The 54,255-nt window shown below is 37.8% G+C and carries 69 protein-coding genes, 2 tRNA genes and 1 pseudogene (2 of these 72 running past the window's edge); 34 read left to right on the plus strand and 38 right to left on the minus strand.

The features are described from left to right. The 4 genes in view from D1868_RS02400 to D1868_RS02415 are tightly spaced (at most 43 nt apart) and all read right to left on the minus strand, a layout consistent with a single transcriptional unit that may run on beyond the window. Positions 1 to 546, minus strand: partial view of an RNA-guided pseudouridylation complex pseudouridine synthase subunit Cbf5 gene (locus D1868_RS02400; RefSeq protein WP_231112428.1) — the 5' portion only. It extends 198 nt beyond the left edge of the window; the window shows 546 of its 744 coding nt (coding positions 1–546); the start codon lies at positions 544 to 546; its stop codon lies beyond the left edge, outside the window. Positions 547 to 589: 43 nt separating this feature from the next. Then, on the minus strand, positions 590 to 841 hold the full coding sequence (locus D1868_RS02405; RefSeq protein WP_156005181.1) for a tRNA pseudouridine synthase A: 252 nt from the start codon (positions 839 to 841) through the stop codon (positions 590 to 592). Position 842: 1 nt separating this feature from the next. Next, positions 843 to 1,133: a 50S ribosomal protein L14e gene (locus tag D1868_RS02410; protein ID WP_156005182.1), complete on the minus strand. Its 291-nt coding sequence runs from the start codon at positions 1,131 to 1,133 to the stop codon at positions 843 to 845. A 41-nt stretch (positions 1,134 to 1,174) separates the two neighbouring features. Beyond that, on the minus strand, positions 1,175 to 3,910 hold the full coding sequence (locus D1868_RS02415; RefSeq protein WP_156005183.1) for a DEAD/DEAH box helicase: 2,736 nt from the start codon (positions 3,908 to 3,910) through the stop codon (positions 1,175 to 1,177). Positions 3,911 to 3,950: 40 nt separating this feature from the next. On the opposite strand from D1868_RS02415, the gene D1868_RS02420 reads away from it, so the two are divergent. Genes D1868_RS02420 through D1868_RS02430 form a run of 3 tightly spaced genes read left to right on the plus strand, consistent with a single transcriptional unit; the run spans position 3,951 to position 6,746 of the window. After that, on the plus strand, positions 3,951 to 5,663 hold the full coding sequence (locus D1868_RS02420; RefSeq protein WP_156005184.1) for an ATP-binding protein: 1,713 nt from the start codon (positions 3,951 to 3,953) through the stop codon (positions 5,661 to 5,663). Then, positions 5,656 to 5,997, plus strand: a complete 342-nt coding sequence (locus D1868_RS02425) for an RNA polymerase subunit Rpo13 (RefSeq protein ID WP_156005185.1) — start codon at positions 5,656 to 5,658, stop codon at positions 5,995 to 5,997. Before D1868_RS02420 ends, D1868_RS02425 begins: the two co-directional genes overlap by 8 nt. Next, positions 5,994 to 6,746: a DNA polymerase sliding clamp gene (locus D1868_RS02430; protein ID WP_156005186.1), complete on the plus strand. Its 753-nt coding sequence runs from the start codon at positions 5,994 to 5,996 to the stop codon at positions 6,744 to 6,746. Before D1868_RS02425 ends, D1868_RS02430 begins: the two co-directional genes overlap by 4 nt. On the opposite strand, the gene D1868_RS02435 is transcribed toward D1868_RS02430, so the two are convergent. Genes D1868_RS02435 through D1868_RS02455 form a run of 5 tightly spaced genes read right to left on the minus strand, consistent with a single transcriptional unit; the run spans position 6,713 to position 10,037 of the window. Continuing rightward, the gene (locus tag D1868_RS02435) at positions 6,713 to 7,822 is read right to left on the minus strand and encodes an amidohydrolase family protein (RefSeq protein ID WP_156005187.1); all 1,110 of its coding nucleotides are present in this window, start codon (positions 7,820 to 7,822) and stop codon (positions 6,713 to 6,715) included. The genes D1868_RS02430 and D1868_RS02435 overlap by 34 nt on opposite strands. Then, positions 7,804 to 8,463 (minus strand): GTP cyclohydrolase IIa, encoded by a 660-nt coding sequence (locus D1868_RS02440; protein WP_156005188.1) that lies wholly within the window; start codon positions 8,461 to 8,463, stop codon positions 7,804 to 7,806. Before D1868_RS02440 ends, D1868_RS02435 begins: the two co-directional genes overlap by 19 nt. Further along, positions 8,460 to 8,930: a 6,7-dimethyl-8-ribityllumazine synthase gene (ribH, locus tag D1868_RS02445; protein WP_156005189.1), complete on the minus strand. Its 471-nt coding sequence runs from the start codon at positions 8,928 to 8,930 to the stop codon at positions 8,460 to 8,462. The genes D1868_RS02440 and ribH overlap by 4 nt, the downstream gene beginning before the upstream one ends. Next, complete coding sequence (ribC, locus tag D1868_RS02450; protein WP_156005190.1) at positions 8,908 to 9,381, minus strand: riboflavin synthase; 474 nt, start codon at positions 9,379 to 9,381, stop codon at positions 8,908 to 8,910. Before ribC ends, ribH begins: the two co-directional genes overlap by 23 nt. After that, the gene (locus tag D1868_RS02455) at positions 9,378 to 10,037 is read right to left on the minus strand and encodes a 3,4-dihydroxy-2-butanone-4-phosphate synthase (protein WP_156005191.1); all 660 of its coding nucleotides are present in this window, start codon (positions 10,035 to 10,037) and stop codon (positions 9,378 to 9,380) included. The genes ribC and D1868_RS02455 overlap by 4 nt, the downstream gene beginning before the upstream one ends. A gap of 660 nt (positions 10,038 to 10,697) precedes the next feature. On the opposite strand from D1868_RS02455, the gene D1868_RS02460 reads away from it, so the two are divergent. Continuing rightward, positions 10,698 to 11,465 (plus strand): DUF2208 domain-containing protein, encoded by a 768-nt coding sequence (locus D1868_RS02460; protein ID WP_156005192.1) that lies wholly within the window; start codon positions 10,698 to 10,700, stop codon positions 11,463 to 11,465. Here D1868_RS02460 and D1868_RS02465 read toward each other — a convergent pair. Beyond that, entirely contained in the window at positions 11,436 to 12,746 is a 1,311-nt protein-coding gene (locus D1868_RS02465) for a cobyrinic acid a,c-diamide synthase CobB (RefSeq protein WP_156005193.1), read from the minus strand. The two genes, D1868_RS02460 and D1868_RS02465, sit on opposite strands and share 30 nt — an antisense overlap. Before the next feature lie 35 nt (positions 12,747 to 12,781). Between D1868_RS02465 and D1868_RS02470 the strand changes: the two genes are divergently transcribed. From D1868_RS02470 to D1868_RS02485, 4 genes are read left to right on the plus strand one after another with little or no spacing between them, the layout of a single operon-like run. Beyond that, complete coding sequence (locus D1868_RS02470) at positions 12,782 to 13,522, plus strand: DNA polymerase sliding clamp (RefSeq protein ID WP_156005194.1); 741 nt, start codon at positions 12,782 to 12,784, stop codon at positions 13,520 to 13,522. Then, complete coding sequence (locus tag D1868_RS02475) at positions 13,522 to 14,496, plus strand: uroporphyrinogen decarboxylase/cobalamine-independent methonine synthase family protein (RefSeq protein WP_156005195.1); 975 nt, start codon at positions 13,522 to 13,524, stop codon at positions 14,494 to 14,496. Before D1868_RS02470 ends, D1868_RS02475 begins: the two co-directional genes overlap by 1 nt. Next, positions 14,489 to 15,505, plus strand: coding sequence for a methionine synthase (locus tag D1868_RS02480; RefSeq protein WP_156005196.1), 1,017 nt, complete (start codon positions 14,489 to 14,491; stop codon positions 15,503 to 15,505). Before D1868_RS02475 ends, D1868_RS02480 begins: the two co-directional genes overlap by 8 nt. A gap of 5 nt (positions 15,506 to 15,510) precedes the next feature. Beyond that, a complete protein-coding gene (locus D1868_RS02485; protein WP_156005197.1) occupies positions 15,511 to 15,969 on the plus strand; it encodes a 30S ribosomal protein S15 in 459 nt (152 codons plus the stop codon). Here D1868_RS02485 and D1868_RS02490 read toward each other — a convergent pair. Beyond that, positions 15,955 to 16,308, minus strand: a complete 354-nt coding sequence (locus tag D1868_RS02490) for a CbiX/SirB N-terminal domain-containing protein (protein WP_156005198.1) — start codon at positions 16,306 to 16,308, stop codon at positions 15,955 to 15,957. The genes D1868_RS02485 and D1868_RS02490 overlap by 15 nt on opposite strands. Before the next feature lie 63 nt (positions 16,309 to 16,371). On the opposite strand from D1868_RS02490, the gene D1868_RS02495 reads away from it, so the two are divergent. Genes D1868_RS02495 through D1868_RS02520 form a run of 6 tightly spaced genes read left to right on the plus strand, consistent with a single transcriptional unit; the run spans position 16,372 to position 19,949 of the window. Next, positions 16,372 to 17,013 (plus strand): 30S ribosomal protein S6e, encoded by a 642-nt coding sequence (locus tag D1868_RS02495; RefSeq protein WP_156005200.1) that lies wholly within the window; start codon positions 16,372 to 16,374, stop codon positions 17,011 to 17,013. Between the two features lie 8 nt (positions 17,014 to 17,021). After that, positions 17,022 to 18,275, plus strand: coding sequence for a translation initiation factor IF-2 subunit gamma (locus D1868_RS02500; RefSeq protein WP_156005202.1), 1,254 nt, complete (start codon positions 17,022 to 17,024; stop codon positions 18,273 to 18,275). Beyond that, on the plus strand, positions 18,254 to 18,673 hold the full coding sequence (locus tag D1868_RS02505; RefSeq protein WP_156005204.1) for a PIN domain-containing protein: 420 nt from the start codon (positions 18,254 to 18,256) through the stop codon (positions 18,671 to 18,673). The genes D1868_RS02500 and D1868_RS02505 overlap by 22 nt, the downstream gene beginning before the upstream one ends. A gap of 12 nt (positions 18,674 to 18,685) precedes the next feature. Then, the gene (locus D1868_RS02510; protein ID WP_156005206.1) at positions 18,686 to 19,237 is read left to right on the plus strand and encodes a DNA-directed RNA polymerase; all 552 of its coding nucleotides are present in this window, start codon (positions 18,686 to 18,688) and stop codon (positions 19,235 to 19,237) included. After that, positions 19,237 to 19,437, plus strand: a complete 201-nt coding sequence (spt4, locus tag D1868_RS02515) for a transcription elongation factor subunit Spt4 (RefSeq protein ID WP_156005208.1) — start codon at positions 19,237 to 19,239, stop codon at positions 19,435 to 19,437. Before D1868_RS02510 ends, spt4 begins: the two co-directional genes overlap by 1 nt. Continuing rightward, positions 19,410 to 19,949: a GTP-dependent dephospho-CoA kinase family protein gene (locus D1868_RS02520; protein WP_156005211.1), complete on the plus strand. Its 540-nt coding sequence runs from the start codon at positions 19,410 to 19,412 to the stop codon at positions 19,947 to 19,949. The genes spt4 and D1868_RS02520 overlap by 28 nt, the downstream gene beginning before the upstream one ends. Positions 19,950 to 20,013: 64 nt before the next feature. Here D1868_RS02520 and D1868_RS02525 read toward each other — a convergent pair whose 3' ends face one another. Continuing rightward, positions 20,014 to 21,258, minus strand: a complete 1,245-nt coding sequence (locus D1868_RS02525; RefSeq protein ID WP_156005214.1) for a 2,3-bisphosphoglycerate-independent phosphoglycerate mutase — start codon at positions 21,256 to 21,258, stop codon at positions 20,014 to 20,016. Further along, positions 21,255 to 23,510, minus strand: a complete 2,256-nt coding sequence (locus tag D1868_RS02530; RefSeq protein ID WP_156005217.1) for a CDC48 family AAA ATPase — start codon at positions 23,508 to 23,510, stop codon at positions 21,255 to 21,257. Before D1868_RS02530 ends, D1868_RS02525 begins: the two co-directional genes overlap by 4 nt. Before the next feature lie 97 nt (positions 23,511 to 23,607). Here D1868_RS02530 and rgy point away from each other — a divergent pair, with 97 nt between their 5' ends. Continuing rightward, positions 23,608 to 27,345 carry a reverse gyrase gene (rgy, locus tag D1868_RS02535; RefSeq protein ID WP_420824479.1) on the plus strand — a complete coding sequence of 1,246 codons (3,738 nt, stop codon included), beginning with the start codon at positions 23,608 to 23,610 and terminating at the stop codon, positions 27,343 to 27,345. Between the two features lie 6 nt (positions 27,346 to 27,351). Then, positions 27,352 to 28,248 (plus strand): carbon-nitrogen hydrolase family protein, encoded by an 897-nt coding sequence (locus D1868_RS02540; RefSeq protein ID WP_156005220.1) that lies wholly within the window; start codon positions 27,352 to 27,354, stop codon positions 28,246 to 28,248. A 30-nt stretch (positions 28,249 to 28,278) separates the two neighbouring features. Here the strand turns inward: D1868_RS02540 and D1868_RS02545 are convergent, their stop codons facing one another. Beyond that, positions 28,279 to 28,605: a 30S ribosomal protein S25e gene (locus tag D1868_RS02545; RefSeq protein WP_156005222.1), complete on the minus strand. Its 327-nt coding sequence runs from the start codon at positions 28,603 to 28,605 to the stop codon at positions 28,279 to 28,281. A 52-nt stretch (positions 28,606 to 28,657) separates the two neighbouring features. Here D1868_RS02545 and D1868_RS02550 point away from each other — a divergent pair, with 52 nt between their 5' ends. The 5 genes from D1868_RS02550 to D1868_RS02570 all read left to right on the plus strand — a co-directional run bounded on the left by D1868_RS02550 (position 28,658) and on the right by D1868_RS02570 (position 31,781). Beyond that, positions 28,658 to 29,407 (plus strand): TrmB family transcriptional regulator, encoded by a 750-nt coding sequence (locus D1868_RS02550; RefSeq protein WP_156005225.1) that lies wholly within the window; start codon positions 28,658 to 28,660, stop codon positions 29,405 to 29,407. 35 nt (positions 29,408 to 29,442) lie between these two features. Continuing rightward, positions 29,443 to 29,592, plus strand: coding sequence for a ribbon-helix-helix domain-containing protein (locus tag D1868_RS02555; RefSeq protein ID WP_156007926.1), 150 nt, complete (start codon positions 29,443 to 29,445; stop codon positions 29,590 to 29,592). Positions 29,593 to 29,680: 88 nt separating this feature from the next. Next, positions 29,681 to 30,454 (plus strand): tRNA (adenine-N1)-methyltransferase, encoded by a 774-nt coding sequence (locus D1868_RS02560; protein WP_156005228.1) that lies wholly within the window; start codon positions 29,681 to 29,683, stop codon positions 30,452 to 30,454. A 16-nt stretch (positions 30,455 to 30,470) separates the two neighbouring features. Then, a complete protein-coding gene (locus D1868_RS02565) occupies positions 30,471 to 30,800 on the plus strand; it encodes a hypothetical protein (protein WP_156005231.1) in 330 nt (109 codons plus the stop codon). After that, positions 30,801 to 31,781: a V0D/AC39 family V-type ATPase subunit gene (locus tag D1868_RS02570; RefSeq protein ID WP_156005234.1), complete on the plus strand. Its 981-nt coding sequence runs from the start codon at positions 30,801 to 30,803 to the stop codon at positions 31,779 to 31,781. Here the strand turns inward: D1868_RS02570 and ubp are convergent. Continuing rightward, entirely contained in the window at positions 31,758 to 32,093 is a 336-nt protein-coding gene (gene ubp / locus D1868_RS02575; RefSeq protein ID WP_156007927.1) for a UBP family nucleoid-associated protein, read from the minus strand. The two genes, D1868_RS02570 and ubp, sit on opposite strands and share 24 nt — an antisense overlap. 58 nt (positions 32,094 to 32,151) lie before the next feature. Here ubp and D1868_RS02580 point away from each other — a divergent pair, with 58 nt between their 5' ends. Further along, a complete protein-coding gene (locus D1868_RS02580) occupies positions 32,152 to 33,120 on the plus strand; it encodes an aldo/keto reductase (protein WP_156005237.1) in 969 nt (322 codons plus the stop codon). Between the two features lie 8 nt (positions 33,121 to 33,128). On the opposite strand, the gene D1868_RS02585 is transcribed toward D1868_RS02580, so the two are convergent. From D1868_RS02585 to D1868_RS02610, 6 genes are read right to left on the minus strand one after another with little or no spacing between them, the layout of a single operon-like run. Next, positions 33,129 to 33,728 carry an XTP/dITP diphosphatase gene (locus D1868_RS02585; RefSeq protein WP_156005240.1) on the minus strand — a complete coding sequence of 200 codons (600 nt, stop codon included), beginning with the start codon at positions 33,726 to 33,728 and terminating at the stop codon, positions 33,129 to 33,131. After that, a complete protein-coding gene (locus D1868_RS02590) occupies positions 33,697 to 34,353 on the minus strand; it encodes a Kae1-associated kinase Bud32 (RefSeq protein WP_156005243.1) in 657 nt (218 codons plus the stop codon). The genes D1868_RS02585 and D1868_RS02590 overlap by 32 nt, the downstream gene beginning before the upstream one ends. Beyond that, entirely contained in the window at positions 34,341 to 35,342 is a 1,002-nt protein-coding gene (gene kae1, locus D1868_RS02595; protein WP_156005246.1) for a KEOPS complex N(6)-L-threonylcarbamoyladenine synthase Kae1, read from the minus strand. Before kae1 ends, D1868_RS02590 begins: the two co-directional genes overlap by 13 nt. Next, positions 35,339 to 35,533, minus strand: coding sequence for a 30S ribosomal protein S27ae (locus tag D1868_RS02600; protein ID WP_156005249.1), 195 nt, complete (start codon positions 35,531 to 35,533; stop codon positions 35,339 to 35,341). Before D1868_RS02600 ends, kae1 begins: the two co-directional genes overlap by 4 nt. Beyond that, positions 35,514 to 35,870: an eS24 family ribosomal protein gene (locus D1868_RS02605; RefSeq protein WP_156005252.1), complete on the minus strand. Its 357-nt coding sequence runs from the start codon at positions 35,868 to 35,870 to the stop codon at positions 35,514 to 35,516. Before D1868_RS02605 ends, D1868_RS02600 begins: the two co-directional genes overlap by 20 nt. A 26-nt stretch (positions 35,871 to 35,896) precedes the next feature. After that, positions 35,897 to 36,697, minus strand: a complete 801-nt coding sequence (locus tag D1868_RS02610) for a sulfide-dependent adenosine diphosphate thiazole synthase (protein WP_156005255.1) — start codon at positions 36,695 to 36,697, stop codon at positions 35,897 to 35,899. 93 nt (positions 36,698 to 36,790) lie between these two features. Here D1868_RS02610 and D1868_RS02615 point away from each other — a divergent pair, with 93 nt between their 5' ends. Together D1868_RS02615 and D1868_RS02620 are read left to right on the plus strand one after the other, a co-directional pair. Then, positions 36,791 to 36,997: a TRASH domain-containing protein gene (locus D1868_RS02615; protein ID WP_156005258.1), complete on the plus strand. Its 207-nt coding sequence runs from the start codon at positions 36,791 to 36,793 to the stop codon at positions 36,995 to 36,997. Further along, a complete protein-coding gene (locus D1868_RS02620) occupies positions 36,931 to 37,587 on the plus strand; it encodes a UbiX family flavin prenyltransferase (protein ID WP_156005260.1) in 657 nt (218 codons plus the stop codon). Before D1868_RS02615 ends, D1868_RS02620 begins: the two co-directional genes overlap by 67 nt. Here D1868_RS02620 and D1868_RS02625 read toward each other — a convergent pair. From D1868_RS02625 to glyS, 6 genes are all read right to left on the minus strand, one after another. Next, positions 37,550 to 37,879, minus strand: coding sequence for a hypothetical protein (locus D1868_RS02625; protein WP_196770293.1), 330 nt, complete (start codon positions 37,877 to 37,879; stop codon positions 37,550 to 37,552). The genes D1868_RS02620 and D1868_RS02625 overlap by 38 nt on opposite strands. A gap of 105 nt (positions 37,880 to 37,984) precedes the next feature. Continuing rightward, positions 37,985 to 38,545: a tRNA-intron lyase gene (gene endA / locus D1868_RS02630; RefSeq protein WP_156005266.1), complete on the minus strand. Its 561-nt coding sequence runs from the start codon at positions 38,543 to 38,545 to the stop codon at positions 37,985 to 37,987. 4 nt (positions 38,546 to 38,549) lie between these two features. Continuing rightward, a complete protein-coding gene (locus D1868_RS02635; protein ID WP_156005269.1) occupies positions 38,550 to 39,182 on the minus strand; it encodes a DUF47 family protein in 633 nt (210 codons plus the stop codon). 25 nt (positions 39,183 to 39,207) lie between these two features. Next, positions 39,208 to 39,606: a hypothetical protein gene (locus D1868_RS02640; protein WP_156005272.1), complete on the minus strand. Its 399-nt coding sequence runs from the start codon at positions 39,604 to 39,606 to the stop codon at positions 39,208 to 39,210. Then, a complete protein-coding gene (locus tag D1868_RS02645) occupies positions 39,603 to 39,968 on the minus strand; it encodes a hypothetical protein (protein ID WP_156005275.1) in 366 nt (121 codons plus the stop codon). The genes D1868_RS02640 and D1868_RS02645 overlap by 4 nt, the downstream gene beginning before the upstream one ends. Next, positions 39,961 to 41,688: a glycine--tRNA ligase gene (glyS, locus tag D1868_RS02650; RefSeq protein WP_156005278.1), complete on the minus strand. Its 1,728-nt coding sequence runs from the start codon at positions 41,686 to 41,688 to the stop codon at positions 39,961 to 39,963. Before glyS ends, D1868_RS02645 begins: the two co-directional genes overlap by 8 nt. A 39-nt stretch (positions 41,689 to 41,727) precedes the next feature. Here glyS and speB point away from each other — a divergent pair, with 39 nt between their 5' ends. Continuing rightward, complete coding sequence (speB, locus tag D1868_RS02655; RefSeq protein ID WP_156005281.1) at positions 41,728 to 42,618, plus strand: agmatinase; 891 nt, start codon at positions 41,728 to 41,730, stop codon at positions 42,616 to 42,618. A gap of 304 nt (positions 42,619 to 42,922) precedes the next feature. Here the strand turns inward: speB and D1868_RS11005 are convergent. The 3 genes and pseudogenes from D1868_RS11005 to D1868_RS02665 all read right to left on the minus strand — a co-directional run bounded on the left by D1868_RS11005 (position 42,923) and on the right by D1868_RS02665 (position 44,189). Further along, a pseudogene (locus tag D1868_RS11005) lies at positions 42,923 to 43,202 on the minus strand (type II toxin-antitoxin system RelE family toxin). Positions 43,203 to 43,549: 347 nt separating this feature from the next. Then, a tRNA-Glu gene (locus tag D1868_RS02660) sits at positions 43,550 to 43,640 on the minus strand. A gap of 348 nt (positions 43,641 to 43,988) precedes the next feature. Continuing rightward, entirely contained in the window at positions 43,989 to 44,189 is a 201-nt protein-coding gene (locus tag D1868_RS02665; RefSeq protein ID WP_156005284.1) for a hypothetical protein, read from the minus strand. A gap of 932 nt (positions 44,190 to 45,121) precedes the next feature. Between D1868_RS02665 and D1868_RS02680 the strand changes: the two genes are divergently transcribed. Further along, the gene (locus D1868_RS02680) at positions 45,122 to 45,271 is read left to right on the plus strand and encodes a hypothetical protein (protein ID WP_156005287.1); all 150 of its coding nucleotides are present in this window, start codon (positions 45,122 to 45,124) and stop codon (positions 45,269 to 45,271) included. 58 nt (positions 45,272 to 45,329) lie between these two features. Here D1868_RS02680 and D1868_RS02685 read toward each other — a convergent pair. The 3 genes from D1868_RS02685 to D1868_RS02695 form a co-directional block, all read right to left on the minus strand. After that, positions 45,330 to 45,420 (minus strand) — tRNA-Glu (locus D1868_RS02685). Between the two features lie 283 nt (positions 45,421 to 45,703). After that, positions 45,704 to 45,898: an MFS transporter gene (locus D1868_RS02690; RefSeq protein WP_231112430.1), complete on the minus strand. Its 195-nt coding sequence runs from the start codon at positions 45,896 to 45,898 to the stop codon at positions 45,704 to 45,706. Positions 45,899 to 46,119: 221 nt separating this feature from the next. Beyond that, a complete protein-coding gene (locus D1868_RS02695; RefSeq protein WP_196770258.1) occupies positions 46,120 to 46,395 on the minus strand; it encodes a TIGR00304 family membrane protein in 276 nt (91 codons plus the stop codon). A 127-nt stretch (positions 46,396 to 46,522) separates the two neighbouring features. On the opposite strand from D1868_RS02695, the gene D1868_RS02700 reads away from it, so the two are divergent. Together D1868_RS02700 and D1868_RS02705 are read left to right on the plus strand one after the other, a co-directional pair. Beyond that, complete coding sequence (locus tag D1868_RS02700; RefSeq protein ID WP_156005293.1) at positions 46,523 to 47,455, plus strand: transcription initiation factor IIB; 933 nt, start codon at positions 46,523 to 46,525, stop codon at positions 47,453 to 47,455. An 80-nt stretch (positions 47,456 to 47,535) separates the two neighbouring features. Continuing rightward, positions 47,536 to 48,234, plus strand: coding sequence for an ABC transporter ATP-binding protein (locus D1868_RS02705; RefSeq protein WP_156005295.1), 699 nt, complete (start codon positions 47,536 to 47,538; stop codon positions 48,232 to 48,234). Here the strand turns inward: D1868_RS02705 and D1868_RS02710 are convergent. Beyond that, positions 48,231 to 48,377 (minus strand): DNA-directed RNA polymerase subunit P, encoded by a 147-nt coding sequence (locus D1868_RS02710; RefSeq protein ID WP_156005298.1) that lies wholly within the window; start codon positions 48,375 to 48,377, stop codon positions 48,231 to 48,233. The genes D1868_RS02705 and D1868_RS02710 overlap by 4 nt on opposite strands. A gap of 86 nt (positions 48,378 to 48,463) precedes the next feature. Here D1868_RS02710 and yciH point away from each other — a divergent pair, with 86 nt between their 5' ends. Beyond that, positions 48,464 to 48,763: a stress response translation initiation inhibitor YciH gene (gene yciH / locus D1868_RS02715; RefSeq protein ID WP_156005301.1), complete on the plus strand. Its 300-nt coding sequence runs from the start codon at positions 48,464 to 48,466 to the stop codon at positions 48,761 to 48,763. 173 nt (positions 48,764 to 48,936) lie between these two features. On the opposite strand, the gene zfx1 is transcribed toward yciH, so the two are convergent. Then, a complete protein-coding gene (zfx1, locus tag D1868_RS02720) occupies positions 48,937 to 49,251 on the minus strand; it encodes a zinc-containing ferredoxin Zfx1 (RefSeq protein ID WP_156005305.1) in 315 nt (104 codons plus the stop codon). Positions 49,252 to 49,313: 62 nt separating this feature from the next. On the opposite strand from zfx1, the gene D1868_RS02725 reads away from it, so the two are divergent. From D1868_RS02725 to D1868_RS02735, 3 genes are read left to right on the plus strand one after another with little or no spacing between them, the layout of a single operon-like run. Then, positions 49,314 to 49,892 (plus strand): helix-turn-helix domain-containing protein, encoded by a 579-nt coding sequence (locus D1868_RS02725; RefSeq protein WP_156005308.1) that lies wholly within the window; start codon positions 49,314 to 49,316, stop codon positions 49,890 to 49,892. Further along, positions 49,889 to 50,863, plus strand: a complete 975-nt coding sequence (locus D1868_RS02730) for an aminotransferase class I/II-fold pyridoxal phosphate-dependent enzyme (protein ID WP_156005311.1) — start codon at positions 49,889 to 49,891, stop codon at positions 50,861 to 50,863. The genes D1868_RS02725 and D1868_RS02730 overlap by 4 nt, the downstream gene beginning before the upstream one ends. 19 nt (positions 50,864 to 50,882) lie before the next feature. Next, positions 50,883 to 51,314, plus strand: a complete 432-nt coding sequence (locus D1868_RS02735) for a GtrA family protein (RefSeq protein ID WP_156005314.1) — start codon at positions 50,883 to 50,885, stop codon at positions 51,312 to 51,314. Here the strand turns inward: D1868_RS02735 and alaXM are convergent. Together alaXM and D1868_RS02745 are read right to left on the minus strand one after the other, a co-directional pair. Then, complete coding sequence (gene alaXM, locus D1868_RS02740; RefSeq protein WP_156007928.1) at positions 51,311 to 52,015, minus strand: alanyl-tRNA editing protein AlaXM; 705 nt, start codon at positions 52,013 to 52,015, stop codon at positions 51,311 to 51,313. The two genes, D1868_RS02735 and alaXM, sit on opposite strands and share 4 nt — an antisense overlap. A 34-nt stretch (positions 52,016 to 52,049) precedes the next feature. Further along, positions 52,050 to 52,307: a hypothetical protein gene (locus tag D1868_RS02745; RefSeq protein WP_156005316.1), complete on the minus strand. Its 258-nt coding sequence runs from the start codon at positions 52,305 to 52,307 to the stop codon at positions 52,050 to 52,052. A gap of 100 nt (positions 52,308 to 52,407) precedes the next feature. Between D1868_RS02745 and cdvB1/B2 the strand changes: the two genes are divergently transcribed. Together cdvB1/B2 and D1868_RS02755 are read left to right on the plus strand one after the other, a co-directional pair. Further along, entirely contained in the window at positions 52,408 to 53,028 is a 621-nt protein-coding gene (gene cdvB1/B2 / locus D1868_RS02750; protein ID WP_156007929.1) for a cell division protein CdvB1/B2, read from the plus strand. Positions 53,029 to 53,094: 66 nt separating this feature from the next. After that, positions 53,095 to 54,240, plus strand: coding sequence for a tryptophan--tRNA ligase (locus D1868_RS02755; protein WP_156005319.1), 1,146 nt, complete (start codon positions 53,095 to 53,097; stop codon positions 54,238 to 54,240). Here D1868_RS02755 and cbp1 read toward each other — a convergent pair. Further along, positions 54,209 to 54,255, minus strand: partial view of a CRISPR DNA repeat-binding protein Cbp1 gene (cbp1, locus tag D1868_RS02760; protein WP_156005322.1) — the 3' portion only. 400 nt of this gene lie beyond the right edge of the window; 47 of the gene's 447 nt are visible here — the last part of the coding sequence; the start codon falls outside the window, past its right edge; the stop codon is at positions 54,209 to 54,211. The genes D1868_RS02755 and cbp1 overlap by 32 nt on opposite strands.

Raw genomic sequence — 54,255 nt, forward strand, 5'->3', positions numbered from 1 at the left:
TACACCCGGTGCATTTAATGTAGCACCATAAGTAATGGCATTAACCGCGTCATCATCGATTACTACTTTTGGGATTCCACACACTGCAAATTCCATGGGGAGCAAAATTCTTCTTAGGTCACTCTCATCTTTGCAGTGTTTATACATGTAAAGTGCCTCTGAGATCTCGTGGAGAGTAACTAAGTTTGAGTCCTCGGTGAATATTCCTGATCTCGTTCTTCTTAGTTCTCTCATATGAGCTCCACAACCAAGTAATATCCCGATATCATGACATATTTTTCTCATATAAGTACCAGGCTCAGAGGCTATTTTCATGAGTACCAATCTTCCTTCAGTCTCAAGGATGTCTATACTATATACTCTTCTTTTTCTTGTCCTTCTTTTCACTGAAGATCTCACTGGAGGCCTCTGATATATTTCACCAATGAATTGGTTAACTATCTCTTTTAGCTCATCCATTTTATAATCGCAGTGCACTTGCATAATGCAGACATATTCCTTACCAGCTTTACTAATAAGGCTCATCAGTTTTGTTGCATTTTCCATTCCTATTGGCAATACTCCCGTTACTTTGGGGTCTCCCCGCACGTTAAACGTGCTCTAGGGTCCCCCCATGGCCTACTTTGTTCAAGTTGAACATTTTCTTAACCCAATATGCAACTTCATGGCTTGTAGGACCCGCTGGCTTATCTAAGTTTATTATTGCGTTTCTAAGCAGGACCTCTATAGGTCTTTTATCGGGATAGAAGCCGTATTTATCATCTGTTTGGGCTTCTCGAAGTATATTCCAACTATTACTGTAATTACAAAAATAATCTATCTTTTCTAAAAATTTATACATATTAAATCACAGATATCCTAGGTTTTATTGTTTCCTTCATATAATCCGTGAGACCGGCTTCTTGTATTGCTCTCTTTACGTCTTCATCACTTGCCCCTTTGTTTATGTTTATCTTTTTGTCTGTTGGCTCTATGTGTAATATATTAACTCTTCTCCTCTTTACTCCATTTACATCTTTAGGTCCGGTTACTAGTACGTAATTCTCGTCAATTATATCAACTATTACACATTTCTTACCGGCTTCCCTTCCTCTGGTCTTAACACAAATCCTGCCTACCTCTATTATCGACATGAGGATTACCTATGAATCAAAAAATAAGGATGGATTTAAACCTATTGCCAGTATTTTCTATTCTTTAAAAACTTTCTTTCTTCCTCAAGTAAAGCCTCGTAAAACTTGTCCTCCCCGTATTTGAGTTTATCAAGGGCTTTTCCTAGGTTATTAACACCTACTCCTCTTGCACACATCCCTATTGCCACATACTTATTATAGATTGAGTACATTGATGCTAAGTTCCTCAGGGCTTCTAGTCTCTTAGCTTCCTTTTTATTAATTTTCTGGTTCTCTCTAATTTTCCTAAGGATTTTTAAGTCATCATCATTCTCAATTATTGTTAAGAAGATAGAACCACACTTAAGACATTTTTGTGGCGCCGAAGCAGAGGTTACTTTCTGATTCCAACCACATAACAAACAACAAATCCAAACTTCACAGTTACTAAGTTTACGCTTGAATATCTCTAGCATGGCTCCTTTGTTATCCGAGTGGGATAAGACCAGAAGCTTATTCAAGAACTCTTTAGCAAGAGGTGAGAAGCTTGGTACTTGTAAAATTTTCCAGGAAATGCGTTTGAGGTAGTTGAAGATTGTTAAGTCATAATTCTTATACATTAATTCCTTTACAGCTTCTTCCCCAACTATTGTATCTGCAAAAGCCTTAAGGACTGTCTGCATAATTTGCAGGTCTGAGATCTTTTCTCTATCTATCACACCGAATCTCTCAGCTTCTATTAAAAGTTTCCACTTGAACTGAGGACTTTCCCTTATAGACCTCACGATCAAGTCCTGAAATTCATCAATGGTAATGTTACTTAATATAGAAACAGCCTTTTTAACGTCATCTTCACTTAAGGGGATCACGGATGCTATAGCTATGTGATAGGCATCAGCTCTGTAGGTAGTCTTCACTCCCTTTAGATTAGTTAGTAGTAACGACAGAACAGCACCTAAAGTGTTGTTCCCTCTAGTACCTAAAGCTATGTGGATTACAATTAAGTCGTTGTTTATTTCTACCAAGCTCTTGTCCTTAGAGGGTAGTGGATATCCCCTCTTTTTCTGTTCTTCCACAAGTGTTCTTAATCTGTTAATTACGCTCTCAGGTAGTTCTAAACCTTCTCCCTTTTCTAGTTTCTCAAGATATTCGTACACTTTCAAGGCTACTTCCTTTTCTACTGGAATAGACTCCCCGAACCAGCTCGGTAAGACGCCAGATTTTAGAGACGTTTGCTCTACGTACACTCTATTCTCTTCTATCGAAACAATTTTCCATAGTCTTCCACCTAAGACTATAACGGAATTCTCGTCCAGCGTAGCTACGAACTCGTAATCTAGAGACCCTATTTTTGAGTTATTAATATGATCTATTACGAGGTAATCCCTTATCGAATCCGGTATCATATTAGTTGTATAGTAATATCTCCATGCCCTATACGAGGGAAGGACATTTTCTTTATTCCTCTTTATAATTCTTGCCGACTCGAGAATACTGAGGATTTTTTCAAACTCCTCCTCTGTTAAGTCAGAGAATAAGAACGAGGATTTTATTATATTGAATATTTCCTTTTGGTCTGTTATTCCTTCGAGTACCATACCAGCTATTTCATGGGCTACTACGTCGTAGGGTTTTGGTTCTACTATAGGTCTTTCAAGATAACTTTCCCTTAAGCTATCGAGTATGCTTTTACACTCGAGTATATCATAAATATCTCCTGATGGCATTAAGTATCCTCGGGAAATTTTATCCAGAGAGTGGCCGCTTCTCCCTATTCTTTGCACTAATCTTATAACTTGTCTGGGCGACATATACTGGATTACAGCGTTAATTAAACCAATATCTATACCTAATTCAAGGCTTGATGTCGCTACTAAGGCGTCTATTTCTCCCTTTCTGAACCTGTTTTCAGCATCTATTCTTATTTCCTTTGAGAGAGAGCCGTGGTGAGTAAGGATCTTTAAATCTGTTAGTTTTGTCAACTCGTTAGCCAAGAACTCCGTAGTTTCTCTTACGTTAGTGAATATCAGAACTGGCTTTTCCTCTTTAATTATTTTCTCTATGGCTTTTATCCTAGCTAAGGTCTCTGGGTTTAAGCCGGTTTTCACTGAGAGGTCTATGATCTCTTGATCGATGCTAGGTATTACTAGGGTAATTTGCATGTCTTTTCTCTTATCAATCTTAACTACCTCTACTTCATCACCTAAGAACTTCTTAGCTACGTCCACGTCTCCAATTGTAGCAGATAATCCTATTTTTTGCGGTTTTCTTTGGCCAGTAAGGCGTTTTAACCTTTCGAGGACAAGAAGTAATTCATATCCCCTTTTCTCATCTAACATTTCTTGTAATTCGTCTATGACTATCCAACGTATATTCTTTAGTAATTCTCTCATATCTTTATTTATAATCAGGTACATTAAAGTCTCTGGAGTAGTAAGGAGTACGTCCGGAGGATCCTTTATTACGTTCTTTCTTTCTGACTGAGAGGAGTCACCGTGCCTTACTGCTACTTTAACTCCTAATGCTTCTCCTAATCTTTTTAACCTATTTTCTATGTCTCTATTTAGAGCCCTAAGAGGTGTAATATAAATTGTTGAAATCTTGGGTGGGGTCTCCTTAAGTATTTTATAATAAATCGGAAATATCGCTGTTTCGGTTTTACCAAATCCAGTTGGGGCTATGACTAATGTGCTTTTTCCTTCTAAAATTTTCGGAATAGCTTTTTCTTGTATGGGGGTAAGACTCTTATATCCTAACTCGTATAACTTTTTGTAAAAACTCTGAGAAACGTTTATCATGAAGCCATAAAATCTTGTGATTTGGTGCTTAAAATAAAATATGCTTAAAAAGCACGCTATTATGACATCTTTGATAGTTCTTGAATTTGTGCTAATTAAGTATGCAATTCCTAATTTAATTATAATTCCTTACTATATTTACCCAGCTGTAGAGTCTGCTGAGCTTTTGGTGATCTTCTTCCTTGATGGAATTCTAGTTGAATTTATATTTACTTCTTTAGTTATGGTAATTCTATATTACCCCCTTATTCTCTTTACGTACTCTTTATTTCAACAACAGTCCCTATCCTTTTTCTTCCTCCTTGACTTGCTTACGTTTTCGTCTACCTACTTTATTTCTGCCTTATTCGTAGGTTTTATAGGGTGGTTTATTCGAAGAAACATGTCAGATACTTGGTTCGATCAATTATCCCTTTTTGGATACAAGTTCAAGCCTAAAATAGCCCTCATTGGGTTCACATTGGTAATAGCTCTCTATTTTTTTCTTTTTTATGGGAACTTACCTCTCATAGCTGGTAGTATGTTAAATGTTATAGGTATTTCTCTTTTTGGGGATTACTACGACCTACCTTTAGTATTACTCTCATGGTTTGCAACACCTTATTCTCTAACTCCAAGAGGGGAAATCAGTAAACAAGGTATTTGCCTAGGGAACATCTTAGGAATACTAACTAAGTCCAGCATTATAGACTTAAGTGTAATAAGGGTTAACAGTAGCAGAAAGTATAAATGGTCAAGTGTTAAGGCTAATTATTGTATTGACTTTTCGAAAACTAAGAACTACAATATTATTGTAGTCGGCACCAGTGGTTCTGGTAAGTCCAATTTTGCTAAGCTCTTAGTCTCTAAACTTAGTGTTAATATCCTCGTATTTGACTTACACGGAGAATACTACCTAAATGAAGTTAAGAGAGTAGACGTTTCTCAGATTTCTGTAAATCCCTTGAGTCTCTTTAATCGAAATCCGAAGGAGAGAGCATTAGAGATCGCATACATGCTTAAGAGTTTATTTAATCTAGGAAATATTCAAGCTATTGAGTTAACTAACTTAATCGTTGAGGCTTATGCCGAAAAAGGTCTAGACCCAGACGACCCTTCTACTTGGTCTCAAAACCCTCCTACTTTTAGGGACGTATTACTACTCCTTGAGCGTCACAAGAAGAACGCTTTAAGTGCACAAGAAATTAATAAATATCAATCTCTAGAGCCATATCTACAGTATTTATCTTCAACAGTTTTTCAGTCTAATAGTATTAACTTCGAAGAGTTACTTAACTCTTCTTATATACTAGACTTTTCTAGGGTTCCTACAAATGAAGTTAAATATATTATAATGGAAACAATTCTGAAATCAATACAAAGTTTAATGTACTCTCGTAAATCGACTAAGATAGAAAACTTAGTAATAATAGATGAGGCACCTTTTCTACTTAGTAAGGAGTCAGGCAAGCAATTAATTGAAAGGCTTTTAGCCGAAGGAAGAAAGTTTGGGTTTGGTTTTATGTTAATATCACAAAGCGTGGATTATTTGAAGGACGTTATTCCGAATGCTGGCTTATTCTACGCATTTAATATAGTTGAGCCCGGAGAACTTGAGTATATCAGTAAGTTTTTTGGAGGTTCTGATTTGGATATGTATTACACATTATACGAGACTTTTCCGAAACTACCTAGAGGGGTATCCGTGACTAGAGATTTATTAGGGAGATTCATATATTTAGTTCAGTTTTACGAGGGTGATGGTCATGTTTGACGAGGACGAGGAGGGTAAGGAGGAAAAAAGTGAGGAAGAGGAGAAGTTAGAAGAAGAAATAGCTCCGAAAGAGGAGGAAGAATCAGAGGAGAAAACAAGTGAAAGTGGTGAGGAAGAAGAATTTGCCTCCATGACAATTCCTGATATAGAGCTGCTGATGAAAAACACGGAGATATGGGATAAGTTACTCGACGACAAAATAAGCCTCGAGGAAGCAAAGAAAATGTTTGACGAACTGAAAAATAGATATTCTGCTAGTGATAAGAAGAAAAGAAAAGTGGCAAAAAAGTCTAAAAAAGTTAAAGCCAAAAAAACATCTGAGGAAGAAGAATGATCAAAGTTGTTTATTCTAATGCCAAAGATTTTTATTCACTATTAGCAGGGTTAAACGAAATAGCTGATGAAGTAGTATTAAATTTCATAGAGGATTCGATTTATTCTTTTTATTTAACGGACGATAAGTCCTTAATGGGAGTTCTCGTTATATCTAAGGAATACTTAGAGGATTACTCAATAGACAAGCCAGTCGGTGTAAAAATCAACTTAAATGAGGTAAAGAAAATTCTAGGTAAAGCTAAGAGCAAGACTACCTCAGTAATGATAGATGAAACTGACGCTGGATTAAAAATAACTTTAAGAGACGAAAAAAGTGGACTTAGAAGCAATATTTATGTCAAGGGCGAGAAAGTAGATGCACAACGCTTAACTGAACCTAAAGTCTCACTTCCGGTCTCCTTTTCGTTAGACGGATCAATCCTGAAGAAGATATTGTCTGATGCCAGCATTGTAACAGAGGAAGAAGTTCAAATAAGTACTACTGATGATAACGGGATTGAGTTCTCTGCAGAAGAAAGTGGTAAATCTTATAAAGCTAAGCTATACCAAGATAAACCCCTAAAGTCTGTAACTATAGAGGCGGAGGGTAAATCATTCTATAAGATAGAAGTACTAAAGACAGCTTTTAAGGCATTAGCATTCTCGGAGGACGTTACCGTAAGCTTCGGAACTAATGTGCCGTTAAGGGGAGAAGCTACTACTGAATCTGGAGGTCATTTGAGGTTTTGGGTAGCACCAAGACTATGAGAAACTAGATTAGAACCTCTTTTAACAACAGCGGAGTAAATATTGTGAGCCCAACTCAATTCATCCTTTTTTAGAAGGACTAGCAAAAACGTTTTACCTTCTTCTATCCCGTAGTTTAGATTAAATATTTTATAAGCCGTTGTTGTAGCCCCTTTCAGAATTTCCTTCGAAAAATCCGTAAGGGGTCTCTGAACTCTTGATAAGAGATATGCTAACTCAAGGTCTTTCCATAAATTATAATCTATCCATGCACCATTATCTGTGCCGAAAAGTAGCTTTACATCTTTTTCTATTGCATCAGCTATTCTAGGTATACCAGCCGAGAACCATAGGTTGCTTCTAGGACAAACTACTAAGGGAATATTCGAAATCAATTCGAAGTCAGGCTCATTTAAATTAGTCCCGTGAATCAGGAGAGTTGGCTTATAATAACTTAGTAAGTACTCGAGGTCATCCCTTAAGTAATGTCTCTTAGTCTCGGAAACATGAGCAGCTCTAATCTTATCTGAAAACACAGTGCTAATTTTAGCTAATTCATCTTTACTATTACTACTCACAGAAGGTAACCCGTAGCCATGAGATATACTGTGTAGTTTAATTAATTCTTCCTCTGAAAAAACGTCAAGTCTTCCTAGAAGTATGTGGTTAACTTCCCCTACAATTTTGTCCGCTTCTAGAGCTATTTTTATTCCTTCAATGCTCTCCTCCCTAAAATCTACTATTGTAAATATTCCTAGACTCTTGGAATATTTCAAAAATTGCGCAATTCTCTCGACTATTTTATTTCGATACTTCTTAAAATACTCATATTTTACACTTTTTGGATCGCCTACAAGTTCCTTCAGGCTTTTTGTTATTTCTACTTCGGGAAATGCAAAATCCGCTGTATGCGCGTGGGCGTTAACTAGAGGAGGAATAGCAACATAACCTCTTAAGTCCTTTCCCTTATAGTCGTAGCCCTTCCCTATATGAGTTATTCTTCCAGTATTTTCGTCAAACTCTATGTTTATTTTCTCAACATAATCTAGTTCTTCTCCGAGCAAAGCTCCTCCGAGGTTTATCCTATTATTTTCCATTTTTCTTCCCTGAATTTTCTAATCTCGTCCAATGCCTCAGTAGCGTTTCTTAAAGCATCTCTAGCTTTTGAACCGATACCTATCCCTACTTTAACATCATTTAACTCCTTAACTACCTTTATGTGTGCTTCAACAGTGTCCTCGGAGCAGAATAGTCCCAAGTTATCACCTCCGAAATATTGGTCTATGCAACCTAGCCTCTTTCCTACCGCTTTTATGTAATCCATCAAAAAATCTATTTTTTCCATCGATTGTTGTATATTAAGTTTAGTAATTCCATCAATGTCGTAATGTGCAACGAGTATTCTTTCATCAGGTACCTTGTCTAAATTGATTTCTTCACAAGAAAACACTGAAAGGATAGGCTTTTGGTGATAACCTTTACATAGTTTAATAGAAGTCGGAGAATGAGTATCTATTTCTTCTATTACTTTTACTAAATCTTTTTCCCTTACTCCATCGGCTAATATAACGTGGATATCATAACGAAATGGGATAACGTAACTTCCAATTTCGGCTAATTTGTTGTAGAGTAAGTAAGAAAAGTAGTGTTGGAAAGCTTGAATTTTCCATTCTCTGTCGACTCCTAAACTTTCAGTCCACTGTTTATAACCCTCCATTATGAGCTTTACTGTTTTCACTCAATTACCACCGTCGCATCTCCACTTAGCTGTAACTCCTTCAATTTTCTTGCCCTTTTAACTAGCTTTATTGCAGACTCCACAGCCCTAGTTGAGTACTCCTCAATTCTTTCTACAGCTTGTTCATGTGTGGCTCCGTGTCCAATAATTCCTAACGTTACAGGTTTGCCGTATTCTACAGAAAGATCCATTAATTTTCTGGCAGTCTGTGTTGCTACTATTTCGTCATGCTTGGTTTCTCCTTTAATTACAGCACCTAAAGTTACTACTGCATCTATTTCGTCTCTCTTTAGTAATTCCTTGACTATCATGGGCATGTCGTAACTCCCGGGGACTTTCACTACTACTTTAACTGTAGCTCCCAAGAAGTTGGCGTGGGATATTGCTCTTTGTAGCATTAAGTATGTGATATCGTAGTTAAATTCAGCTACGACTATAGCTAAATTAATCTTCGAGTTCTCCTGCATGTGTATACCCCTGCCTGAGACCTTTACCAGCATACTTAGTTAAAGCTGATCCTCCTTCTTTGACTAACTTAACAAGGTTTAGAGCGTGTTTTGATGCTCTGTCTTTCGCGATCTCAACGAGTTTTTCCTCATCTTCAGATTCATCTTCATGAACAGTTACGTCAATTACATGTTTAGAAGTTAATATCTGAACCATGATCAGTCCAATACTTGTAGCCAGATAACTGTACTTATCTAACATAGTCTTTCCAACCCACCCTAAAGTAATAACCCCGTCACATCCTTGATCTAATAACTTCTTTGCACCGACAGGTAGGTCTTTTATACCGGGGACTGTATACCTTACAATCTCAGCGTCTGGGTCCTCTTTCCTTATCACGCTTATGGCTATTTTTCCCATGTCTACTCTAGAAAAGGTTGTATCTACAACTCCGTATTTACGTGAGGTCATTTAATCACCTCTAACACAATTTCCTTACCCTCTATGAAAAGGAACCCGTTATTCTTAGCATAGAGTATAGCTTTCTCTTTAGAGAGACTCTTACCATCTCCCAGCATTTCAGCTATAACACCACTTCTTTCTAATCCTATATACTCTAGTAAAGATGTACTCAACTCCGTATGACCCTTTCTGTTCTTTAATCCTCTTGAAATTAAAATTGGGACATGACCAGGTGCATAAAACTCTGTGTAGAATTTATTCCTAGCCTCATCCTCCCTTGTCTTTATCATGCTAATTGTCTTATGTAACTCGGATATTGTTTTAGCTCGGTCCTCATCGTTTATTCCGGTTCTGGTAGAGATGTGGTTAACCCACAATGCGAAGGCTGGTTCGTCTCCGTAAGGAGGTTTCTTATACAATGGAGGGTACTTCTCTTTCACTATTTCTGTCATAAAAGTTATGCCTAACTTTTTAGCCTCATTATTACCGGTTACGTAGCAGATAAGTCCTCCTGCATCTTTTCTTAATAAGTTTATACTTTTCCATGTCACCGTACCTGCATAAAACATCATGTCAACTTCTTCTTCTCTTCCGTCAAAGTCATAAATTAAAATCGGTAGTCCAGATTCTAAGTTTCTCTTGATTTCTTCCTTAGGGGGTAACATTGCAAGATAACATATTTTTATAAATATTTAAGCGTATTTACTAATTTCTTTTTTTTAATCTTAGAGTTACAAATACGATTATTGCTAGAATAGAAATAATTAAGAATAAGACTGTAGTTGATTGGACAAAAGGATGGTTGTTATTTAAAGTTATTGAAGAAGAAAATGTTGAGAAAATAGTTTCTGACAAGTTATATACTTCTTGTATTAACGATACTACTATAGTAGCATTTTGAGAAGAATCATACAAATTTATTGTAAAATATGAGTTGTTATAAAAATACATCAGCAAATAGCTGGATGGAATGATAATTTCTGTATAGTTGATTGTTTGAGAAACTATATAATGTAGGGTGCTAGGTAACCTCAGTTTTAAGACCGAGGTATTATCCGTTACATTAAACGTTAACTGAAATCCGTTAAAATTATACGTTATGTTTAACTGGGAGTTAACGTAATACTGAATAACGCTTATCTTTATTTCTAACGATGGTAGGGAAATTGTAGAGGTGGTGGAACTCTGCACCTCCGAAAAGATCGTTATTTTATTCATTGACAATAGGATTAATGTAATAAACATTGCACTAATTACTAAACGTTGTGTAAGAGACATGTTACAACAGATATTTATTACCCCACATTAATAGAGTATGATTAAGTATGTCCGGTTATCCTCAAGGATATCCCAATCCCTACAATTGGAAGATGATACTGATATCGCAAGTGCTAATGATTTTAATGTCTTTTGTTCTATCTCTTTATCCTCAATACTTCTTGCCTGTTTATATCCTTTATATTCTCGTGATAATGGGGATATCCAGTGTTATGATGGCTAGAAGTAACCCTATGCTGGCGGAGAGGAAATATATGGGTGAGATATACAAGTCAAATACATTGTTTGAAGAGAAAAATGCTGGAAGTCTTATACAGAAGGATATGGAGTATGTTCAGAAAATGCAACAACTTGCTGTAGCTAACTTTAAGTCGTTCGGTATAATGATTTTGTATATAATAATAATATTTCTATTTTATGACTATGTATTATTAAAAATTGTAGGCAGCGTAACACAATACGAGAAATTAGCAATTTACTTGATCTACTTTGAAGCTCTATATCTTTTCAACATGTTCGTCTATCGTAGACTGATAAAAATCCAGATGATGGACGCTATGGCTCCCTCAAGTTATAAAGTAACAGAGAAAGGAATATTATCCACAGATAAAAGCGGTGTATTCTTACATTCGAGGCATTTGGTCAACGCTGAAATAATAGAGAACAGGGAGAAGAAATATGTAGAGATAGATTCTAAAACTTCAAAGCTTCCATACAAAATAAGACTCTACACAAATGATATAGATAGGCTCTTGGAGGTTCTTAATAGAGTTAAAAGGATGGAGTTAAAGAGACAACAGTCTTCCGATTCGTGAAAAGTATAAGTGAGAATACAATCCTATAGTGTTTTCGTATAATGCACCATCTTTTTCCTCCCATATACCTTTTCCGATCTTATTTCTGAATGCAAACTGAACATCAGATCCTACTTGAATTGGCTTAGAGACGTGAAACTCATGCCCTTTGATTGTGGAAGATGATAGATAAGTAATCCTAATCGGCTCTAACTCCGTATAACCTATAGTCAGCTTATCCTTAGTCTTTATCGAAATATCGAATATGTCAACCATACGATAAGATCTTCCTTGAGTATCGATCAACTCTTTAGAGAGATACATGAGTCCTCCGCATTCACCTAGTATTTTAACACCTCGCTCAGAGTTTCTCTTGATCCATTCTTTTGTCAAAGTAGAATTCTCTAACTCTTCTAGGTGTAACTCGGGATAACCGCCTCCGATGTATATAAAGTCTGGAGTTTCTGTAGGTCTGTCGTTATTTAAAGGGCTAAAGAACTCGAGCTTATATTTTTTTCTTAAGAAGTCTAGGTTAGCTTCATAGTAAAAGTTGAATGCGGAATCCAGTGCGATATAGGCGATTCCCTCTTGTTTAGATTGATCCTCGCTGGTCACTTCATTATCTATCGGCTTTGTATCTTTTGAAATTTCCACCAGTCTATCTAAATCTACGTTTTCTTCTACAAGTCTGGAGGTGTAACTGATCACTTCTTCAGCTTTGTTGAAGTCTTCAGTTGTGTATAGACCTAAATGCCTTGATGGAACTGTAAGTTGTTTATCGAAGTTTATGTAGCCGAGAACCTCGATGTCTTCTGGAACTGATCTTTTACAATAGTTAAAGTGAGTAGATGAACCTACTTGGTTAAATATTACTCCTTTTACATTAGCGTTTCCATACTCTTTCAGTCCTTTTATTATAGCACCTGCCGTGCTAGCTAGACTACTACAATTTATTACCAGAACTATCGGCGTGTGGGTTATTTTGGACAGCTCGTAAGTGCTGTATCTAATATCAACTCCATCATATAGACCCATCACTCCTTCAATTATACCAAGATGGTAACCCTTGCTGTATTTTGCTAGTGTCTGCTTTACTCCATCCTCTCCCATGAGCCAAATGTCTAGATTGATTGCTGGAGAACCGGTAGCTATCTTTAAGTACTTAGAGTCTATGAAATCTGGTCCAGCCTTAAAAGTCCTCACTTTAAACTTTTTGGATAGTGCTCTGGCTATCCCAGAAGTTATTAGCGTCTTACCTGAGTTACTTCTGTCTGAAGAAATGATTATACGGGGTAGGATCACGCAAAAAATAAGAGCTAAATAACTTAATTTATTTTATGCATGTATATTACGATGATGCGCGAGACATAAAGGCTATTATACAAACCCTCACTAAGTTGGTTGATGAAGCTCTTTTCGAAATAAAACCAGAAGGTATAAAATTAACTGCTGTAGACAGGGCAAAAATATCTTTAATTAACATTGATTTACCTGCGGAAATGTTTAAAGAGTACGAGGTTCAGGAAGAATACAAATTCGGATTCAACACTCAATATATGTCGAAACTGATGAAAGCTGTGAAAGGAAAACAAGCAATTTCATTAGATGCAGATAACGAAGAGGTAGTAAGGTTGAGTATTATAGGTGCTATAAATCGTGTTTTCAACATAAGAAATATTCAAGTTTTACCCCCTGAAATACCAGAAGCCAATTTTGAGTTTGATATAAAAGCTTCAATTTCCTCGAAAGGTCTGAAAACTGCTATAAGTGAAGTTGCACAAGTTAGTAAAGATAGTGTAACGATATCTGCAACTGAAGAAAAAGTAGTAATTAAAGGAGGTGAAGAGAGCAAAGTAGAAAGTGAGTTTACAAAGGAGACCGGTGCTTTGGCTGACATAGAGTTTACTAAAGAGGCAACAGCTACTTATGACATTAATTACATTGACAACGTTTTACAGCTAACTAAACTTTCAGATTATACTAAGCTAGCCTTTTCGGATCAGAAACCTTTGCAGATGGAATTCAACATGGAAGGAGGGGGGAAAGTTACTTATTTGCTTGCTCCTAAACTATCTTGATGGAGATCTATACAGCACTGGTGGGTAGCTATCCTAGATCTATAAAGTTAGCCAAGATAATAACTAGGTATAGAAACGGAAATGTTGAAGAGTCTAAAGTAATAGAAGAAATAGATAAATTTCAGAAAGATTTCTTCGGACTAATGGAGAAATATAAAGTAGACTATGTAACAGACGGAATGGTAGAATGGGACGATATAGTAGACTTAACTTACTCTTTTCTTAAGGGTGTTGAAAAGGGAGCGTTAGATAGATTTTTTGACAACAACTTCTACTATCGCCATATTGTAATTAAGTCTAAATTGGAGTACAGAGAATCTAATGATTACATTAAATTCATGGAATTAGCGAAGAAGAATGTAAAGAAAAGTCTGAAATTAAAGGCTGTTATATTAGGGCCGCTGTCATTTACGTATATGTCTAAGAACGTGCACTACAAAGGCAAGATAGAAGATTTAATGATGGATTACTCCTACATAGTGAACTCTTTACTTAAGGATTCTGAAAAATACTATGACGCAGTGGAAATACATGAGCCGTATTTCTTTCAAGATAGAGTGAGAAAGCAAAGATTAGAGAACTTAAATGAGTACTATAAGGCGATGTTTGACGGAATAAATAAAGAAAAACACATCATAACATACTTCAACATAAAGTTCGACGTCATTGATGATTATTTTAAGTTACCAGTAGATATCTACGGCTTTGATGTAACAGAGGATAACAAACCAATGATTGGAATGCTATACAACATCAGCAAAGATAGGCAAGTGTATTTCGGTGTTTTGGACTCAAGAAACACTAAGTTAGATAAGATCTCTACAATAAAGAGGATTGCAAATAACGCTAAAGAGAAGGGTATAACTAAATTAATCTTGGGGAATTCTACCTTCAACGATTTAATACCTGAGCTCATAGTAAAGAGAAAGTTTAAAATATTACAGAGGGCGAAGGAGATGATACTAAATGGATGAACTCCCTATTTTACCAACTACGGTAATCGGTAGTTATCCAAGGCCCAAATGGTTAAGAGAATCTATAAGACTATATCATCAAGGTAAACTTAACGAGCAAGAGATGAAGGAAGCGTTTAATGATGCTGTGATAACAGTGCTCAGAGACCATCAAAAAGCAGGAATAGATGTTCCTACAGATGGTGAGATGAGAAGAGACGAAATGGTAGAGTTCTTTGCAGAGAGACTAGGCGGTTTTAGGTTTTACGGCTTCGTTAGGGTATGGGGTGATCATTACTATAGGAAACCATCTGTAGTAGGTAAGATAACATATAAAGAGCCTATGTTACTTGAAGAAGCTCTATTTGCTAAGGAAGCCAGTTACAGTCCTTATCTGAAAGTAACGATTACCGGTCCTTATACAATAGCCGAGTGGTCTTACAACGAATACTACAAGAGTAAGAGAGATCTGGCATTCGATCTAGCAAAAGTGCTTAACACTGAAATGAAAAAGCTAGTGGAGGCTGGAATAAAGGTCGTCCAGGTTGATGAACCCGCTATCCACACTAGGAAGGACGAAGTAGAATGGGCGATAGAAGCTGTAAATGAGTCTATTAGGGGGATAGATGTTAAGGTCGTTATGCACGTGTGTTACGGCGAATATTCGTATCTAGAGCCGTATTTGGACAGATTAAAAGTTGACCAAATTAACCTAGCTCTGAAAAACTACAATTATGAACCAGTAAAACTTTTCGAGAAATGGGACGGTGAAATAGGAGTAGGAGTAATAGACGTCCATAACAGAAGAGTGGAGTCACCTGAGGAGGTAGCTAATGATTTAAGAATGTTATTGGAGCACTTTAAGCCAGAGAGAGTGTGGGTAAACCCCGACTGTGGACTGAAGCTTTTGCCTAGGTCTATAGCTTATCAAAAGATGGAGAATATGGTAAAGGGTACATTAATAGTGAGAGAAGAACTTAAAAGAAAGGGTTATACTACTACTAATCTGAAACCATTATTTAATAGGTGAATGGCGTGAATAAGAAACGAGCTCATGGTCAAAGTCACTCTACTAGACCCGTCAGGACTGGAGCTCCTAAGTGGGTTAGGTTCACTAGGGAAGAAGTGGAGTTACTTATAGAAGAACTATCTAAGAAAGGGTATCCTCCAAGTATGATAGGGTTAATATTGAGAGACCAATACGGAGTGCCACTAGTTAGGCAAATAGCTGGTAAAAAAGTAGTTCAAATATTAGAGGAGAAAGGTTTAGCACCTAAGATTCCAGAAGATTTATACAATTTAATAAAGAAGGCTGTTAACATAAGAAGACACTTGTTTGAGCATCCAAAGGATAAGAAAGCCAAGAGAGGGTTAGAAGAGACTGAGTCTAAGATAAGAAGATTAGTAAGATACTATATAGAGGTAGGTAAGTTACCTCAAGGATGGAGATACGAGCCTGAGAAAGCAGAACTGCTCGTTTCAGGAGCTCAATGATTTTTCCACTCTTTCTTTGAGAATTTCTACAACCCTTTGGTCTACCCCTATTGGATCAGCGACTATTATTTTAACTTTATTTGACACTGATTGAAGCTGTTTAGGAATATCCCTCTTAAAGTGCGTTCCCGCCGCAAAAAGCAGTGGGACTACAACTATAGTATCTACACCTTTTTCAATAAGCTTCTTAGCTGCGTCGGTAATATTAGGTTCGTTAAACTCGATGAACCCGTACTCGACTACTGAAAAATACTTTCTAAGTAAGTCAGCATACTTTATTGCAACTTCTTTCCACTCACTAACTTTACTTCCGTGTAAAACTAGTAATACGCCAATCATAAGTCAAATTATTAACTTCGATTTTATATACTTGTGTTTTGATTTAGCTTAAAGGGATAAAGAGTGCCTGACTTCAAGATTGTCATATCTGACCCGCAAACAAAAGAGCCTAACACAGCTAAGGTTAAGGTTAAAGTATCTGATACAGTTCAGGTTAATCAGGGAGAGAAGGACGGAAAAGCAATACCCTCAGCCAAACTAAATGAGAAGACTAAACAAGATCTCGGTTTAGACCAGTTCGTGACAGTGGAGATAGAAAAGCAGGAGGGAGATAAAAAGTTAAGAATAAAGGGCCACTTTAAGGTCGAGGTAGATAACTCAGTCCCTCAAAATGAGATATGGATTTCACAGCAGATGGGAGAGAAATTTGGTGCTAATGAGTTTGAAGCAATAGCTTATAGAACTAAAGCCTTCCAAGTCTCAGTAGATCAATCAAAAGTCCCCAGTTTAATAGGGGCAAAAATAGGGGATGTAGTTGACGTGAACATATCCGGAGTACCCCTGAAACTTAAGATAACCGGTGGGTCAGATAACTCAGGCTTCCCGATGAGATTTGACTTTCAAGGCGGTGCTAAAAGGAGGCTTTTACTGAGCTCCCCTCCCGGTTTCTATCCTACTGAAGACGGTATGAGAAAGAAGAAGACCGTTCGCGGAAATATGATCACTGCTGAAATAGTTCAGATTAATACTATATTAGTTAGGTGAAAAAACTTTTGCCTTGGCCACAAGTTCAGCCGGAAGTAAACATAGGTGTAGTAGGTCACGTTGACCATGGTAAGACTACTTTAGTTCAGGCTATTACTGGAATATGGACTTCAAAACACTCAGAGGAATTAAAAAGAGGAATGACAATCAAGCTAGGTTACGCTGAAGCGAATATAGGATTTTGTGAGAGTTGTAAAGTCCCAGAGGCATATGTTACTGAGCCCTCATGTGCACATTGTGGTAGTACTGAAGAGCCTAAGTTTCTGAGAAAAGTTTCTTTTATTGACGCTCCAGGTCACGAAGTCCTAATGGCTACTATGTTATCTGGAGCGGCTCTGATGGATGGTGCTATTTTAGTTGTAGCCGCAAACGAACCTTTTCCTCAGCCTCAAACTAGAGAACATTTTTTTGCACTAGGTATTATAAATATTAAAAACCTAATTATTGTTCAAAACAAGGTCGATGTAGTACCTAAGGAGGAGGCTATAAAACAATACAAACAAATTAGGGAGTTCCTTAAGGGGACATGGGCGGAAGGTGCACCAATAATACCTGTAAGTGCTCTTCACAAAATAAATATTGATGCATTAATTGAAAGTATACAAAAGTACATACCTACACCAGAGAGGGACTTGTCTAAACCTCCTATAATGTTAGTAATAAGAAGTTTTGATGTTAATAAACCTGGAACACCTTATACTGAGTTAAAAGGAGGTGTATTAGGAGGCAGTATATTACAAGGTAAATTAGAGGTAGGAGATGAGATAAAAGTATTACCGGGTGTTAGAATAGAGAAGTCTGGCGGTAAAGTAGAGTATCAGCCCTTGTATTCAAAAATAACTTCCATTAGGTTCTCAGACCTTGAAGTAAAGGAGGCGAAACCAGGCGGATTGATGGCAATAGGTACTGAATTAGATCCCTCATATGTTAAAGCCGATAGCTTAGTTGGAAGCGTTGTAGTGAAAGCCAACCATGATGTACCCGTACTTTTTGACATGGTTATTGAAGACTATCAGCTTTTAGAACGGGTAGTAGGTAGTAAAGAACTGATAAAAGTAGATAATTTAAAACCGAAGGAAACGATCATGATCACTATAGGTTCTTCAACTACACTTGGTGTAATTAAGTCCATAAAATCGAATAGGATAGAAGTTGAGCTTAAGAGACCTATTGTGGCGTGGGATAAAGGTCTTAGAGCTGTGATAAGTAGGCAGATAGGAGGAAGATGGAGATTAGTGGGATGGGGTCTAATCAATTTCTGAAGGTTCTCGTAGATACAAATATTCTGTTATATGTTTACGATAGGTTTGACCCATTTGAAAGAGTTGTTCGGTTTTTAGATTATAAACCGGCTTTTTATATAACTAAATCTGTATTAAAAGAGTTAAGAAAATTAGCCGAAGTAGGCGGTCCTTTAATGCAAATGAAAGTTCAAGTTGCGTTAAAGTATCTAGACGCGTATAGAAATTATTGGAGTGAGATAGATGAGGAGGACAATAATATTGACGTAGATACTCACTTGCTAAAGGTAAGTAAGAAATATGATATGGCGATATTTACGAACGATTTATCTTTAAGACGAAGAGCATTAAAAATGGGTATAAAAGTTTTATACCTTAGGCAGAAGAGTAAAAATATAAGTCTTAGTTTTATTATCTAGTCTGATATCTCTATGTTTAAACTCATTAAAGCCAAGGGTATCGTTAGAATACCTCCAGACTACTTCGGTCAGCCTATCGATGATGTTGCGTTGCAAATTCTAAGACAAGAATACCAGGAAAAAGTATTAAAGGATATCGGACTTATACTCGGCGTGTTGGACGCTAAAGCAAACGAGGAAGGATATATAATCTTCGGAGACGGTGCAACTTATCATGAGGTAGAGTTCAATATGTTAGTTTATGCACCAATGATGCATGAAATAGTTGAAGGTGAGGTGAATCAAGTAGATAACTACGGTATATACGTCAATATAGGTCCGGTTGACGGTCTAGTTCATATATCACAAATAACTGACGATAACCTGAAATTTGATCAAAATAGAGGTATTCTTATAGGAGAGAGGTCTAAGAAGGTCATTCAGAAGGGGGATAGAGTGAGAGCACGGATAATTAGTATATCAGTAGGAGGTTCTAGAATGCCAAGAATAGCCCTAACAATGAAGCAACCATTCTTAGGTAAATTAGAGTGGATAAACCAAGAACTCTCAAAGGCGAGTAAGTGATGCCAGAAAAGAAGATATTCAAGGCTTGTAAAAATTGTAGAGCACTAGTACCTTTGGAGACAGCTACATGCCCTATCTGTAACTCTACGTCTTTCAGTGAGGATTGGAGCGGGATGGTTATTATAATAAGTCAAGATTCTGAAGTAGCAAAGGTCTTTGGGGCATCGACACCGTGGAGATACGCGATTACAGTCAAGTAGATTATTGTTTTATTTTACCTCAAGAACTGAGAAACCAATTGGCAAAACCGTACGGTATTCTTTTCACAAACAATACCGAACTTCTCCACTTTCTCATATCTAGGAAAAACTCGAGAATAATAACAGTTGGCGATGTTGTAACTAAGACCGTATTAGACCTTAACTTAACTCCTTTTCTGTCATTAGTAGACGGAAAAACTAGGCGTAAGTTTAATACTGAAAAGAGGACGATAGTCATGGAAAGGGTAAAAAACGAAGCCGGGCTGATAAGGTTATCAGCAATTTCAAAAATTAAAGAACTGCTTGAGATTGACTCAGATGCTAGTAAGGTCGTTTATGTGGAGGGTGAAGAGGATTTATTAGTAATTCCAATAGTAATTTACGGAAAAGACGGAGATATTATACTTTATGGTCAACCATATGCAGGAGCCGTTGTCCTGATAATAGACGATCTAATAAGAAGAAGGGTAATGGAAATCTTCACCAAGTTTAGGATAGTTAAGTGTGAATAAAAACATCCGACCTGCGCGGGCTCATCACTTGTCAGCCCTTTCGAGCTTCTTCATCTTTGTTTCTTTACGCACCGTATTTTTCTGCTCTATAAGAATAGTTAAGTAATAAGTTCATTATATCAAGCCCCCTTATTCTTAGAGTTCCCTTTCGAGCTTCTCTTTCATTGAAGTCCTTAACATCATCGAAGACTAAACTACTATATGGTACGTAGAGCATGAACGGTACTGGATCCCCCGTGTGTTCTTTAACTTCTACTGGTGTTGCATGATCTCCAGTTATTGCAACTACTATCTCACTTCCAAATCTATCAAGAATCTTTCCGATCATTTTGTCAATCATCTCTATAGCATATTTTTTACCTTCCACATTTCCGTCATGAGAAGCAGCATCAGTAGCCTTTAAGTGCAAAAAGACGAAGTCGTAGTCGTTCAGCAATTTAGCAGCTTCCTCTGCCTTACCAATATAATTAGTGTCCAATCCTCCGGTGGCTCCAACTGGTGTCACTACTTTCATTCCTAATTGCTCGCATATCCCCTTAATTAACGCAGTTGCAGAAACTGCTGCAGCCTTCAGCTTAGTGTAGCTTTCGAACGCGGGTAATTCTTCGTACTCCGAAGCTCCTCTCAGTAAGATAATGTTAGCCGGTAGTTCTCCCTTTTCTATTCTCTTTTTGTTATACTCAGATTGTGAAAGGACTTCGTAAATCCTCTTCGTAAGTTTATTTACTATCTCAGCTGTCCTTTTTGCTGCATCACTATCTATTAGTGGATGACTATCAAGAACTTTTTTACCCACTTCATGGGGGTCTGTGTCGGATATTTTATCGCTCAGACCTTTACCGCTCAATACTACAGCTACTCTATGTTCTGTACCGTGGAAGAATTTCACTTCAACTCCATCGATCTCTTTTATATTCTCGTTGAGCTCTCTTACGAGGTCTTCAGCCTCTTCTATCTTTCTACCAGCCCTCCTATCCTTAACTACGAACTCATTGTCTACTGTTGCAAAATTACCCCTAAAAGCTACATCTCCTCCTTTTAACCTAGCCCCAGCCCCTATAGCTTCAAATGCTCCTCTTCCTTTGTAGAACTTTTTTGGATCTAGGCCAAATATAGAAAGATGAGAAGTATCGCTTCCGGCTACTATGCCTGGTGAAATAGGATCCATCAGACCTACTAGCGAAGATTTAAGTAACTCCCTCACATTAGGTTTGTCTACAGCTTCTAAAGGTGTCTTATAATTCAACTTACTTACTGGTCTGTCACCTAATCCGTCGGCAATGAAAAGAAGAATCTTGTAGTGTTTCACGCTATCGACCTCTTCAATTCTTTAGCCATTCTCTCATATCTTTGTATATCGGCTTGGGTTATACTAGGCCTCACTATCTCGAGTGCCTTCATGAAATCTGACTTAGTTACTTTAACTTGTGCTTTATTATTCATACATTCTCTCATATACTTTAAGTAACATTCTTCACTATTATCTTTACCTTGACAAGAACTTCTAGCTTGTTGATCACAGTCTCTATAAGCTTGCCTCATGGCATTAATTGTAGCTTCTCTGACTAAAGCCTCTAAGTCTGCTCCGGTATATCCTTCTGTCTTTTCGGCTATCTCTTCTAATGTTACGTCTTCTGCTAGTGGTACGTTTTTTGTGTGTACTTTTAGTATTTCTAGTCTTGCTTTTTTGTCTGGTGGTGGTACGTAGATTAGTCTGTCGAATCTACCTGGTCTTAGTAGTGCAGGGTCTAAGATATCAGGCCTATTAGTAGCAGCAATAACAACAACCTTATTGAGTGGTACGATTCCGTCCATTTCAGCTAATAGCTGGTTGACTATTCTTTCAGTAACACCACTGTCGTGAGCAAGTCCTCTCATTGGTGCTATTGCGTCTATTTCGTCGAAGAATATTACTGTTGGTGCTGCTTGTCTTGCTTTTCTGAATATTTCTCTTATTGCTTTTTCGCTTTCTCCTACCCATTTTGATAGTACTTCTGGTCCTCTTACTGCTATGAAGTTTGCACCACTTTCTGTTGCTACTGCTTTTGCCAGCATTGTTTTACCAGTCCCAGGTGGGCCAAATAAAAGAATACCCTTAGGCGGAGTTATGCCGCTCTTTGTAAATAACTCTGGGAACCTTAGAGGCCACTCAGCGGCTTCGCGGAGCTGTTGTTTGACATCGTCTAACCCGCCTATATCTGACCATCTCACCTTTGGAACTTCTACATAAACCTCACGTAGTAATGAAGGCTGTATACTTTTCATTGCATCTAAGAAATCTTGCATTGTTACTTTCAATTCCTTTAATATATCGGCAGGAATAGTTTGCTGTTCTAAGTTCAGTTTCTTCTCTTGTATAAATCTTCTCAAAGCTGATATAGCTGCCTCCTTAGCTAGTGCTGCCAGATCAGCTCCAGTATATCCATACGTCATTTCAGCTAACTTATCAAGGTCTACATCTTCTCCTAAAGGCATATTTCTAGTATGTACTTGTAATATCTCTTTTCTTCCCTTAGTGTCAGGTGGCCTTATTTCAATCTCTCTATCGAATCTTCCTGGTCTTCTGAGAGCAGGATCAATGTCGTCTGGTCTATTAGTAGCTCCAATGACTATTACTTTTCCTCTACCCTTTATTCCGTCCATTAATGTCAGAAGTTGTGCTACTACTCTCTTTTCTACTTCTCCAGTAACTTCTTCTCTTTTAGGTGCTATTGCGTCTATTTCATCAATGAATATAATTGCAGGTGCGTTTTTCTCAGCCTCTTGGAATATCTCCCTTAATCTTTGTTCACTCTCACCATAGAACTTGCTCATGATTTCAGGTCCGTTAATAGTAATAAAGTAAGCTCCGATCTCGTTGGCTAATGCTCTTGCTAGTAAAGTTTTTCCTACACCTGGAGGACCGTAAAGAAGAATTCCTTTAGGTGGCTCAATACCTAACCTCTGGAATAGCTCAGGATGTCTCATAGGCCACTCTGCAATTTCCCTTATCTTCTGCTTAGCTTCTTCTAAATCTCCTATATCTTCCCAAGTTACTCTCGGATAACTTATGCTTCCTTCTTTCACCGGTTCTTCCTTAATTTCTACATTTGTGTCAGGAGTTATGTGAACATAATTTGATGGTTGTGTACTTACTACTACCAGTTCTATGATTCCAGTGTAAACAGGGATAGGAATTATATCACCTTTGGTTATGGGTTTGTCTATTAATTGGTCCTTAACATACTCTATAAAACTATAGTCGAAACGTATGGGTTGGGTTGGTGCTAAAACTACTTTATTTGCAGGTGCTACATTAACCTTTCTTACTATAACTTCATCCCCAATCCCCACACCAATATTCTTTCTGACATATCCATCGATCCTGATTTCGTCATCGTCAATATCATCAGATGCTGGAAAAGCTTGCATTACGGTAGTAGCGTTAGGGCCGGACACTTCAATGTAATCACCGAACTGGACTCCTAACTTTGCCATAGCCCTTTCTGATAACCTAGCGATCTTCTTTCCTACGTCTCTCTGTCTCGCTTCACTTACTTTAAACTTCAAACTTTGGCTCATATTGTGATGTGATCATATTTTCGTGATTAAATAAGCTATCTGTGCCTTTAAGGCACCAAGTAGTAGATATTTAAATATCTAACTAATTTAGTGAATAATGAGTATAAACTTGAGGGAGATTCCCCCATCTATATATAAGTCGAGTTGCCCGAATTGTGGAGGAGCTATTTCATCTTCCAGACTGAGTAAAGGTTCAGTGTGTACTAGGTGCTTTTCTGACGATGAGGCTGAATTTCAAAGCCTAAACGACTTGATAAAAGCTTTGAAAAGTGCTGGTACTTTGAACAAGCTTTCAAAGGAAAGTGATATTCTGTCCGAATTTAATGTGTTTAGTGAAATATTTAGAACAGCTATTGGTTATCCCCCTTATGGTCCCCAGAAGAGTTGGATCATTAGGCTCTTACGAAATGACAGTTTCGCAATTATAGCTCCACCAGGTTTAGGAAAGACTACCTTCGGTCTAGTTGCTTCATTATATTATGCAAATAAAAAGAAGAAATCCATAATAATATTTCCAACCAAGAGTCTAGTTAAACAAGCACTTGATAAACTGTCTGTCTTTTCCTCTAATTCTGGTATAGAAGCAAAAATAATATATTACCACTCGGGTCTCACAGAATCACAAAGGCAAGAGCTTAATAAGAGTTTGTATTCCAATGAGTTCGACATTTTCATATCAACTAATCGTTTTATGATAGATCATATAGACAGCTTATCTAATTTAAAATACGACTTTCTGTTTGTAGATGATGTTGATACAGCATTAAAATCTAGTAAAAGTGCACAAGCAGTTTTACGTCTTGTAGGATTTTCACAAGATGCAATGACCAAAGTCAGGGAGCTAATGAAAGTTAAGGATACAGAAATTCTGTTCTCAGAAGTAGAAAAAATCAGGAAAGGGATTTTAGGGAATAAGACTGTGGTTTTCTCTTCAGCAACACTAACTAAGGGTAACCCCGTTTTCTCCCTACTTATGGGTTTTAAGCCTGGAAGCTCAGTAATATATTTGCGAAAAATAATCGATGCTTATACTGAACTACCTACCAACGATTATGAAGTTGTAAGACTGTTAAAAGAGCTATTATCGAGGCTCGGCAGTGGTGGTCTTATATTCGTTCCGGTTGATAAGGGTCAAGAATATGCTAAGTTTTTAGAGGAAAGTCTTTCAAAAGATTTTAGCATAGCAACGGTTGCCTCATCCAGCACTTCTAAAATAGAGGAATTTGCTGAAGGTAAGATTGATATCCTTATAGGCTCAGCAACTCATTATGGTATCCTAGTAAGGGGGATTGATTTACCGTGGAGAATTAAATATGCAATATTCGTAGGAATTCCGAAATTCAAATTCAAAATAGGAGAGACTGTAAATCTAGTTACTTTAAGTAGAATTCTAAGTATAATCGCTCTCATTACTAAGGATCAGGAGATCATAAGACTAGCTGGTCGCGTTAGAGGAAAGATCAGGAGATTATCTCCAGCAGCTCTTGCATTGTTAAGTCAACAAGCCAGAGAGGGAAAACTAGAGGATGAAACACTAATAAAGGCTTATGGGATTGTTAACTCCTATCTCCAGAACGAGGATGTTCTCAAGAAAATAAGTGAAATGGGAGATTTTGTAATCTCGAACGGAAATATACTAATCCCAGATTACTTAACTTATATACAGGCTAGCGGGAGAACATCTAGAATTTACGGTGGAGATCTGACAACTGGTCTTTCAATATTGCTAGTAGACGATAAAAACTTATTTGAAATATTTAATAGAAAGATTTCCTTAATACTAGATGAAATAAACTGGAAGGAACTTGATTTAAATTCATGGAAGATAGGAAACGTGGAACTGTCTGAGATTATTAATGGTATTAATGAAGAAAGAGAGAAAATACTCAAGATCAAGAAAGAAGGAGGTATTACTCCCTTACTCGGAAAGGTTAAAACAGTACTATTAATTGTAGAATCGCCGAATAAGGCTAAAACCATATCTAATTTCTTTTCAAGACCCAGTACTAGGCAAGTAGGAAATCTTAGGGTTTATGAAACAGTTCTAGAGGATAAGGTTCTAATGGTAACCGCGTCTGGTGGACATGTTTATGATCTCACAACTGACAACATAGGGGTTTATGGAGTAGATGTTAAAATAAGTGAAGATGGTTCGGCGCTATTTCTACCTTACTATAATACAATTAAGAGGTGTAAAAACGGTCATCAATTCACTGATTATGATAAAGGCGGTAAGTGTCCTAATTGCGGGACTACTGATATTATTACGGATAAGACGTATACAGTAGAAAATCTAAGAAAATTATCTTTAGAAGTTGATGAGATATTAATAGGAACTGATCCTGATACAGAGGGAGAGAAAATAGCTTGGGATTTGTACTTAGCGTTGAGACCGTATAACAATAATATTAGGAGAGCTGAATTTCATGAAGTTACGAGAAGAGCTATTATTCAAGCTATATCTAACCCTAGGGAATTTAACGTGAACCTCGTGGAGTCTCAAATAGTAAGGAGAATAGAAGACAGATGGATAGGATTTAAACTTTCTCAAAAGGTTCAAACTGAGTTCTGGCCGAAATATTGTACAGAAGAAAAAGAAAGAGCTAGAAGCAAGTACTATAATCAGAGTACAGATTGTTCAGAGAACAGAAACTTAAGTGCTGGCAGAGTTCAGACACCAGTACTTAACTGGATAGTAACTAGATACGATGAGTATAACAAGACTAAAACTAGGGTCTATTACGGAAGAATAAAAGGGCTCGAGGATATAACTTTCTATGTCCAAAGGCAAGAAGGAGTTAGAAAGAACAACGTCGTTACAGTAACATTTAAGGAAATAAATGAGGTAATTGAGGACTTCGGACCTTTACCCCCCTATACTACTGATACTTTACTTTCAGATGCCAACAATTTCTTTGGGCTATCTGCTCCAGAAACAATGAGGATTGCGCAAGACCTATTCGAACTAGGTCTGATAACATACCACAGAACCGATAGTACGAGAATCTCTAACGTAGGAATATCAATAGCTGAAAACTATCTTAAGCAAGTTCTAGGTCAGAATTATGAAAAGGTATTCAAACCGAGGACTTGGGGAGAAGGTGGGGCTCATGAAGGAATAAGGCCAACCAAGCCCTTAGATGTGGATCAGCTTAGACTCATGATTGAGGATGGAGACTTAGAGTTAGCTAAACCCCTTACGTCTAACCATTTCAAGGTTTACGATCTTGTGTTCAGGAGGTTCATATCTAGTCAGATTGTCCCCTTAAAAATTAGAAAGGAGGTTGTGAAGTTTGAAATTAAAGATGAAGAGGGGAATCCTATACCACTAGAACAGAATTATGTGGAGTTAGTAACTAATTACTCCCTTCCGGTACAAATAGATAATATAACAAAGTTTATCTATCAGCCTGTAAGACGCCTATCTAAGTCATTGGTTTCAAGGTTGAAAGATCTTGGCTGCGAATCATTACCTTGTGATTTCGGTTTATCTTTAGAAGGTTCGTTCTTGAGGAGTAAGGTAAATTTATATACTCAAGCCGATTTGGTCATAGAAATGAAAAATAAAGAGATCGGAAGGCCTAGCACTTATGCGACGATTATCAATACGATTCTTAAGAGGCGTTATGCGATAGAAAGTAAAAAAACTAAGAAAATGATTCCTACATCTTTAGGTAAGGCTGTAAATAAATATTTAAATGAAAAGTACGGTAAGTTTGTATCAGAAGAGAGAACAAGAAAGTTACTTCAGCTGATGGATATGATTGAAGCTGGTAAAGAGAGATATGATGATGTACTAAAACAAATATATGAAGAAATAAATGAAATTAGGTGAGAATGAATGCTTATAGGGTTATTACACCTTAAGCTTAAAGAGGCTAGCAAAAAAGCGAACGTCGAAAAGGCAAAGAAACTGATAAAGGAGGCGAAGGAAAGGGGTGCTAAATTAGTTATTTTACCCTCTTTATTTCCAGTAGGAAACATTTTTGAAATTTATGAAAATGATAAGAAGTCTAAGAGTATTATAAGGAATCTCTCGGAAAAAATTCCGGGTACTATTACGGATACGTTGATAAATTTAGCCACAGAAGGCGAAATCCATCTAGTTGCAGGTCCAATTTTAGAACAAGCAGGTCCAAAGGTATTTCTTACCACCCTTATTATCTCACCCCAAGGTGAGATAATTGGCAAATATAGGAAGGTAATTATTTCTGAAAAAGACGTGAGACTCGGGATATCCTCTGGAAAGGAGCCTGTATTCATGTCCTTAGACAAAAGATACGGGATTTTAGCTGAAGACGATATTTTCTCTCCTGAAATTAACAGAGTTTTAGCTCTTGGTAATGCGTCTGCTATTATCGGGTCGATAAAGGCGTATGCTAGGAGTCCAGATATAGTTAAGTACGTTGCTATAGCTAGAACCTTAGAGAATGGTATACCGTATATACTGGTTGGTGAGGTAATAGAAGACGAAAACGGTGAAGTAATAGGTTCGTCACCTACTTTTGTAACTAGTACCAACTCTCTAATCTATAAACAGGCTGAGGATGAAGACACCGTACTATACGTAGAGACTACTGTGCTAATGCAAGAGAGTTCTAAGGAACGTATAGGTAAGATAAATAACATTGAGACGATATTGCAAGGACTGTGTAAGAACATAAAGAAAATGAAATCTATGGAAAGGAAAAAGATAAACCAAGAAGACAGTCACGAAAAAGAAGAGGAAGAAGAGTAACTTTTATGCTCTTTAGCAAAACATGTGGTTTTAAGAGCTAGTTATGTAAACTATTGTCCTCCTATTTTTCACTACTTGTGATATCATTCCTTGTCTCTCAAGTTCCTCTAATATCTTCTTAGCAACGCTTATGTTTACATTAATCTTATTTGCGAGAACATAAGGTGTGATTATTTTTTCCTTCTTTAATTCCTCTTGAACTTTATTTATAGTGTCCTTATCAACTGTGATTGCCTTAGAGGTAACTTCCTTACCGGTCTTGCTTGTTTTCTTCTGAGCTTTCTTCTGTGTTTCCTCTTGTTGCTTCTTTAATCTCTTCTCTATATTGCTAATTGGTTTCTTACTCGCACCACCCATTGGATTCCCACTAAATTTAAGTTAGTAATTTGAGAGTATTAAACGTTACTTTATGGGACAAGACTTACCTATTGATGATATAATAGGTCGTATTAGTAAGTTGGCTTCTGGGCTAGGGATAAGTAGAAATGAGCTAAAGGTTTACTTCCTACTTCTTATTAACGGTAAGATGACAGCTAGAGAGATCTCTGATAGAATCGGGATTTCGTATACGAAAATTTACCCAGTATTGTCTAGACTAGAGGGAAGAGGATGGATTAAGAGAGTAGGTAAAAAACCAGCTATGTTTGCGGCTAATTCTTTGGTTGACGTATGGTCTACCGTAAAGAAGAATATTCTTGAATCAGTAGAGAAAATAGAGAAAGAAGTTATAACCCCGCTTTCATTGCTGCTATCTACTCAACCGTCGTTGTACAACATAATGCTAATACCTCCTGATAGTGTACAGATGAGTTTTCAGCAAACTCTCAAAGAGCCATCGTCAATATACTATCTCGCAATATCTTTTGACGAACTTTTAACAGAAGAGGTAATAAAGCTTCTAGAGGCTAACGCTTATAAGAGTGACGTCAAGCTAATACTTATAAAACCTAGAGAAATCCCTCCGGTAATTAACTTCAAAATCACCGAATCAATGTTTGGTAGTGGCATTATAACAAATAGATCCATTATGTTAGTTGTAAAATCCTCTGAAAATATCCTTTATGGCTTGTACTCAACTCATGTATATTTCATAGAGATCGGTAAGGTGTACTTCAATTATTTGTGGGAAAGGTCAGGAAAACAAGGGAATAATGCTTAAAAATTATCTCAGAAAAACCATACTAATTGACCATTATGAGAATAATAACTGTAAAACTACCCGAACAATTCTTAGAAGCAATAGATGAATTAGTCAATACTGGAAGATATACTTCTAGAAGTGAAGTAATAAGAGCAGCTTTAAATGACTTTATAAGAAAAGAATTGTGGATAGAAAACGGATGAACATATGATGAAAGCTGGTATTTTTGAAAGGATGAAATGCGACATCAGAGCTGATTTTTAAAACCTTACACTCTTTTCTTACTTTAATATGCCATTAAAAGAAGGTGATTCAGTAGTCATATGGGTTGATCCAAAAAGAGTGTTTCTAGTAAAGATAGAGAAAGGGAAAAAATTCGGCTCAGATAAAGGTACCCTAGACTTGTCTACATTAATAGGAAAGGAATATGGTTCGACCGTTTCTCTCTCGACTGGTGTGCAAGCTTATTTGCTTAGGCCTACTCCTTTAGATGCTTATAATGGGTTGAGAAGGCCTTCACAAGTACTATACCCTAAGGATATATCTTACATGATTTATGTGTCTGGGATTAAAGAAGGGGACACCGTTGTTGAAGCTGGCACTGGATCCGGTTTCCTGACGATTTCCTTAGCATATACAGTGGGAGGGAAAGGTAGAGTTATTACTTATGACATAAGAGAAGATATGCAGGAAACAGCTAGAAGGAACTTATCGTTTATGGGACTATTAGATAGAGTAACTTTCAAGCTCAAGGACATAAGGCAAGGAATAGATGAAAGAGATGTAGACGCTGTCTTCCTCGATATGCCAGACCCTTGGAATACGATACAATACGTCCACGACATCCTTAAACCTTCCGGTTCAGTAGTAATCTTTGTCCCTACAGTTAATCAAATAGAGAAAACTGTACTTAAAATCAGTGAATTTGACTTTGTAGATGTGCATGCTGAGGAATTAATTGTTAGAGAATACCAAGTGAAGGAGAACGCGACAAGACCTAAAAATATAGGTGTAGTTCACACTGGTTTCATTATAAGGGCAAGGAAATCAATAAAAGGGAGCTAATAAAATATTAAACGAAATGTCATCAAAACTAGCCACTTACGCGAACCTCATAATAAAGTATGAAAACCAATTGAAAGACGTGGAAAAGAAGACTGTAGAGGACGGTAAGAAAATTGTTTTAATGGCGGAATCTCTCTCCTCACAGTTTAGAGCTGTTGCGGAACAAGTTATATCACAGATTTTTAAAGAAATTGATCAAACTTATTCATCCCAAATTCAACAATTATCCAAGAAGTATACTGAAGAAAGGGAGAAAGAGATCGAGAAGATTAGAAAACAAGCTGAGAAAAACGTTGACAAAGCAGTGGAATTAGTAGTATCCAAATTATTGGAGGTATATAAGTAAATGAGCTTCGCGTACACTACTGCATTAGCAAGAGTATATAAGAGCCAGATACTGAGTACAGGCACTGTAAATGAGTTATTAGAGTCAAGTAGCTGGAAGGAAGTTGCCAACATATTGAGAGAAAATGGTATAATATCTGAAGTCCCACAAACTCTTACGGATTTCCAGACATATATGAAAAATAGAGCACTACAGATATTATCTAGTGTAAGGAATTATACTCTATCCTCCAAAATTGCTTCGTCTATCGTAGATTTGTATAAATATATCGTAGAGTTAGATGACATAGAAGCTATAGTATCTGCCACATTATCTAAATCTACTTCCTTTCGTGTCTATCTTTTAAAAGATCTGGCTGATATAAAACCTCAATCCCTTGAAGATGTGCTATCCTCTCTGACTGGAATCGAGAGGGAAGCTTTGGAATTCGCCTTAGAAAAAGCCACTAATAAGTCAGCTGCCGTAATCAACACTTATTTAGAATATTTCTTTATCAACAGATTATCGGCTATTGTAGATACGTTTAAAGGAGACTGGATCGCAAAAGCTAGAGAGATCATATGTGGTTACAAGGATTATTATTCATCTCTTATCGCGTATAAAATACATGAGCAAGTTTCAGATACATGCAAAATGAGCAAGGAAACTTTGAGAGACATAGCTAACTCTTCTTCTAAGGAAGAGGTTCTAGACATATTATCGAGGTCACCTTACGGTAAAGACATAACAGCAAATGATATTTACTATTCATTTGCTAAATTTAAGAAAGTAGTTAGGGTGCAAGCTAGGAAAGCTTCTCTGAATGCCTTTATGGGTTCACCCTTCACACCAGTTACCGTTATGGGGTTAGCGGAGCTAATTAGATTGGATACAGAAGATATTATCACGATCGTTAACGGTTTAGCTCTAGTTAGAAATGGGGAGAATAAGCAAAAAGTTGTCGAAGATATAAAGTCGCTACTTTCCTTTGAGCTCATCTAAGATTTTTTTGTCTATTATATATCCTCCGTCAACGTCTCTAATAATTGTATAATCAGGTATTTCTGGAGGGTCTGGCATATCTATAAACGGCTTCTCTTTACCTAGATATATCCATTTGAGCCTGCCACCGAACTTTTCTAGTTTATACCAATACTTCCCTATGTAAACGTATTTTTTACCGTTTTTATAGACTAAGTGATAAGGCTTTAAATACACTCTGTACTCCTTTATTTTACTGTTGTACTCATATACTCGCAATTTTAATTTAGTAAGAACTTCATCAAACACTTTTTCTGGTACCTTCACTAGCATTACTAACCTATTCTTTTTTACTCTCAAAAATCATATCTACTTTTAGACGGGTATTAGTATGAAGCTAAGACGCGTTAATAATACATTAGAAGTTTCTGAAATAGGACTAGGCTTATGGAGTATAGTTACGGACGAGTGGGGAAGCGATATAAACAAAGCGGAGGAGCTTTTACGTAAGGCATATGATGCAGGTATAAATTTCTATGATACCGCTGATGTTTACGGAAAGGGACTAGGGGAGAAAATAATAAGTAAAGTTCTAGGAACCAAGAGGGACAGAATTGTTATCTTAACAAAAATAGGGCTTGATTTTTATCATAACACGAGACCCGTAGGGAACTACGACATTGAGTACTTAAAATTTGCGTTTGAACAGAGTTTAAAGAGACTCAACACTGACTACGTAGATATACTTATGCTACATAATCCTAAGGGTAACGTGATTAGGGATACGAAGGTAATTAATTTCTTTCAGAGCTTAAAGAAAGAAGGAAAAGTGAGAGTTATAGGAGTTGCGCTAGGACCTACACTAGGATGGGGTGAGGAAGGAATAGATGCGATCAAAATGGGATATGAGTCTTTAGAGTACATATTTAATCTCATAGAGGTGAAGCCTGGTATAGATTTCCTAAATTATGATATAGGTCATTTTGTAAGAGTCCCTCACGCCTCAGATGCACTTAACGAGGATAAATGGCCTATAGAATACGATCCTAAACTTCACAGACATTTTAAGGATATCAGCTGGATTAATAGGGCGATAGAGAGGTCTAAAGAATTAATACCTTTTGCAAATAAAAAGGGTATGAAACTCTCTCAATTGGCTTTGAAGTTCATACTGTATAACAAGAGGGTATCGTCTGTAATCCCTAATATTTCTAATGAAAGGGAGTTAGTTGAGTTTGTTAAGGTCGAGGACTTACCAGATTTGACTGAAGAAGACTATAATTATTTGATCTCGTTCTACGAGAGGAACTTCATAGAACTTAACAAGGAAAGTATTGAAGAGACTAAAAGGTATAAGTAGTCCTTTGTTCATGTTTTTCTATTTTCTCTCATATAGTAATTCAGAAAGGACATAAAGGCTTTAGCCCTATGGGAGTATTTGTTCTTCTCCTCTGTACTCATTTCAGCAAAAGTTCTTTCCTCGTTTTCCGGAATGAATATAGGATCGAAGCCAAAACCCTTTTCACCTCTAATCCTTTCACTTATCCTTCCGTTAACCACACCCGTGAACAGATTTATCTCTTTATCGCTAACGTAACACATGACAGTCTTAAAGTAAGCAGAACGATCCTCTACGTTGTTTAAAAGTTTCAATATACCCTCTAACCCTAATTTCCTCCTCACGTAATTCGTATAAGGTCCAGGAAAGCCATTTAAAGCGTTTATGAACAGACCACTATCCTCCACTATTAACGGTTTCCTTATTACTTGGTATATGGTAATTGCAGAATATCTTACTATTTCCTCAAGATTATCCGCTTGTATCTCGAATTTCGGTATGTTTAACCACTCTATTTTGATTCCATAACTTTTTGCGACCTCAGATATCTCCCTGAACTTATTTTCGTTAGAAGTAACTAAAAGTAACTTATCATTGCTATTTACTCCCTTTTCTTCTCTCTTCGACATATCTTCCCCTCATTCTGATTTCCTTAACCTTCTCTAAAATTTTATTCGCGTCAACGAATTCCTTGTAACCTTCTAGGAACCCTTCAAACAACACCTTTTGGTATTTATTATGTGTGCTTTCAAGTGACCGTAGAAATACGTGAACATCTATAGCTAGGTCTTCATCCTCCTCTGCCTTCTTAGCAAGTCCGAAATCTATGACGAACATCTCGTTCTCATTAGTAAGGATCATGTTATTAGTAGTGGGATCACCATGAGCAATACCTAATTTATGGAGCTTACCTAGTATTTCCCCCATTTGTTTACCTACAGGTTTAAGGTTTTCCTCACTACCACTATAAGACAGCAGATAGTCCTTGACAGTAACACCCTCAATATATTCCATAACAATTAAAAACTCGGTCGGGTCTACAAGAAGGAGTGCAGGAACGTTCACACCATTTATAAGTGAGGTATAAATTAACCTTGCCTCTAACTTAGTCCTATTACTGTTTATCTCATAGTCCAACTCAGGATTTCTGTATTTCTTTCTAATTCTCTTTTTAAAAATAGAATGTATTCCGGCAAAATATCCCTCGTAGATAACAGCTTCTGCCCCTCTTTTTATTTCCTTTAACCCCTCCATGGTATATCAACTTTGTCAATTCTCCACCTAGGCCTTACAATACTCTCCTCTACCGGTACGGTTACATTATTCTTAGCTGCGAGTAGTCCAGTATAAGCTATCATTGCCCCATTATCCCCCGAATACTCGGGAGGTACTATTTTCACAGAAATTCCCCACTCTTCTTCAAGCTTCCTTAATTTCTCTCTTAAGCTGACGCTCGCCGCAACCCCTCCGACTATTAATACCTCTTTCTTTCCGGTTAACGCTATGGCCCTCTCCGTAGCTTCTAAGAGCATGTCAAAAGCGTTCTCTCTCAAACTGAAACAAACGTCTTCTAACTTATTCCCCTTCACAGCCTTAAGTGCTGCGGTCAACAACCCAGAATAAGAAATGTCCTGCCCCTTTACAACATAAGGTAACTTAATGTACCTTTCGCTTTTCTCCGCGCAAATATCTATCTGATGAACTCCGTTAACTACGTAAGGAGGTGCCAGACCCACTTCCCTAACAAAAGTGTCTATCATATTTCCCAAGGCTATATCAAGGGTTTCCCCGAATACTCTATATCTACCGTCTACAAATACAGTGATTATAGTATTACCTCCCGAAAGGTATAAAATAAGGGGGTCTTCAGCTTTTGTAGTAAACCTACCTATTTCTATGTGTGCAATCCCGTGGTTTACTGGTACTAGCTTTTTACCGAAAGCTAGAGCTAGAGCTCTCGCTACAGTAGCCCCTACCCTTAGTGCTGGTCCTATACCTGGTCCTAAAGCCACAGCAATATAATCAACGTCCTTTATACTTACTCCCGCTTTATCTAGTGCCAATTTAACTATCTCAGGGGCAACTTCAGAATGATGTTTCCCAAGGTCAGAGGGTTTCATCCCACCCTCTTTCGGTACAAAAGTATCCCTTACGTTTGATAAAATTCTGATTCCAGACTGGTCTTCCTTAACTATTCCAACTCCAAAAGTGTGGGCTGTACTCTCAATCCCTAAAACGATCATCTCCCTTTACCTATAAACTCAGTGTAACCACACTTTCCACAAGCCCACCTCTCTACGGGTTTCATATGATGTGCCATAATGCTTCCGCATCTAGGACATTTTTTATTCTTTAACTTAACTTTACCTCCTTCAATCACATAATAAGTTCTCACTATTGCTTTAGTGCCTTCGTTACCCTTGCTTTGCGGCATTCTTACCACCTTTCTTTACTTTTTGCCCAGTATCCCTTCCTATTAAGTGTTTTGGCTCAACTTTCTCCAAATCTCCCTTGTTCTTGTATATGTTAACTCTGACTAAACTGATACCTCCCCCGTAAATTGTCTCCACGCTCTTCACTACTATTAGGTCTTCTTTTGCACCATAGACAGCAGAAAGTGCTGATATTATTTCTTTTCTGGAAGGAGTTCCAGAACCTATGTGGAATATTTTTAAGGTCAACTCCCTTCTGTTAAAAACGTTATTTTGGACGTCTTTTTCCACTACCCCTTCAGCCTTGTCCGATACCTTAATCTTTAACTGCTGTGCCATCGGAGTAAAAATATAATAACAAGTCTTTAAGAGTTACGCAAGTCTCTTATAATATCTTCAGCGACTTTCTTTCCAGAGAGAACCATTGCCCCGAATATCGGACCCATTCTGGGTAGACCTTTAACTTCAGTCACTGCCATTCCGGTAGCATATAGTCCAGGGGCTACCATGCCCGTGTTTTCTACAGTTAGCTTTTCAGCTACCTCACTGTAGGCTGATTTCTCACCAGGTATAGAAATCCCTAACTCAGGAATCTTTCGTGAGGCCACAGAGATCACCTCTGCATCATGTCCGGTTGCATCAACTACAGCTTTTGCTGATATGAAAATCGGGTCTACGTGAAGGCCCGCCATTTGCGTGGCTGTCCATTCTACTGCAACTCCTGCAACCCTTAATGGGTTCTCCCTGAATATCACATCATCTACGGTAATTCCATGAATTATCTTTGCCCCGGCTGAAATTGCCGATGCTGCTAATTTAGCCATAAACTCAGCAGTGTCTACTATGTATACCCCCTCTTCCGCCTTGATCAGCTTAATACCCATTTCTCTTAGTATCTCATCTGCAGGACTCTCTATGACTATTTTATGGAATAACATCGCTCCTCCGCCTATACCTCCACCAAAACTCAATCTTCTCTCGAATACTACCGTCTTAAGACCAGCCTTAGCCAAATAATAAGCTGCAGCCATTCCTGATGGTCCTGCTCCAACTATTACCACATCATTTTCTATAAGGTCTAACCAATCTTTCATAGTGTACTCGATTATGTATCTACTTATCTTGCTTTCCTCGACCGATTTGATCTGGATTGAATCAGATTGCACTGTTTCCCACTCTCACTTAATCTACTTATTAATCTACTTAAATACTATTATTATAACAAACTTATTTAATATAGTCTTTCAGGAGATTAAATTATGCCAATGCAATTAGACGTTCATACTAACGCATTGAGGTGCAGTTGGTGCGGTAAGTTCATTCACGGAGAACCAATAACCGTAAAGACTTGCTGTAATAATAAACCTTGGGTGTTTTGTAGCAAACAATGTTATAACATATGGGTGAGGGAATGGCTAAAGAGGCAAGAACAGAGGACTGGAGAAAGAAGAAAAACCTTATTATAACAGGTATTTCAGGAGCTAGTGGTACAATATACGCTATCCGCTTTCTAAAAGTCATTAAAGAGATGGGGTTTGACTCAGAGGTGATCGTCACAAAAGGTGCTGTAAAGGTCGCTGAGAAGGAGTGCGGTATTGATCTTATGTCAGAGATCGAGAAATTTTCATTCTCAGTTTATTTGGAAGACCAGATTGAGGCTCCGCCATCCAGTTCAAGTCATACGGTTAACGCTATTGGGATGGCAATAATCCCGTGCAGTATAAGGACTTTAGCCGAGATCGCTTCCGGTATTGCCTCAAACCTTTTAGTTAGGGCTGCCTTAAACTTCCTCAGAACCAGAGGTAGGTTAGTTCTATTGGTGAGGGAAACACCACTAGGGGTAATCGAGCTTGAAAATGCTCTTAAAGTAGCTCAAGCCGGTGGTATTATTTTACCGGCTTCACCGGGTTTTTACCATCATCCTAAAAATATTCAAGATGTAATTGACTTTGTAGTAGGGAAAGTTCTCGATATGTTAGGGATAGAGAACGAGTTGTACACTCATTGGGATGAAGAGTCTATAACAAGTCAAGGTCTCTGCGACCATACTTCTTAGATAGAAGCTCTTTCACTTTATTGTCGTACTCATCTCTTTTCAACTCTTTCTCCATATCTTCAGTATCCCCGTTCTTCTTGTTAACCGCAAATGCACACTTGTTCCCAGGTAGTAAAGCCCTCTTCTCACAATATGCATACTGACATTCTCCAGTGATACATACATCCCCTACCCACATACAGTAGCCTATTTTTTGAGGTGTTCCTTTTATGTACTTCTTCTGTATGTTCAGAGCCTTTTTATTACACCTGAAGAAGGGGCATAAGTAATTACATTTATCGCCTAGTGGCATCGGTTTAGGTTCGTCGAGATTAAAGTCTTGTTTGCCACGTCTTAGTTCCCTTCCGCTCAAACCGTGAATCACCCAATTTTCTAACGGTAGGTATTTAAATTAGAATTAGATTTTCAGCCATTTAAATATTATGTACCTAATATTCCTCGTGACGGGATTTACAATACCCAGTATAAGTTCTTTCCTAGTGCTGTGAGATACCCTACCGAAGCCTAAAATCTCGTTCGGTGAGATCTCCTCGTCTTCCCTGAGGGCTATGATTAAGTAAGGAGCATGTTCGATCCCCGGTGCTATATTATAAACTGCGAAGTCCGCCCCATACTTTATACCTGATCTAACCACGTAATTTTTGTTCCTCAGATCCTCATAAACGGTGTAAAGAATATTAAACCGAGGTAGTAAAGTAGTTCCCAAATTGTATAATTCGTCGTAAGTAAAGTTCTTTTCGGCACCGTCAACGTTTGTGTAAACGCTTATTAAACCCTTCTTTAGAAGATAGGTAGCTTCTATTATTGACAGAATCAAGGGGCTTTTTATATCTTCAGGGCTTTTAGGCTTAGAGATATCTAACGGTTTGCCGTAATAACCTATCCTATAAACTTCTCTAGCTTCTTCTACATTCTCAATAATGACTTTATCCTTCACTAGCTTTCCTTTGGGTGCCATATTTTTACTCCCTTAAAAAGCTTAAATACATTATATCATTAGCTGCATCCCTGAGCAAGTCCGCACAATCTTCCAGTCTGTCTGCAACGTCCTTACTTAACATTAGGAATGCCATATCACCGTTTTGTTTTTCAAATAGTTTCAGCTCAAAATTCCTATAAAGGTCATCGATCTCTTCCTCTATTTTTATTACATTCCTAGCCTTTTCCGAGGACTTCTTAGCATTAACAGATAGTAATCTAACGGACTCTATAAGGTTCGTAGTAGCTGCGATTAGTTTTTCAACCATCGATATTGACAAGCTCAATAAGATATGGTCTTGGCTTTTTACTCTGCTGATTAGCACACTGAATCTGTATGATGCTGCACCTATATTTTGTGAGACTTTTTCGAGTTGCATTATTATATCTAAATATAAATTACTGTAAAGCAAACCCTCGCTTACTCTAAGGACATACTCTCCTATTTTATATCTCAAATCCTCTACTGAAGACTTTATACCGTCTATCTTAGAATAGGCTTGCATGTGGTTCACGTTACTTTCTGTAAATTGTTGGTATAGTATCCTAAGTTGGTCTAATATCGAGTTAGTCATGCTTTGTATTTGTTCTTCAATGTTAAGTTCAGGAACACCCATTGCTATGATAGAGGTGTTGTCATGGTTAATAAACGAATTTCAAAATTAATGAACGTATTTTAGTAACAATTTCTAGGTCTTTATTTATTTCTTCCGATAGACTCGAATCTTTTTCTTTAGCTTTTATTAAAGCTTTTTCATCATCATTAAGTCCGACCATATAGAAATAATTTAGAAGCCCTAGCGCTTCCTCCTTCATTTTGTTGTCCGTTACGTTATTCACATGATTAACTATAACCTGGATCCCGTTAAACAGTTGCCTCCTGTTTCTTCTCAGCTTTCTTAATAATTTGTCTAATTTTTCTTGTTCGATTTCTGGGAACGTTAAGTAATTCTCAAGTTCCTCTAAGGTGAGGTGATACTCCTCTACTACTTGTTCGAAATGAAGCAAAACCCTACCTATCTCGATTTCGCTCTCATTCATTGAACCGCCCTAACGCTCACCGTACTATTATCTTCTAAGCCTAATTTCAGCATATCTTCTGCGTTACCCCAGATCTCGTTTTCAGGTAATCCATCCTGAATGATAACCTTAAACTTACTCCTTTTGCCCTTTACTGAAACCTCGGCCTCGTCCTTAATATTCAGCTCTTTAGCCAGTTTTGCAGACATCAATATTAATCCTTGGTCTATATCAGCTCTCTTCTTCATTTTAACTCTCTTTTCTTTAATCTGTTTAGTATTTTTCTTTAGGGCTGACGCAGGAGGTATAATACTAACTAATGACTTTACGTCTACCTTTTTCTCTTCCTCTTGTTCAGCCTTATCTGATTGCTCCTTACTCATTATTATCAACTACTCTTCCTAACTTATTAAACTCTTCACCTTTGAACAGTTTTTCTATTACCTCATCAAGCCTTTCAATCTCCACTCTTATTTGATTCCATGTGTCTCTATCTCTGATAGTTACCGTATTATCCGAAAGTGTAGTAGGGTCTACAGTAATAGAGTAAGGTACTCCGATCTCATCCACCCTAGCATACCTTTTCCCTATACTCCCTACATCGTCGTAGATAACATCATACTTTTCTTGTAAATGATTATAGATCTCTTTAGCCTTCTTAATTAACTCGTCCCTTTCAAGTAGTGGGAACACGGCGAGATCATATGGGGCAAGTTGCTTTGGTAACGACAAGACTATCCTACCATCCTTCTCCTTATACGCGTTAAGTACTGCTAAGTACAAACACCTCTCGACTCCGAAAGACGGTTCCACTACGTGTGGAATAAAGTGGGTTCCAGTAACTTTTTCCTCTCTCTCAAGAACCTTAACGTATTTCGATATCTCCTTGTCACTAACTTTCACCCCTTTATTAATCATTTCCTCGACTTCCTCCGGTGACTTACCGTTTATGAACTGCATAAAAGTCTTCACGAACTCCTTACCTTCCTTGTTAAGTTCATCCCTATTAATTATCACAGTCTTCTTCTTTACTATTTTTGGTGTATCATATTTTTTGAACACAGTCAAGTCCTGTCCGCTAAACTTCATATGCCTCGATAAGTCGTAATCAGACCTATATGCATGCCCCGAAATCTCTACCTTATCTTCCCCTATTACAACTATCTGATCGAAGGTCTGCTTCGAGTAGTGAGCCCTCTCGTGCGGTAGTTTCTCTTCGAAATATGTAGAAGACTGGGGTATACCGAGGGTAGAGACGAACTTAGTGGCGACTCCCATCCAATACGCCATCCACGGGTTTAATATTACCTTCTCATCTACAGCCTCACGAAGTTTATATTGCACGGGCTTCTCCCCTTTAACCTTTTCCTCTCCCCTGAGAATATTGATTGTGAGATCCCCTACCTTGTCTAGGGGGACTTCGCCCGGGGACTCGGGATCGAAGAAGAACTCAACTTCCATTATGGTAAATTCCCTCATTCTAATCAGACCTTGTCTGGGTGAGATCTCATTCCTCCCTACCCTACCTACTTGTGCAATCCCCAAGGGAAGCCTCTGCCTAAAGGACTCATAAACCCTCTTAAAGGAGGTGAACATACCTTGTGCCGTCTCAGGTCTTATAAACCCCTTATTTCCGGTGTAAGGTCCTATGTTAGTTTCGAATAAGAGGTTAAACAGCCTAACCTCACCTAAATCTCCACCGCACTTAGGGCACTTTATCCCTTTCTCCCTGATTATATTGTCCAGTTCCGACGGCTTTAACCCCTCTACATTCACCTTAGCTATCTCCTCTATTAGGTGATCGGCTCTGTAAACGTTATGGCATTTAGTACACTCAACAATAGGGTCGGTAAAGTTTTCCACATGACCGCTCGCCTCTAACACTTTATAAGGAGTCACTAAGGGAGTCTCTATCTCGACTACGAATTCGGCGTTATCTTTTATAAAATACTTTCTCCACAACTCTACTATCCTGTTTTTAATTCTAATACCTATTGGACCAATGTCATAAAGACCGGCCACTCCTCCGTAGATCTCGTAAGAAGACCAAAATATCCCCCTTCTCCTAGCCAGTTCCATTACCTTAGTTTGTAGATCACTCATACGAGATAAGCATATAAACGGGATAAAAAACTTCTACTCATGGCTGACAGCAGACTATTGTTCCTCAACGAGAACAGCAGAACCTTTGCGGGGTTTAACAGACCCGCATCTCCCTTTGTGATCGTAGGCCTTCCTATGGACACCACCAGTAGCTTTCGACCCGGTTCTAGGTTTGCACCATCAGTGATAAGAGACACAGCACAGTACATAGAATTCTACTCCATAAGGAGCGGAGTCGACATGGGGGAGATAGGGTTTAACGACGTAGGGGATGTGGTACTTCACCCCTCAAATAATGAAGAGAACGTGAGGAGAATAAGTGAAGTAGTCTCCTACTTTGCCGAAAAAGGGAAAGTAGTCGTAGGTATAGGAGGAGAGCACACCGTAACAATAGGTACTACTAGGGGGATAAGACCCGATTGCTTGGTAAGTGTTGACGCTCACTTAGACTTAAGGGACGACTACATGGGATATAAGTACGACCACGCATGTGTGATGCGGAGGATCTCCGAGTACGGGGTGAAAATAATAGAGATAGGGACTAGGGCTGTGTCAAGGGAAGAGATCGAATACGCTAACGAAAAGGGAATAAGTTACTTCACACCTAAGCAAGTAAGGCTGTTAGGAGTTAGAGAAGTTGCACAAAAAATAATAACGGCTCTCAAGGAGTGTAATAAAGTGTATATTACGTATGATATGGACGGGATCGATCCATCCTACGCCCCGGGAGTCGCTACACCAGAGCCCGAAGGATTAGACCCTACCACAGTGTTAGACATAATGTCCTTAATAATCGATAAGAGAGTCATAGGCTTTGACGTTGTAGAGGTATCGCCTCCTTTTGACCCCTCAGGAGTTACTTCAGTATTAGCAGCTAAGATTATTCTAGAAACGGCATCAATGGTGTGGAAAGCTAGACAACAATCTTAATTTGGAGACATTTTATTTTATTTACGTTAATACTGTGTTATGATTAACTAACCTATGTATTTATGTCTAGAATCTAAAGGTAAGAATGTCTCTTTCCGAGACTTCGATGTTTATTCTACGGCAATTATGTTGGTTTATATTAACAACAACATCACGACATCTTGTACTTACATTAAGGGGAGTCTTACAATTTATCTAACGCATGAAGAGAAACTGGGACCCTGAGGGTTACTGCTTCTCCTCTTACTCGACAATTTTTCTAAAATTAAAAGTTATGAAAATCTAATTTAGGCTTATTATGACTTTAATCCAGTCCGTAAACGTCTTTATGAGACCCAATCCCCCAAATGAAAACTACACAGTTTTTGAGTCCACGCTGGAAAGTATTCTTATACCACCCGTAACCTCGATGGAAAACAAGAATTTCTGTATGCATCTTTTCCTAATTTCACCCTAGAGTGTTTAGACGGATTTTCTTTTAACAATTTTAGTTTGCCAACAATTATCATTAAATATTTTAAATTAACGAATTTTCTGGTAATAGATCTAGCTAAATCTATGGCTTTTTTAACTTTCCTTATCATGAGCTTTATTTCTTAAATCTCAAAAACTACAATAAAAGATATAGAAGATCAATATCAAAACTTTTCTCTTTTTATATATTATCTTAGTTACATTGCTATAAACAGCATTAGTATCCAGGATTACGATTAAACCGTTTGCCATTGGGTCATCATAGGAGAAGTGAGTTAATACAAACCTCCCTACATCCCGTTCCTCTTTATAAACGATAGTAAGCCCTTTAGGGCGGGAGGAAGCTAGATTGAATTTTTGTTCATTGGTATAATGTTAGTTCCCAGTATATGTTTAAGATGGTTTCCGACCTCAGCAATAACCTCTCATCTAACCTTTCAATTTTAGGGAAAATTAATGCCGCGGCCGGGATTTGAACCCGGGTCACAGGCTCGAAAGGCCTGCATACTATCGGCGCGTAGAGCTTGACCGGGCTATACTACCGCGGCATTTATATACTACTCCCTAGCTGTTTATAAGATTTACGTAATTCCTTATACGCATTCATCTTAAAAGTTAATTCAAAAGCAATCAATATGTATCTTCGCCTATACATACTACATAGAGAAAAATTCTATATTACGAAAACAATTATCGAAACTTGGCGTTTTCTCTACCCTTAGTCTATATAGAGAAAAGTGTAGTACAACTGTAAAGCTCGACTCTCTCCTTTAACTATTAATTTTGAGCGTTGGTGAGGGACTTCCACCAATTAGACTAAAAAACACCCGGAGTTTTCCGTTTTTACCCTTTTGATAAATTAGAGAAAATTATAGAAGAAATTATGAAAAATTTAACTAGTCGTTATTAGCCTTACGCTCTGCTACATAAAGTATTTTACCATCAACTTTGAGTATTCCAGTTCTATCGAATTCGGCTAAGGCGTCTAAATACTTCTTATAAGTTTTTATAACGAATTCAGCCCTCATATACAAGTCTTTTCCGGTTTCTGAGGTCTGCTCAGTCATTTTTTCCAGATTATATATTTTATTCCTCATATTATAATGTTTACCCGCTCTTCCCAATAATTTCATAAATCAACTTTAAGTGCTGTGTTACCTCCTTACCCTTATCAGTTAGGAAAATTAGTCTCTTACCTCTGGACGGTTTTTCTCTTTTCCTCCTTCACTAACCGTTTGTTCCTAGATGGTTATCCTGAATATTTTAGAGCTGTTTTGGGTCGCCTCTAGGGGCTTCCACCTCGTCCACAATCCTCTGGGCAGGGTTATGGGGTCATGGGTGGCTGTCGAGCCCAACGGCACGGGACTCACACCTCCGTTTACGGGGCTTGGAACATTGCCCCCATCACCCCGTAGGCGTAGATTCCACACAGCAGCAACATCCCTATGCCACTTCTCCTTTCCCTAACCCTTGGGGGCATTGCCCCCATCGGGTTAATAAACCTCTTTAGTTTTTCATCATCCTCTTCACGAAATTAATTTCAATGAATATAAAAAGATTTTTATTATTATGAAAAAGGATTCAGCTCATCTTAAGGAGCTTATCTACGCTCTTAGTTATACCATTAGGAGGAACCTCTGTTTCGAAACTTTTTATTTCCTCCTCTAACTCCCTTATCAAAAGAGGGAAATTTACCAAAACTATAACTTATACAAAACTTTCCGATAAAGATAGAAAATTGGTAGAAAATAAACTGAATTTGAAAAGATTAATAATAACTTTTTAATCATGATTGTGTAACCTTATTTACGTGAATCGTAATAATCTTACTATAGTATTGATAAGTTTCAAATAATCTTACTAAAATTAATTGAATTTATCTTACGAGGTTTCTCTTCATAGAGCCGTGCTTTCGTATTTGTATCTATAATATAGCCTCTTAATTCAGTTTTTGTGGTCATGAGGACTTTTATCACTTCCTTTCAACTCTATGCATAATTTGACAATTATCACTCCTTAAATTTCCAGCGTGACAATTATAAAGCGGGGAAAGGAATGGGTAATAAAGTTTTCACATTTAGTGATATTAGGATTCGTGAGGTTAAGGAGGAAGTATTATGTTTACTTAATAGAGAAGGGTGAAGGGGTCAGAGGAGGGATCGTTACATTGATTCCTTAGATAAGGTAATCGGAACTTAAGTGAAATTGGGGGGTGTAGGGTACAACACCTCATAAAGTGCCGCGGCCGGGATTTGAACCCGGGCCACAGGCTTGAGAGGCCTGCATACTATCGGCGCGTAGAGCTTGACCGGGCTATACTACCGCGGCATTTATATCTAATATTAACGACCTTAAAAGATTTACGTAAGGGAGATATCAGTTGTTTGTTTAAGCTTACCAGAGGAGAGCTGACGTGTTAAACCTTTTTTAAGGACGTTAAACCAAGCGGTTGATGGAGCTGTCACAGAATAGTGCTGAAAAGTCGTGTGCTGAGTTAAGCGACGGTTTTAGACATGAGCAAGAAAATTGCTTATTACATAACTAAAGTCATCATATCCTGGCTGGATTGAGTAAGTAAAGAGAGTAATGAGCCAGCTATCGTTCCTACCCATTAATTACCGTTAACGGCTAAGTCAACCGCGACCCTAACCCTAGCGGGGATTAACTCGTCAATGGCTGAGCTTATCGCACTGCATTCCCCGCCAATACCTAGTCCGGTCAATGTCCTAAATATTGCTATGCTTGTAAAATTCCACGATATCCCGCTTACTACTGTGCCTAATATGTAAGTGCCTAACGTTATCATGAACAGCCTTTTTCCTACCGTATAAATCCGTTAAATAACTGAGGATCATTGCACCGAGAACAGCGCCTATAAGATATACCATGCCGAGAAATGCGGCTTGAAAAAAGGTTTACTCCCTTTCCATTTTGATATTTCTTCTTGGTAATCACATAGTCGTAGTGAGATTTCTTTTCATGTTGGAAAAGAACTTGTTTTGTCTTTTTTAATAGAGAATACTCTCTTCATTGCTCAGTCTTCTTGTTAAGAATTAGCGGGACTAGATAGAATAGTAAAGCTATTATTGTAAAACCTAAAGCGAAGGCTAATAGTGTAGGCATCATTGATGGGTTTCCTCCTCCTATCACTATGGGAAAAGGTCCAAGGAATATTACTCCTGCAAAACCTGCACTGGTTGAAGAAACACTAGATGAGGAAACGTTAGCCGGTATTATCGCACTAGCCGCTATCAGTAGAACTCCAATAACTATTAAAGTCATTCCGATGATAAAAGCTTTCATATAATTATTTACATCAGTTGATTTTTTAACGGATTCTCTAATTTTTTTAGGATCGAAAAGTTTATAAATGTTTCTATCGTTAAACATCAAAGGGTTTTTAAATTTTTGTGTAATTGGTGGTGATTTAATGGTAGAAGAAAAGCAAGCTAATCCTCAACCTTCTTCCTCAATTTGTCCTCCTGACAAGATTATATTTGACGAGGAAAGAGGAGAGTACATCTGTACCGAAACTGGAGAGGTAATTGAAGAGAGGATAATTGATCAGGGTCCTGAATGGAGGGCTTTTACTCCAGAAGAAAAGGAGAAGAGAAGTAGGGTAGGGGGCCCTCTTAACCAGACAATACATGATATGGGTATATCTACTGTAATAGATTGGAAGGATAAAGACGCAATGGGTAGAAGCCTAGATCCTAAGAGAAGGTTAGAAGTCCTTAGATGGAGGAAGTGGCAGATAAGGGCTAGGATACAGTCATCTATAGACAGAAACCTAGCACAAGCTATGAACGAGCTTGAAAGGATCGGGAACTTACTTAATTTGTCTAAAGCAGTGAAGGATGAGGCAGCATTAATCTATAGAAAAGCCGTAGAGAAGGGACTTGTCAGAGGGAGGTCTATAGAGAGTGTTGTAGCCGCTTCTATCTATGCAGCATGTAGAAGGATGAAAATGGCGAGGACTTTAGACGAGATAGCCCAGTTCACTAAGGCTAATAGGAAAGAAGTTGCAAGGTGTTACAGACTGATTCTGAGAGAGTTAGAGATTGACGTGCCAGTAAGTGACCCCAAGGATTATGTTACTAGAATAGGAAACTTATTGGGGCTTAGCGGTGCTACAATGAGGACTGCTGCAGATATCATAGAGAAGGCGAAAAATATGGGGTTGACTGCTGGTAAAGACCCGGCTGGTCTGGCTGCGGCTGCCATATATATTGCTGCTTTGTTGAACGACGAGAGAAGGACGCAAAAGGAGATAGCCCAAGTAGCCGGGGTTACGGAGGTAACTGTTAGGAATAGGTATAAGGAGCTTACCCAAGAATTAAAGATACAGATTCCGAGTCAGTAAAGGTTCATATAATCTCTTTCACTCCTCTTCCCTTTTTCTCCTTCTAAATTTTAATACTATTTTTCTTTTACTTACCTCTTGTGGAATGTATAAAAGTTAAGGATCTTCTTAAGCGTTATGGTAATACCGTAGTATTGAACGGAATTTCTTTTGAAGTAAAGTGTGGTGAGAAATGGGCCCTCCTAGGGCCTAACGGAGCTGGGAAGAGCACTACTCTCAAGATTCTTGCGGGGCTTATAAAACCTGATAAGGGTGAGGTCAGTATTAAGGGTCACGATCCTACTTCTTTGGACGCAAAAAGGTTAATCGGTTATTTGCCTGAGGACGCCGACCCTTTCCCAGCGTTGACCGTGGAAGATAATCTCAAATTTATGATGGTTCTCAGGGGGATAAAAAACGAGGATAGGGCTGAGAAGTTGCTTGAACTTCTGGAACTCGATAAGTATAGAAAATATAAAGCGGTTGAACTTTCTAGGGGAAATAAGCAAAAGTTGGCTATAGCTATGGCTGTACTCCACTCTCCGGAGATACTTTTACTAGACGAGCCTTTGAATTATCTTGATATTCCTAGTCAGGACTTAGTGATCGAGCTTTTCCGGTCTTTCAGGGATTCGACCTTCGTAGTGTCAACTCACATAATGTCCGTAGCTGATAAATTGACTCATAAGGTCATGGTAATATCAAACGGTAGTATAAAATGGATGGGGACTTTTGAGGAACTAAAGAGTATGGGAGAGTCTGTCGAAAAAGTTATAGCTAAATTAATAAAGGGGGCTTAGATAGCTTTCACTACTTTAACTGTAGGCTTTCTTACCATGAATATTACTTTATACCCACAATAGGGGCACCTGACCCCAGGTAGTGCTTTAAGCTGTGCATCATCAAATTCCTTCCAACACTTGCCACATCTGTATCTTGCCATCTCCACTCTCCTCTACTCCGATAAATATAAACCTAACTGTTGACAGAAAAGTTGAAAAAGCCGTATTAGTAATAAAGTGTTTGAGAATGTCTGATCTCTGTGGCGGATTACCCCCCGAAATATGCGAACAACTAAATAGAGAAGAACAATTTATTAAAATAAAGGTCGAGAAAAGGAGATACGGAAAAGAGGTTACCATAATAGAGGGGTTAAATGGTACAGACGCGGATTTAAAGAAGATTGCTTCAGAGCTCAAGTCTAAGCTAGCAGCAGGAGGTACTGTAAAAAACGGGAAAATAGAGTTACAAGGAGACCATAGGGATAAGGTTAAGGAAATATTAACAAAAATGGGGTATCCAGAATCGAACATATTAATAATAGAATAAATTCCTTATTTCTTATATTACTATTGAAAGAGGTGATATTCATTTTAGTATAGCTTATTTACTGTAGAAGTTGTAAAAATTATTTGTGATAAGTGAAAAAGTATAATTTATTATATATTATTACTTGTTAATATAGAAATTGTCTTCTGATATGAAAAGAAAGGAAAAGATTGTTATGGTGGTTTTACGTCAATTGCAGCTACTGGGCATACATTTACGCAAGCCATACAGAAGATACATGCTTGTTCATTAACTGGGTCTGCCTTCTTTTCTGAAGCTGGATGCCCGGGTGTGTCAAACCATTGAAATACATTAACTGGGCATGCATTTATACACGAACCATCAGCTATGCATAAATCGAAGTCTACTCCGACTATTGTACCGTGGATGCCTAGTGTTTTCGGAGGTTCGACAGGTCCGTAAACCTTGTGCCCGTTGTGTTCTTCTACTACTTGCCTTGATGTTCTGTAATTAGGATCTATGCCCATTCTAATCCCCAATTACTAAATGTCATTAGTTTAAAATATTTTAAACCCCAAAATATTTCGGGATGCTACTTCACGTTCAGTTACAAACTCCTATAGAAGAATGGTTAAGTACTTTTAACGTCCAAAAGAACTCTATTAATATTCTCGATATTAAACAGGATAAAGTAGACGTTAGGCTACTGATTGAGTTTAAGGGGGAACTTCCTAAAGAATTTCAAAATTCATTTACGAGAGTAGATAAAAATGTTTATTTAGGTACAGTGAGAGTAAACTCCAGAATAAGTACTATCCTTGCAAAATATACAATTATTCAGGGATATGTTATTAATAACTCATTGGTTTGGGTTTTGGTTCTAGAAGGTTATCCTGAATTACGAAGAGTACTGAGGGAGTTTGTTGAAAACAAAATCGACGTGAAGGTTATAAAAGTTGTGAAAGTAAGATCCAAGAGTATAGTTACCGCAAGGCAAGAACAGATATTAAGGATAGCCCTTGAGGCAGGTTATTATGATTATCCAAGGAAGGTAACGTTAAAGAAATTGGCTGAAAAACTCAATATAAGTTTGTCCACCCTTGACGAGATACTAAGAAGGGCGGAGAAGAATATAATAGAATCTTACCTGAGGGATAAGGGATTATGAAGCATGGGGGCGTAAAATGGATAAAGGGGAAGCCTGAGGTTATTAATGACTTCAGTGTGAATCTTAATCCTTTGGGTACTCCTGATTTTGTGAAGGAGTTAATAAGTGAGGCAGTTAAAAGGGAGATTTACACTTATTATCCACCTTCTGAAAGTTATAAGGAAATTAAGGAACTTATTGCAGAAGTCTATGATTTATGTCCTGAACTAGTGGGTGTATTTAACGGTGCGTCAGAAGCTATTTCACTTTTGCCTCCATGTTCTGTCATAGAGCCGAACTTCTCCGAATATAAGAGGAGTAAGAGTTACTTTGCGAGAGAACTTAATGACACGTTTGAGTATACTTTGCCTTTGTCAGAGTCATGTGTAATAACCAGTAACCCAGTTAATCCTACTGGGTCATTCATAAAGGATAGTGATATAGCGAAGTTCTTAGAGCGAGGGGGTAAATTATACCTCGATGAATCATTTATAGATTTGAGTATTCTCTCTAATAATTTTAAACTGGCTGAGGAGTTTGAAAACTTAACAATTATTTCATCTTTCACAAAGTCTTTGGCAATTCCAGGTTTAAGGCTGGGGTTTACAATAGGTCACAGTTCTAAAAACTTAGAAAGATTGGCACCTCCATGGAGGATAAATAGTATAGTTTACTATGTTTTCTCACACGTTACGGCTAAGGAGATAAGGTCTTTCCTTTCTAAGACTCGTTATCATATAGCTGAACTGCTAAACTCGTTCTCTTCTCCTTTCAAGTGGTATAAGAGTGTTACAAATTTCGTATTGCTGGAATTTCCGGTTGAAACTTCTATCCTGAATTCCGTATTAAGGTCTTATGGATATCAAATAAGAGAGCCAGAAGGGTTTATGGGTTTAAGAAAGACTCATGGAAGAGTTGCTTTAAGTAAGAACACTTCAGAATTACTAAGGGTAATCTCTCATGTTCTAAATAGTGAAAAGTTTTATAAATAGTAATGTTAGATTTAAACACGTGCTTGAAAAAATTATAAAATATGCTATAGTAGGTGGTTTAGGGACGGTCGTGAATGAGGGTGTATTGTTATTACTTAAACCAGTCTTACCGATAGCTGTTTCTCTTGCTCTTGCAATTGAATTTTCGATCTTGTTTAACTTTCTGCTTAATGATGTGTGGACGTTTAAGAAAGAAAGAGTGGGTTCCTTTCTGAATAGGATGGTGAAGTTTCACGTATCGTCTTTAGTTGGAGGAGTCGTACAATACGCAGTAGTTATTGCCTTAATATTGCTGATCTTACCTTACGGTAATTTAACGTCAATACTGTTTTTGCTGTTCTTCTCCTCTATTCATTTATCCTCAATCTATTTAGCTATAATGAACTTTATAGGGATAGTTGCAGGGTTCGGAGTAAGGTTTGTGTTAAGTATTAAATACGTTTGGGCTTAAGGTTTGACTGTGTAATAAATTCTCTTTCTGTTCTTTCCCTTATTCTCTATTTTTAGAAGTACTATTTCGCCTATTTCTGAAGTATTTTTAACATGGGGACCCCCATCAGCTTGTATATCAATCCCCTCTATTTCTACAATTCTCCACACCTCTAATTCTGGGGGCATCCTTTCTGCCAATTTAACTATTCCAGGGATTTTTAGTGCTTCTTCTCTCTTTAGGAAGTAAACTTTTACTTGGAGGGATTTTTTGACAATTTCGTTTGCCTCCTCAATCAGTTTTTGTAGTGCTTCTTTGTTCTCTATAGGAAAGTCGTCTTTAGCATATTCTGGAGTTATGTTCCCTCCAGTTATTCTAGCGCCGTATTTTGAAAAGGCTATTGCAGCTATTATGTGAGATGCTGTATGAAGCCTCATCATCCTATACCTTCTATTCCAGTCTATCTCTCCCTTTATTTTCATTCCTTTTTGAAGTAATTCATAATTACTCGTCTTGTGGTATATTTCTCCATTTATCTCTTTTACTTCCATAATTTCCAATTTATTCTGACCTATCTGGATAAATCCTCTGTCAGCTTCCAAACCTCCGCCTCCGGGATAGAATGCAGTCTTGTCTAGGATAATCCCCTCGGGAGTTATGTCTGTAACTGTAGCTTCAAACTCTCTTACATATGAGTCAAAAAGGTAAATTCTCTTTTTCAGGGAATCGTTTAGGGGTAACTCACCATCGCTCATTTCACTCACTCTTTCTCAAAGAAACTATATAAGTACCGTAGTGGTATTCGTATTTTATGCTATCTGGTTCTACGTAGGTGGGGAGAGATATTATCTTTATCACACTGTTGGTCTCGTTATCATAGATGTATAGCTGTTTTTTATTTGCCTTTACCAAGAGTTTACTGAAATCCTTCCCTCTTAGGTCTATTATTACGGTAAGCTGGTCTTTTCCGGGTAATATTTCTACTTCCGGGTCATCATCAATTGTTGTTGGCAATATCTAATCCCAAAAGATCTCTTTTGTTTGAATCCTATTAAAGGTATATTATCTAGCCAACCCCTTTATAAATCTTTCGTATACAATGTATTAATTGCCCATGTTGGATAAAGAGTTCCAAAAAATATGGAATGGTAATGAAAAGCAAAAGATTCCAAAGAGCAAGGACCCCCTCAAGATGAGGTTAATACAAGCACAATACAAAGTTAGGTCAATGATCAGCAGGCTGGACGCTTATATAGCAAGGATGCAGGAGAGGGATAGGTCACTATTCGAGAGGGTAGTAGAGGCTCAGATGTCCAAAGACTACACAAGAGCAGCCATGTATGCTAACGAAGTCGCTGAGATCAGAAAAATAACTAAGCAATTACTCACTACTCAGATAGCCTTAGAACAAGTATCGTTAAGGCTAGAGACAATAACTGAACTTGGCGACGTTTACGTTAACTTGATACCAGTGATGGGTGTAATCAGCGAACTGAAGACAACACTGAAGGGTGTAATGCCCGAACTTTCCATAGAGCTTGCGGAGCTAGGTGACGGTCTACAAGAGGTAGTTATAGAGGCTGGAGAGTTTGGCGGAGTAAGCGCTGCAGGAGTAGCCTCTTCACCAGAGGCAAGAAAGATACTGGACGAAGCATCAATGGTAGCAGAGCAGAGAATGAAGGAGCAGTTCCCAGAGCTACCCGCTTCCGGAATAGTTCAGAATCAGAAGACCTAAAGGTCTAGTTTCTCTTATGTCTTTTAATTTAATCCTTTTTATATTAAACCCTTTTCCTATTTATTTGTGGCACAAGATTTTAACGTTACTCCATGGGAAGTTAAGGGAAAGGTAGACTATGATAAGTTGATCATTCAGTTTGGAACTCAGAAGCTGACTGAGGAACTAAAAGAAAAAACTAAGAGACTCATAAACGATGAACTTCACGTTATGCTTAGGCGTAATGTGTTCTTTTCTCATAGGGATTACGACCTGATATTGAAGGATTATGAAGACGGAAGAGGCTTTTTCCTTTACACTGGTAGAGCACCTTCTTTAGGAATGCACATTGGACATCTAATCCCTTTCATATTCACGAAATGGCTACAGGACAAATTCAAGGTAAACGTATATATTGAGGTCACAGACGATGAGAAGTTCATGAGAAATGCCGATTACACGCTTGATCAAACTAGGCAATGGGCATATGATAATATTTTAGATATAATTGCTGTTGGGTTTGACCCTGATAGGACTTTCATCTTCCAAGATACGGAGTATATTAGAAATATGTATCCCATAGCAATCAAGATAGCCAAGAAGCTGACGTTTAATGAAGTAAGGGCTACTTTCGGCTTAGACACCTCTTCTAACATAGGCATTATTTTTTATCCTGCTTTGCAGATCGCCCCTACTATGTTTGAACGTAAAAGATGTCTTATTCCGGCTGGTATTGACCAAGATCCTTACTGGAGACTGCAAAGGGATATAGCAGAGAGTTTAGGATATTATAAGGCTGCTCAGATCCACAGCAAATTCCTGCCACCTTTAACAGGTCCTGAGGGTAAAATGAGTTCGTCTCAACCAGAATCTGCAATATATCTTACCGATGATCCTAAAACTGTAGAGAGAAAGATCATGAAATATGCGTTCTCTGGAGGACAACCCACAATAGAACTTCATAGAAAATATGGAGGTAATCCAGATATAGATGTTTCCTTTCAGTGGTTATATATGTTTTTTGAACCAGACGACAGTAAGATAAAGAAAATCGAGGAGGAATACAGAAGTGGTAAGATGCTGACGGGTGAGCTAAAGAGTATACTGGTTGAGAAATTAAATGCGTTTTTAGAGGAGCATAGGAACAAAAGGGAGGAAGCTAAAAAGTTAGTTAATACGTTCAAATATGATGGAGCTTTAGCTAGAGAGATGTGGAAGAAGATTCACGAATAGATTTATAAAGTCCCA

It is taken from the genome of Stygiolobus azoricus, from assembly GCF_009729035.1.
Taxonomy (GTDB): domain Archaea; phylum Thermoproteota; class Thermoprotei_A; order Sulfolobales; family Sulfolobaceae; genus Stygiolobus; species Stygiolobus azoricus.

Coding starts and splice junctions, on each gene's coding strand:
- glyS (WP_156005278.1), bottom strand. CDS start 41,688: ATGAGTGATCTACAAACTAAGGTAATGGAACTGGCTAGGAGAAGGGGG.
- D1868_RS02695 (WP_196770258.1), bottom strand. CDS start 46,395: ATGAAAGCTTTTATCATCGGAATGACTTTAATAGTTATTGGAGTTCTA.
- D1868_RS02690 (WP_231112430.1), bottom strand. CDS start 45,898: ATGATAACGTTAGGCACTTACATATTAGGCACAGTAGTAAGCGGGATA.
- D1868_RS02640 (WP_156005272.1), bottom strand. CDS start 39,606: ATGAATGAGAGCGAAATCGAGATAGGTAGGGTTTTGCTTCATTTCGAA.
- D1868_RS02545 (WP_156005222.1), bottom strand. CDS start 28,605: ATGGGTGGTGCGAGTAAGAAACCAATTAGCAATATAGAGAAGAGATTA.
- D1868_RS02530 (WP_156005217.1), bottom strand. CDS start 23,510: ATGAGCCAAAGTTTGAAGTTTAAAGTAAGTGAAGCGAGACAGAGAGAC.
- D1868_RS02435 (WP_156005187.1), bottom strand. CDS start 7,822: ATGGAAAATAATAGGATAAACCTCGGAGGAGCTTTGCTCGGAGAAGAA.
- D1868_RS02645 (WP_156005275.1), bottom strand. CDS start 39,968: ATGAGTAAGGAGCAATCAGATAAGGCTGAACAAGAGGAAGAGAAAAAG.
- D1868_RS02710 (WP_156005298.1), bottom strand. CDS start 48,377: ATGGCAAGATACAGATGTGGCAAGTGTTGGAAGGAATTTGATGATGCA.
- D1868_RS02700 (WP_156005293.1), top strand. CDS start 46,523: ATGGTAGAAGAAAAGCAAGCTAATCCTCAACCTTCTTCCTCAATTTGT.
- endA (WP_156005266.1), bottom strand. CDS start 38,545: ATGGCACCCAAAGGAAAGCTAGTGAAGGATAAAGTCATTATTGAGAAT.
- D1868_RS02585 (WP_156005240.1), bottom strand. CDS start 33,728: ATGTCGAAGAGAGAAGAAAAGGGAGTAAATAGCAATGATAAGTTACTT.
- D1868_RS02665 (WP_156005284.1), bottom strand. CDS start 44,189: ATGAGGAATAAAATATATAATCTGGAAAAAATGACTGAGCAGACCTCA.
- D1868_RS02615 (WP_156005258.1), top strand. CDS start 36,791: ATGCCAATGCAATTAGACGTTCATACTAACGCATTGAGGTGCAGTTGG.
- ribC (WP_156005190.1), bottom strand. CDS start 9,381: ATGACCTCACGTAAATACGGAGTTGTAGATACAACCTTTTCTAGAGTA.
- D1868_RS02725 (WP_156005308.1), top strand. CDS start 49,314: ATGCTACTTCACGTTCAGTTACAAACTCCTATAGAAGAATGGTTAAGT.
- D1868_RS02490 (WP_156005198.1), bottom strand. CDS start 16,308: ATGATTGGCGTATTACTAGTTTTACACGGAAGTAAAGTTAGTGAGTGG.
- D1868_RS02555 (WP_156007926.1), top strand. CDS start 29,443: ATGAGAATAATAACTGTAAAACTACCCGAACAATTCTTAGAAGCAATA.
- D1868_RS02625 (WP_196770293.1), bottom strand. CDS start 37,879: ATGCCACTAGGCGATAAATGTAATTACTTATGCCCCTTCTTCAGGTGT.
- D1868_RS02475 (WP_156005195.1), top strand. CDS start 13,522: ATGGAGATCTATACAGCACTGGTGGGTAGCTATCCTAGATCTATAAAG.
- D1868_RS02470 (WP_156005194.1), top strand. CDS start 12,782: ATGCATGTATATTACGATGATGCGCGAGACATAAAGGCTATTATACAA.
- D1868_RS02455 (WP_156005191.1), bottom strand. CDS start 10,037: ATGTTACCCCCTAAGGAAGAAATCAAGAGAAACTTAGAATCTGGACTA.
- D1868_RS02580 (WP_156005237.1), top strand. CDS start 32,152: ATGAAGCTAAGACGCGTTAATAATACATTAGAAGTTTCTGAAATAGGA.
- yciH (WP_156005301.1), top strand. CDS start 48,464: ATGTCTGATCTCTGTGGCGGATTACCCCCCGAAATATGCGAACAACTA.
- D1868_RS02565 (WP_156005231.1), top strand. CDS start 30,471: ATGTCATCAAAACTAGCCACTTACGCGAACCTCATAATAAAGTATGAA.
- D1868_RS02590 (WP_156005243.1), bottom strand. CDS start 34,353: ATGGAGGGGTTAAAGGAAATAAAAAGAGGGGCAGAAGCTGTTATCTAC.
- D1868_RS02415 (WP_156005183.1), bottom strand. CDS start 3,910: ATGATAAACGTTTCTCAGAGTTTTTACAAAAAGTTATACGAGTTAGGA.
- D1868_RS02560 (WP_156005228.1), top strand. CDS start 29,681: ATGCCATTAAAAGAAGGTGATTCAGTAGTCATATGGGTTGATCCAAAA.
- D1868_RS02510 (WP_156005206.1), top strand. CDS start 18,686: ATGTTTAAACTCATTAAAGCCAAGGGTATCGTTAGAATACCTCCAGAC.
- D1868_RS02405 (WP_156005181.1), bottom strand. CDS start 841: ATGTATAAATTTTTAGAAAAGATAGATTATTTTTGTAATTACAGTAAT.
- D1868_RS02540 (WP_156005220.1), top strand. CDS start 27,352: ATGCTTATAGGGTTATTACACCTTAAGCTTAAAGAGGCTAGCAAAAAA.
- D1868_RS02460 (WP_156005192.1), top strand. CDS start 10,698: ATGTCCGGTTATCCTCAAGGATATCCCAATCCCTACAATTGGAAGATG.
- D1868_RS02425 (WP_156005185.1), top strand. CDS start 5,656: ATGTTTGACGAGGACGAGGAGGGTAAGGAGGAAAAAAGTGAGGAAGAG.
- D1868_RS02730 (WP_156005311.1), top strand. CDS start 49,889: ATGAAGCATGGGGGCGTAAAATGGATAAAGGGGAAGCCTGAGGTTATT.
- ribH (WP_156005189.1), bottom strand. CDS start 8,930: ATGCAGGAGAACTCGAAGATTAATTTAGCTATAGTCGTAGCTGAATTT.
- spt4 (WP_156005208.1), top strand. CDS start 19,237: ATGCCAGAAAAGAAGATATTCAAGGCTTGTAAAAATTGTAGAGCACTA.
- D1868_RS02410 (WP_156005182.1), bottom strand. CDS start 1,133: ATGTCGATAATAGAGGTAGGCAGGATTTGTGTTAAGACCAGAGGAAGG.
- D1868_RS02635 (WP_156005269.1), bottom strand. CDS start 39,182: ATGGGTGTTCCTGAACTTAACATTGAAGAACAAATACAAAGCATGACT.
- cdvB1/B2 (WP_156007929.1), top strand. CDS start 52,408: ATGTTGGATAAAGAGTTCCAAAAAATATGGAATGGTAATGAAAAGCAA.
- D1868_RS02430 (WP_156005186.1), top strand. CDS start 5,994: ATGATCAAAGTTGTTTATTCTAATGCCAAAGATTTTTATTCACTATTA.
- kae1 (WP_156005246.1), bottom strand. CDS start 35,342: ATGATCGTTTTAGGGATTGAGAGTACAGCCCACACTTTTGGAGTTGGA.
- ubp (WP_156007927.1), bottom strand. CDS start 32,093: ATGCTAGTGAAGGTACCAGAAAAAGTGTTTGATGAAGTTCTTACTAAA.
- speB (WP_156005281.1), top strand. CDS start 41,728: ATGGCTGACAGCAGACTATTGTTCCTCAACGAGAACAGCAGAACCTTT.
- D1868_RS02505 (WP_156005204.1), top strand. CDS start 18,254: ATGGGGTCTAATCAATTTCTGAAGGTTCTCGTAGATACAAATATTCTG.
- D1868_RS02550 (WP_156005225.1), top strand. CDS start 28,658: ATGGGACAAGACTTACCTATTGATGATATAATAGGTCGTATTAGTAAG.
- D1868_RS02420 (WP_156005184.1), top strand. CDS start 3,951: ATGCTTAAAAAGCACGCTATTATGACATCTTTGATAGTTCTTGAATTT.
- D1868_RS02605 (WP_156005252.1), bottom strand. CDS start 35,870: ATGGCACAGCAGTTAAAGATTAAGGTATCGGACAAGGCTGAAGGGGTA.
- D1868_RS02600 (WP_156005249.1), bottom strand. CDS start 35,533: ATGCCGCAAAGCAAGGGTAACGAAGGCACTAAAGCAATAGTGAGAACT.
- D1868_RS02570 (WP_156005234.1), top strand. CDS start 30,801: ATGAGCTTCGCGTACACTACTGCATTAGCAAGAGTATATAAGAGCCAG.
- D1868_RS02620 (WP_156005260.1), top strand. CDS start 36,931: ATGGGTGAGGGAATGGCTAAAGAGGCAAGAACAGAGGACTGGAGAAAG.
- zfx1 (WP_156005305.1), bottom strand. CDS start 49,251: ATGGGCATAGATCCTAATTACAGAACATCAAGGCAAGTAGTAGAAGAA.
- D1868_RS02480 (WP_156005196.1), top strand. CDS start 14,489: ATGGATGAACTCCCTATTTTACCAACTACGGTAATCGGTAGTTATCCA.
- rgy (WP_420824479.1), top strand. CDS start 23,608: ATGAGTATAAACTTGAGGGAGATTCCCCCATCTATATATAAGTCGAGT.